The organism is Paenibacillus sp. Z3-2, from assembly GCF_054161325.1.
The window spans coordinates 3,632,253-3,689,923 of sequence record NZ_CP096397.1 but is presented as its reverse complement, the minus strand read 5'-3'; the positions used below and the strand labels follow the sequence as shown (position 1 = coordinate 3,689,923).

The following is a 57,671-nucleotide window of genomic DNA, read 5'->3' as shown; positions in this document are numbered from 1 at the left end:
CCAAGGGCAAAATGGTGACAGTCCAACTTATTTTTGTTAATGAGACATGCAATTAATCAATGTACTGCACATACATATCACTTATCTAAAACGGATGAGGTGATGTGTTGTTTTTTAATATCAAGGAGTTGCAATATCATGCCAAGCCGGATCGACCCGACCCCGTGTTCGCAAGAAAATTACAAGAAGTACTGGGCGGACAATTTGGCGAAATTACCGTAGCCATGCAGTATTTATTTCAAGGCTGGAATGTCCGTGGGGATGGGAAATATAAGGACCTTCTTATGGATACGGGAACCGAAGAACTCGCTCATGTTGAGATGTTGGCTACGATGATCGCTCGATTGCTGGACAATGCTCCATTGACTACATTAGAAGAAGCTGCCAAAGATCCAGTTATTAATGCGATACTCGGTGGGAGTAATCCACAACACGCGATTGTAAGCGGACTTGGAGCAGCCCCAACCGATAGTAATGGGTATCCTTGGAATGCCAAGTACACAATAGCAAGTGGTAATTTATTGGCTGATTTCAGACATAATCTAGCAGCAGAATCTCAAGGCAGACTTCAAGTTGCCAGACTATACGAAATGACCAATGACCGTGGTGTGAAAGACATGTTGTCGTGGTTGCTGGCTCGGGATACCATGCATCAGAATCAGTGGATTGCAGCGATAAGAGAACTTGAAGAAAAAGAAGGAATTGTTGTACCGAGCACATTCCCGAAAGAACTTGAGAAGAGAGAGGTTGCGTACGTTCTCTTTAACTTCTCTCGTGGTGATGAGAGTGCAACCGGACGCTGGGCTCACGGTCCAAGTATGGATGGGCAAGGAACTTTCCAATATGTTCAGCATCCTCAACCTTTGGCACCTGCACCTAAGCTTCCCCCAGCGCCGCCGTATATTTTTGATACCCCACCTGAGGTTCTAAGAAAAGGAAGTTCAGCGGATGTACCGCCGTATATGCCATAAGAAATGGATTAAAAGTGGATAAGGGGAAACAGAATATATTCTGTTTCCCTATTCATTAACAAAATGCGTGATTCTAGATCATGTACTTCCATTTGTTTTTGAGGTAGGAGCCAATACCAGAGATTGTTAACTGATTGTTTACATAAAATTAGGAAGGTAACAGAAACTAGAATAGTAAGTTAATTGAGAATGGAGGACAAGCATGTTTTTTTATCGTGAAGACCTGATCAATATGATCGTACCAGACAAGCCTGATCCCGCGGCAGCAAAAGTATTGCAAGAGACGCTTGGCGGCCAATTTGGCGAAATGCGGACGATGATGCAATTCTTCTTTCAAAGCAGTAATTTTCGGGGGAATGCTACGCAGTATAGAGACCTGATCCGTGGTGTATTTATTGAGGAATTAAGCCATATTGAACTGGTGCAACAAACCATTAATCAGTTATTAACGGGGGCCGGTGCAGAAGGCGCAGGAGATGCAGGGGTTGACGGTGCTCCATTGGATGAAGCGATTAAACATGCCAACCCGCATCATTACATCATGGGAGCTCAGAGCTCACTGCCTGTTGATGCTGCAGGTAATCCATGGCTTGGGAATTATGTGTACGATCATGGGAATCTGGTAAGTAACTTACTTGATAATATTGTGTTGGAGTCGACGGGTGTGTTGCAAAAATCAAGAATATATGAAATGAGTACTAACAAAGCATTCCGTGAAACGCTGGGTTTCCTGATTGTTCGTGATAATGCGCATCAAAATGCATTTGCCAAAGCACTGGAGACCCTGGGCGTGAATTGGGGCAAAATATTTCCGATTCCCAACTATGATATTAATAAATATCCAGAATGCCGGAAATATGTAGATATGGGCTTCCACAATGCGCAGTTTAATTTCCGTTTAGACAATACGCGTATCGCTGAGATTTTCAGTGGTCAAACACCAAGTCGTAATGGTGGGGAACTGCAAGTGATCGATCCGCCACAAGGTTATCCTCTTCCTTATATGCCTGAACTTCCGAATGAGCATAGCCCGGGGATATATGATCTCAATGCATAGAGAATGAACAAGCGAACCAAAAAGAGACACTTGTGGTCTCTTTTTTTTGCAATAAACACAAAAAAGGAACCCGATTGCTGGGTTCCTTTTTTTGTTACATGAAGATGCTTTATTGCGGGCGGTTTTGATTCGAATACGTACCAAAAGATTGACCATTCGTTGAGATATTAGGAGTGTTATATGGCTGCTCCAAATAAGATACGTGCTGTGAAGATGAGTGTGCAAGTTGTTGTGCAAGACTGGAGATTTGTTGTAATTGCTGGATGGCGGTTTGATGACCTTGCAGGGCGGTCTGAATTATATGTGCAGCTTGTTGCTCACGTTGTGCCAATTGCTCCAGTTGTTGAGCGTTGCTTTGTTCTTGTCTAAGTAGTTGTTGGTATTGCATCGAAGCCTGTTGTGTTTGTTGCGTAAGTTGTTGAGCCAACTGTGTAATTTGCTGCGATTGAGAGAACTGATTCATATGTGAAACCTCCTATGTGTTTTGATGTACTTGTGTAGTATGTGATGAGGTCCCAAGAAATATTCAACACATCCAGTTTAATTCCAATAAGGAATAATTTATGAACATGATTCGCTGTGAATTGGGAAGGCTACCTTTAGTGGCCTAAAATGATACAGAAAAGGAATGACAACATGAGCAAAGCATCGACTAACGCTACAGAAGAAAAGAAATTAAAATGGTGGCAACTAAGTCTGCTAGGTGTAGCAGGAACAATTGGTACAGGATATTTTCTGGGTTCCAGCCTTGCGATCTCGATTGGTGGTCCAGCTGTGCTGCTGGCCTATATCTTGGCGGCCTTGGGTACATATGTAGTTTTTGATGCGCTCGCGAGAATGACAGCAGACCATCCGGAACAAGGGTCCTTCCGTTCGTATGCTAAGAAGGCCTTTGGAAGTTGGGCAGGCTTTGCCAGCGGATGGGTCTATTGGTTTTCGGAGTTGCTAATTATGGGAAGTCAGCTTACCGCGTTGTCCATTTTCTCAAGGTTCTGGTTTCCGGCTGTACCGCTCTGGATCTTTGCTGCAGGATTCGGAATTGTGGGTCTTTGTATTGTATTCTTCGGTAGTAAAGGATTTGACCGGGTTGAAAATGTACTGGCTATCATTAAAATTGCAGCCATCATCATGTTTTTGGTGCTTGCCATCGCTCTTCTCGCAGGATGGATTGGGGGAACCAAGTATGAACATAAAGTACCGTTGGATATGGTAGCAATTTTTCCAAAAGGTGGAATTGGATTGTGGTCTGCGTTTCTTTTTGCGTTCTATGCCTATGGAGGTATTGAAGTGCTTGGTATTATGTCATATCGGCTTCAAAAACCGGAGGACGCTCCAAAGGCAGGAAAAGTCATGCTCATTGCCCTATCCACAGTGTATGTTGTATCCATTGGACTGGCGTTGATCATGGTTCCTTTGAATGCATTCAATCCCAAGGAGAGTCCATTTGTACTGGCGCTCAGTAGTGACCACCTTGCTTTTATTCCACATTTGTTCAACGGGGTGCTCATTGTAGCCGGATTTTCAACGATGACAGCTTCCCTCTATGCGGTGACGTCTATGATTATTACCCTCGCTCAGGAGGGAGACGCCCCGCAGTTATTTTCTCGAAAGTGGAAAACGAAGTATCCGTTATTTGCATTGTCCCTTATTGGTTGTGGGTTAGTTGGTACGATCATCATGTCTCTCTTACTCCCAGGCAAAGTATATGAATACATCACGACTGCAGCTGGACTGATGCTTCTGTACAACTGGTCGTTTATTTTATTATCCTCCGGTAAACTGTTGAAATCAGGCAAGTTCGATGTGATTCAAACGCTGGATCGGCTTATTGTTAATCGCTACTGCAGTCACAGGAACGCTTTTTCATGCACTCAGCAGACCAGGGTTCTATATTAGCTTATTGCTTGTCTCTCTCATTGCCATTAGTGACGTCATTCTACAAAGGATTCGAAAGAAGAAGCCTGCGACCAAAACATCATCAAACGCCGAGAAGGGTGAAAATGAAGGAAATGAGCAGTATTCTACGGGTATAAGCAGTTATCACATCACGGGTATTCGGCTACGAAAAAAAAACAAACTCAAATAAAGAAGAGAAATTGTATGGCTTTATATCCAAAGTAACAGCCAAAACCGACTAAAGACAATCCGGAAATGAGAGCAATTCCCTTAAGCACATTAGTAGTGAGATATTTGCGAAAAAAACTCGCGGCAGTCGCCATGAATAGATCCCACAGAAGTACGCCAAAGATGATAGCTCCACTATAAATCAACAATTGATCCATAGGAGAATCATTTACAGCCTTCGCCAGAACAGAACCGTAAATTCCTAGCCAGAACATGATGGAAAGAGGGTTAAACAGAGACATCAGGAATCCTTGAAGAAATGACTTGGTAAGCTCCGAATCATCTCCTCTCATCTGAGAAGGGGCAAGGTTTCCTGCATTTTTAATACTCTCCACACCCGTATAGATCAGTACAAAACAACCAAACATCCAGAGGAATACCCTTACAAATGGAAGTTCAAGCAGATGTACGATGCCGAAATACACCAGCAGCATGTAAATGATATCAGCTGCGATGGCTCCTAGTCCAACAAACCAGGCAGGCATAAACCCACCTCGAATACCCTTGTCCAATTGCGCAGCATTGATCGGTCCAATAGGGGCTGAAAGTGATAGACCCAGGATAACATATCCAAACAGTATATAAATAAGATTGTCCTCCTTTCCATACTGTAACAGCATATTCTTCAAATTGGTTTTATAGGACATGATTATTTGTCGATGTATACTTTATGAACAATTGATTCATATTAGTCGAAAATAAAGGGGGTGATTGTGTGCTTATGCGTTGGATAAAGGAGATTTTCACATCACAAAAGAAAGGAGAAACATTCAATAAACGAACACAGCATTCTCAAAGTCTGGATATTGCGCTAGAAGATAAACTTAACAGTATTATCAAGGCATTTGAGTATAGTCCTGATTTTGTAGTTCGTGAGTTCCCTATGTTAGAGGGGAAGGGCACTGCCCTGGCTGTATGTTACATGGAAGGCTTGACAGATTCTACGCTGTTGGTTGAACTTATGGACAATATCATTCAATGGATGAATACGAATCACCTACCGGAAGATCAACCGGGAGATGTGTTAGTGAAAAGAATCTTACCCTCCGGAAATATCCGAAATATAGATTCGTCGCAACTTATCTATGAGGCTTTGTTAACAGGCCACGTCGTTATACTTATTGATGGTATAAAGAATGTTCTGGCAGTGCCGGTCGCCGGAGGAGCCAGAAGATCTGTGGAGGAACCCACGTCCCAAACGGTGGTCAGAGGGCCAAAGGAAGGATTCACAGAGGAGCTTACGACCAACATTACCCTTGTTCGACGAAAAATACGGACTCCTGATTTGAAATTCCAGATGCATACCATTGGAGAGTACACCCAGACAGTGGTTGCACTGGCTTACATCCAAGGTATTGCCAAGCCACAAGTCATTGAAGAAGTTACCAAACGTCTTAATGCCATCAACACAGATAGTATACTCGAGAGTGGTTACATAGAAGAATTTATTCAGGATGCACCGCTTACTCCTTTTCCGACCATGATCAACACGGAGCGCCCAGATACGGTTGCAGGCAGTCTATTGGATGGTCAAGTAGCCATTATGGTAGATGGTACTCCATTTGCGTTGATTGCACCTGTGACTTTTTTTAATTTCTTTCAAACGCCCGAGGATTATTATCAGCGTTATGATATCTCTACCTTTCTGCGGATTATACGGTTAATCTGTTTCCTTGTATCCTTGTTGCTACCTTCGACTTTCATCGCACTAACCACATTTCAGCAGGAGATGATACCTACAACGTTATTGGTCACCCTGGCCGCACAACGGGAAGGGGTCCCTTTCCCGGCATTACTTGAAGCCCTGCTTATGGAAATTACGTTCGAGGTCATTCGTGAAGCTGGAGTGCGAATGCCGCGAGCCATTGGACCTGCAATCTCCATTGTTGGTGCATTGGTAATCGGACAGGCTGCGGTAGAGGCGGGATTGGTCTCAGGCGCGATGGTCATTGTGGTTTCCTTTACAGCAATAGCGAATTTTGCTATACCCTATTTCAGTATGGCTACAGCAGTAAGGCTATTGCGTTTCCCGTTTATGTTACTGGCAGGTACGCTAGGGTTATACGGTATATTGGCCGGAGCAGTGCCATTGCTTGCGCACCTGGTATCGTTGAAGTCATTCGGCGTTGACTACCTAATGCCATACAGTCCGTTTTTCAAGTCAAATATGAAAGATCTGTGGTTGAGAGTACCATGGTGGGCTATGAAGACGAGACCTGATGAGAAGACGAATATGAATAAGACGAGACAAGCCCCTCATCAATACCCGTCGGGTTCGAATAACATTGTAGACCGTATTAATGAAGCTGAGAACGAATAAGGAGCGATTTATATGATTCGCTTGCAGTCCATATTAATATTACTCATGGTCGGACTGATCACTGCTGGTTGTGGAAATCACACAGAATTAAATGATCTGGGCATCACAACGGCAACAGGATTTGATCGAAAAAATGGAAAGTGGATCATTACCTATCAGATTATTGTACCGCCAGCGAGCAGTTCAATTGGATCGTCGTCTGGTGGGTCTCAAGCGCCCGTGAACACATTTTCATCAGAAGGCAAAACGATTCGGGAAGCTGTTGCCCAAAGCAGCGTAGAGAATCCCAAAAGATTATATTTTGCACATACCAATGTCGTTCTGATTGGTGAGGAAGCGGCAAGATACGGGATTGCGGAGATAATAGATCACTATTATCGAAATATTGGTTCCAGGGAATCTGCGAAGCTTATTATTGCAGATGGTCAGGCAAGAGAGTACCTCGAAAAATTGATTCCTCCAGAGAAACAGCCTGGGCGTGCTTTATCCGAGATTTTGGAACGGAATAAAGAAAAAGGGTCGTATTATCCCGTGATGAACATCCATGAGGTTGGTCTGAAGATCACTTCAGACAGTGGATCCGCCGGAATTCCTGGTGTTACAGCAGATACACAGGGCGATAACAAACAGAGTTCAATTGATATTTTTAAGGAGACATCAATACCCGGGAATTTAAGACTTCAAGGATTAAGTGTATTTCTCAAAGACAAAAAGATCGGAGTCCTGAACCAAAAAGAAAGTATGGGTATCGCCTGGCTAACAGACAGGGTGAACTGGACTAACTTGACCTATACGGACGCAAAGGGTGAGGTGAACTCTTTTCTTGTGCGTAAAGCAAAAGTTAAGATCATTCCTGTGAAAAAGGGGCTTCATTATGCTGTTCAGGTAGATGCAAAGGTCGACGCTGAGCTGGATGAGAGCACATACGGAGAGGAAATAGTTAGTACACATACCATTCAAGAATTGCAGCGACAGGCTGAACAAGTCATCCAAGCACAGATATTGAATGGGTGGAGAGGGAACCAGCGGCTTCATGTCGATCTGTTGGGGATCGCGAACAAAATACATCAAAGACATCCCAAAGAGTGGAAAATTCTAAAAGACAACTGGTCTAGTGAATTGGCACAGATGGATATTAACATAAACGTAAACGTAACTCTGCAACGAGTAGGTCTGCTTCAAGATTCTTTCAGCAAGTTGCTTGGCGAACAGAAAGACTAACACCAAGGAGAGGTTCAATCATGAAATTAGCTAGGGAGCTTCGCGTATCTGAATTGGCTGTTTGTCTTTCCTTATTTGAAGTTGGCAGTACAACCTTGTTTCTGATAGGTGGAGATGCCAAACAGGATGCATGGTTAGCCATGCTCGCCGGGGCTACTGGTGGCTTGGTGTTACTACTCCTTCATCTGGCTATTCATCATCAGGAACCTGAATTGGATTTGTTTCTTCTGTGTCGCCGCTATATGGGGAAAATATTAGGGACAATCGTAAGCCTTTCATTTGTAGGTTATTTTGCTTATGAAGCTTCACGAAATTTACGTGACATCAGTGAAGTCACTGAATTGACCTTACTGAACAGAACGTCCATGTGGATTATAAGCATGATCACCATTGTCGTCGTATCCAACACTGTACGATATGGATATCGTGTACTGTTTCTCATGTGTATGATTCTATTTCCGCTCATGGCGCTGGGCTATGCATTAATCAGTTTCTTAATTCCCACTACAGGTCTTTTTCACCCAGAACTAGTCTTGCCCGTGTTGGAGAATGGCTGGAAGCCGATTTTCCAAGCTGCTTTTCCGGAGATCGTATCCTTTCCATTTGGGCAGGTTGTCTTGTTCCTGGTCTTTTATCCCTATGCCCGCAAAGGCAGGAATCTTAATAGAGTGGTGATTATCGCCTATACTCTAACGGCTCTCGCTTTAACATTTATTAATCAACTTATCATTTTTGTCTTGGGTCCTCAGATTGCTACCTATAGTACACTCCCGCTTTTGGAGACAGTACAATTGATCGGTTTGACTGAAGTGTTTGAACGGATGGATGCCTTGTTCACTTTACTCCTGTTCCTCGGATTGGGTATTAAAATGGCTGCATTTTTCCATGGAGCCGTGATTGGACTCGAAAGAGTAACGGGAGCGAACTATAGGAAATGGGTGTTTCCAGTAGGGCTTGTTCTATATGGGTTGTCTTTTTTATCACCGACATTTACAGAACATATTGAGATAGGGCGAGGATTCACGTTAAATTATACTTCTCCTGTATTTCAGGTCTATTTACCCGTACTACTATTGGTTGTCATCCTATTGAGAAAGAAAGGGATGCAGAAAAACGAAATGAACGAGCCTAAAATATGAATGCCACATGCTCTGGAATCTAAAAAACGACCCAGTCGTAAACTGAGTCGTTTTTAGGGTTAACCATTAGTTATCATCCAACAATTTTAACGCCATGTCTGATTTCTCCAAATCGTGTTCAACTTGCTCTTCGATACTATAGGGATGATACATCTCATTCTTGATCATATAGTCTGCGATCTTTTGGTGGGTTTCGATTGCAGTATCCAATTGAGCCTTAAGAACTTTCCGAACTCGGGGGGTTGCAGTTTCGGTAAGAGCTATCGCATAGGTACGTACGGCTGACTTGGCAGAGAGAAGCATATCGGTAGCAATGGCCATATCATCCATGGGAGCAACGGCTTTAACGAGCATTTCTTTTGTTTTGGTTGTAGTCATAAGAGCAACCTCCTTATTTTAATAGGGATTTTAATTCTTCAATAACTTTGGAAGAGTTGTCCAAATCTTCTTCAATTAAGGATTTTAGTTTGTCGTCTTTTACCAGTTCCAGCATCGTTACAGCTTTGGTGGCACACGAAGTTTTGAGGGTTAGCAGTTCATGTACTTCGAGTTTCTCATGTAATGCAAGTTCCTTAGTTGCCATCATTAAGCACCTCCAAGAATTGATTATTCTTTATGTTAGTACCCTGATATAAAACATATAAACGGAATTTGTTTAAAATATTTTAAAAAAATAGAAATTAATGTTTTATTTATCTGTTGATTTCATATCCAGGTCATGGTGAAGTTCTGTGGCAGGGATGACGGGCTCATGTATCTGTCCCTTTGGAACAGGATTGGAGATATATACATAGTCTCCGGTTCCATCAGGTGCACTTCCTGTAGCCCATAAACCTTCGGCGGATTCAGTTCCCTCGGAGAGATTCCAGAATTCATAGGCCTGCGGCTGAGATTCTTGCTCGGCTTCAGGAGGGAAAGAAGCTGGAACAACGACTCCGTTCTTTTCCTCCAGTTCCTGAATAGCTGCCATCCATTGATACTGGTGATAACGATCACGTGCTAACATTTTACGGAAAGTAGCCCGTACGCCTTCATCTGTTGTCATATGGTACAGTCTTGCTACCTGAAGGCGACCCTGACTCTCGGCATGCAGATTAGAACGCATGTCTGCAAGCAAGTTACCACTTGCCACGATATAAGAACCATTCCATGGAACACCGTTTGAGTTGGTTGGCAAACCACCAAGACCGCTGACCAGCAGATGTTGCGGATTGATACCGCCCATAATTGCAGCTGTCACAGGATCCTCAGCGGCTTGTTGTTGTGCCTCAGGAGAAGCACCATCCAGCAACTGGCTGATCAATGAACAGAGCATCTCGACATGTCCAATTTCTTCGGTGCCAATATCCATGAGCATATCTTTATATTTCTCTTCACCTCGACAATTGAATCCCTGAAAAAGGTACTGCATCATGACTGTCATTTCGCCAAATTGTCCTCCCAACACTTCTTGAACCTGACGTGCAAGCATGGGATCGGGACGATCTACTTTGACTTCAAATTGCAACTCTTGCTGATGTCGAAACATGTGATTCCCTCCAATAAAAATGTTATAAATTTCTGAATGAATTCAAAATCTTATTAACCTGATCATTGGAAATTAAACAGTAAAATAACAAAAAAGACAAAACAGGAGATAGGGAACTTCTCCTGCTTTGTCTCATAAGTTCACTGCGACATATTCTCAGATATCGCCAGATTATATCTACTCTGAATCCGGTCTTTTGACTTGAAGCGGTGGGGGAATGAGCCATCCTTTTTCTTTGTTCATTTGAAGAATTCTTACGCCTAAAGCCATTTTGGTCACATGATATTTGGCGAACAGAGCACCAATATCTTCTCGGATGGATTGACCAATCGTTTGGCTCGCAGCAACCAGACCCATGGATGTATCGGCTGCCACTTTTGCAGCAATTTCGGGATCTGTGAATCTTGCGCCGGCCGGGATATCCTCCAACTCTACATGTGGTCTTTCCGGCAGTGTAGGTGCAGGGGCAATACCATTTTCAGTCAATAGTGTATCGCATTCTTTAATTTCGAGTTTGGCCTGGTCCAGCAGGTCTTCCAAGATTTTCTTCAAATCTTTATCTCCTGCATGACTCATATAAGCTTGATAGCAAGACACAGTGCCTTTGGCCATTGTAGAGCATTGCCATACACTGAAGATTTCACCATAGTGCATCGGTTCGTTCTTGGGGTTGCCACTTAGAATACCCATGATTTGATTTCCCTCCAGTAGGTTAATGTATCACCAACTTATGATCGCCTGAATTCTATAAAATTATGCACTGAACAGGGAGTGGAGGATGCCATAGTTATTAACATCATTTTTATTATGTAAACCAAAGACGAATTTAAACTATTTTATCTTGTAATTCATTCAAAAAGGAACAACCAGCAGAACAGGTCTGCTGGTGGGAGTGCAACATGTATTTTTAGACTGGAAAAAGTGGGTTACCATTCATCCCGATCCATAATTCTGATTTTTCAAGTTGTCCAGCCAGATGTAACAACCAATCTTCGCGGCCCTTGGTTGCCATCACCTGAACGCCCATAGGCAAGCCTTCTGGTGTCATATGCAGAGGTACACTAATTGCAGGCTGGCCTGTCAAATTCGCGAGCTGAGTGAACGGTGTATACGTAAGACTTGGTTCAAACATTTCATAGATGAGTTGCTGCTGCTTGGTCTTGTCCAACTCGCTAATCCGCATCAGGTTACGAATCTGTTCATCATGAGGTGTTAACTCTCCAATTTTGGGCGCAGAAAATGCATTAACGGGTGTGACATAGAAGTCATAGCGCTCAAACAAGGTGGACATCTGCGCTGCAGCTACATCCCATTCTGCCAGACTATGCACAAATTCCGCAGCGGACACTTTTTTGCCGGCTTCAGCCAGAACCCAGGATTCAATCTCCATATCATCTGAGGTCAGAATTCGTCCCATGGAACGTTCCATGGAAGAGATCATTGCAGCCATCTCGCCACTGTTCATCATATAATAGTTCTCCATCAACCGGACTCCGTTAACCGGACTCAGCTTTTCTTCAACATGATGTCCTTGGTCTTCCAACCAGCGAACGAGTTTATATACTGCTTCTTTGGCTTCTGTGCTGACGGGTGTACCTACAGGTGAATCTGTTGTGTACGCAATTTTCAGTTTGCGTTGATGAGGATAGCTCATATCTGCCAAGTAACTGCCTGGGAATAGTGGTGCATGAAACGCAGCTTCAGGCTGAATGACTTGCAAAGTATCGAGCAGGGCGGCACTGTCCCGAACCGAGCGGGATAGGGCAAAATCAATGGATGCGCCTTGCCATTGACGACCAACTCCAGGCCCCACAGGTGTCCTTCCGCGCGTTGGTTTCAAACCAAACAAGCCGCTGAAGGAAGCGGGAATACGAATCGAACCGCCTCCATCACTGGCTCCGGCAAGTGGGACAATCCCTGAAGCTACTGCTGCGGCAGCGCCGCCACTTGAACCACCTGGAGAGTGATTGATATTCCATGGATTGCGAGTTGGACCATGAAGACGGGGCTCGGTAATATTTTTCAAACCAAATTCTGGCGTATTGGTATGCCCTATAATGATAAAGCCTGCATCGCGCAGTCGAGAGACAAAATTGGAACTGCGCAATGCACGATGCTCGCTGAACAGGCGTGAGCCAGAGGTCAGAAATTCACCTTCCAAGGATTGGGAAATATCTTTCAGAAGCAGGGGAACACCGGCAAAAGGTTGTTCTCCAGGGCGAACCAAGCCTGCTTCTTGCCGCGCACGAGCTTCATATGTACGAATAACCGCATTAAGCTGCGGATTTACTTCTTCAAGGCGTGCAAATGCCGCTTCCAGCAATTCAACCGGAGATACTTCCCGGGATCGGATCAGTTCAGCCAAACCTACGGCATCGTAGGAGGTATATGAGAATGAAGACATTATGATCGTTCCTCTCTGAATATAGTTCATCTGTTGTTCCATATGTCATCGTACCACCGGAATAGATAAAAGACAAAAATGATCGAGTATCGAGTAATGAAGAGAAAAAAAGCACTACTCATCCAATTCGATGTGCAGTGCTTTCATGTTTAAAATTTCCTTTGATAAACCTTAGATAAAACATCCACTTACTCTGTACGAAGCTTCGGTGCCGCATCGGACGCAGTTGATGATCGTTCCTGCTGTTTGGAGATGGCGAAGAGGGCAACCCAGATCAAAATAAAGCCAAGCAACTGCTCCCATGTAATCAGCGTACGGAAAGCAATCCAGTTCACCAACACACCTGCCATCGGGAAGCTCAGTTCCGCGAGAGTTGCGACAGAAGCTTTGGTCGACGACAGACCTTTGTAATATAACAAAAGACTGAGCAATCCTGGTAACAATGCCTGACCAAGAATGTTGAGGATGACAGCAGTCTGTTCACCCGTTCCGGACGGAAACGTCCATACCGCACCTTCGTTCCACGTCATAAAGATCAGGAGCGGGAGAGCAACGACGAAGCGAAGGGAAGTAACGGTCTCGTAACGCGCCTGTCCCAGCATCAATCGGCCCATTACGGTGGAACCTCCCCATAATGCGGCAGCCCCAAGGGATAACAGGCTGCCAGCATGAATCCAGTTGTCCCAGTTACCTAGAGGCATTGTGAAGCCGAATGTAAGCAAATATGTTCCGACAAGTGCAATGAAGAACAGTCCGCCGAAGCGACGAGGCAATGTCTCTTTCAATAACAGCTTAGCCAGAACGATAGCGAAGAGTGGCTGCATTTTTTGCAATAACAGTACCGTGTTGGGATCGTTATGTGTAAGTGCCATGGTGAACAATACCGTTGCGAGTGCTGAACCACCCCATGAGATAAAGATCACGGCAATCCAGTGGCGAGCGCGCAAGTTCTTCAGATCAGCCCGGAATTTCCATAGCACGGGAATGGCTATAAGACTGACGATGATATGCTCCACCAGTACAATCTGCGTGGATGTCATTGTGTTAAGCAAAATAATGCGGAAGAGTGGATCCACACCCCAGAGGGCGGCGCCGAGAACAACAAGCCAGAATCCGGTATTACTTCGTTCCTTGCGGTAAACCGTTGATGCTGATGATGTCTTTTCCATATTCAGGACTCCTTCGTCAGAACACGGAATCTTCAGTTGGCAAAATCGACAAAAGCCCCCGTTTCGGTATATACCAAATAAACGGGGGCTCATCCAAGGACATGCGTCAGGAAAGAGGCCTTCCCGTGAACGGCATGTCAATGTGTTGATCTTCTCTCATCCGGACTGTACCGTCGGCCTTGGATTCACACCAAGTCAGTCGCTACATGTCCTTCGTTAAGAACAAATAGCGAGTCGCGGGCTGGTTCCGAAGAACATCACCGCCGGTTGGGAATTGCACCCTACCCCGAAGATCCTATTCAATTATATAGTGTGTTGAACAAGCTGTAACATTAATAAGTTCATCTTATTCCTGTAAGCGCTAGCAGTTCAAGCATTTTTTCAGAAAATGATATTCCAGTTTCCTTGCTGTCTGCGAAGAAGCACGATCTGACCTGCGTGATACGCATCATGGAGTACCCAGCGAGCTAGTTCGTGTGCCCATTTCTCTTCAGAATCCATATAAGCTGCTTCCAGATCTGACTCCTGTAGCGCCGCCAATTGATCTCGCAACTGTTGAGCTAACCGAGTTGTACCCTGTTGCAGTGTATTCCATCCATCTGCGTCCGTTGCATCTCCAGAATTCCCAAACGTGTATTCATTGGAGTCTACAGCGGGAAGGGTGGGTTCTTTACCTTGCATGCGACATAATAAGCGATGGTTGTAATAATACATATGGTTAACCAACTGCCAGATGCTTAATCCTCCTGAAGGCGGAACCCAGGCTGCTTGTTCTGCTGTAAGACCTTCCAGGGATTTTGACAAAGGCACAATCCAATTGCATTGATCCCAAGTGTCATCCTTTTGAATAAGTAACACATCTAATGCTGTAGTTTTCGTCATTTTTTTATTCCTCCTTGAGTGCTATTGTGGTGTAACTAGCTAAAATTACTTATTGAGGTTACACTTAATATAACACATCAAGAAATGAATGTAACCATCTTTATTGATTTAAGAAGGTTACATGAAACGGAGGCACATATGGACAGACTATGGACCGATTTTGTAAACAGTGATTATCACGATTGGCGTGGGGGAGATCGATCGGAGGACAGGCTCGGGAAGGCAGACTGGCAACGAGACTTTCTGGATCGATGGAAGCTGCAAGCTCCTGTACCCGCATCCTCTGAAGATGAATTGGAGATCAGAAATTTGAGGGATGAATTGCTGACCCTGGGAGCCCGTGTCTCTACTGGAGTATCATTAACAGATGGGGAGAAACAATGGTTGAACTCTGTTATGGAAGCAGGAACTATAAGAAGAAGATTGACCTCAATGAATCAGGAATTGATAATTCAACTTGTTCCGGCAGAAGTTCATTGGCATCAGGTTATGGCTGAGGTAGCTGCTGACTTTGCAATGACTTTGGTGGAGGGAGGAGCGGGCAGAATTCGTATCTGTGATAATTCGGATTGCCGCTGGATGTTTTATGATGATACCCGAAGCAGAACACAGAAGTATTGTGATGATAAGATGTGCGGGAACTTGATGAAGGTCAGAAGATTTCGAGCGAAACGAAAAACCCAAAATTGAAAAATATTAACAATAACTATATAATGTATATATACTAGCGAAACAATAGTCATAAGCCGGACGGATTCGTAAGCAGGATATGATCGTCTTTCAAACCAAATATGATGGGAGATGTGTCTTGTGCGGACAAGTTATCTGTTGAAAAATGGCTGTGTGTTGTCGATGGATGCTCGAATTGGACAGTATAAAAGGGCGGACGTCCTGATCCAGGATTCACTGATCACGGCGGTCCAACCCGACCTTGATATTCCGGATGCGGAGGTCATGGATGCTTCATCCATGATTATTATGCCTGGGCTGGTGGACACGCATCGGCATGTGTGGGAATCACTTGTCAAAACAGCGGGAACCAACTGGTCCTTGCCAGTCTATTTGCAAAATCTCTATTATGGTGCGATGGGAAGCAAGCTCCGTCCAGAAGATAGTTATATTGCCAACCTGCTCGGTTCCTTGGAAGCGCTTAATGCAGGAGTGACGACAGTGTTGGATTGGAGCATGCCGTATTCTCCCGAGCACACGGATGAACTGATTCGTGGACTTCGGGATGCTGGGATTCGGGCGGTATTTGCTCATGGAGTACCTGGTGAGACGAACTACTGGAATAGGGATAGCCAACTCACGTATTCGAATGATGTGCGAAGAGTCAAAGAACGGTATTTTTCATCACGGGATCAATTGCTTACCTATGGACTTGCCATTCGTGGTCCGGAGTTCAGTCATTGGGATACAACGGTGAAGGAGATCGAGCTGGCTCAAGAACTGGATGCAATCTGTTCCATGCATGCCGGATTTGGCAGTTGGGGATCGGTGGATCGTTCCATTAGTCACTTGTATGAAGCGGGGCTGTTAAGTCCACGAGTGAATATCGTTCATGGTAACACCATGGGCGTTGACGAATATAAAATGTTGGCCGATAGCGGCGCTTCTTTGTCGGTCACACCTGAGGTTGAAATGATGATGGGTCATGGATATCCGGCAACCGGCTATTTTCTCGAACATGGAGGAACCCCTACACTTGGTGTAGATGTAGTGACGTCCACAGGCGGAGATATGTTTTCCCAGATGAAGTTTGCACTTCAGGCTGAACGATCCAGAGCCAATGAACAACTTCTGCAGCAGGGTGAGATGCCTGGTGAGTTGAACTTGCAGTCCAGTCAAGTACTGAGATTTGCAACTTCAGCTGGTGCTCAAGCATTGGGACTAGAGCAGAAGGTTGGAACGCTGACCCCAGGAAAGGAAGCGGATCTGATCATGATTCGTACCACCGATCTGAATCTGTTCCCCGTCCATGATCCGATCGGAGCTGTCGTTCAATTTGCCAATCCATCCAATGTCGATACCGTGTTCGTGGCAGGCAGACTCGTGAAGCAAGAGGGCAAGCTCTTGCATGTTGATCTGGATACAATCCGCCATGCGGCGATGCAGAGCAAAGAATATTTGTTATCCCAATACCGGATGTCAGACGCGGAGAGAATTACTTTTTCGTGAATCGTTCTCATAAAAACCTGAAATAAGGTCAGTTCATATTTTCATATACACGACTATCTATATTACGAAATAAAGGGCCGCATAACGTTATGTGGCTCTTTAACGTGTCTGTGTATCGTCCAATTAGACAGAATAAGGTAGAAAGAGACAGCGGAAAAAGACGAAAAGAGCTCTCTTTTGCTGAACTTCATATAACAGAGAATTAAAAAGCGAATTCATAGAAATTAAGACTCATAAAAACTACGCATAATATAAATTATACGCAGTTTTGTTCTAAATCCATTTTCATATTCATCCACGTGCAACAGATCATGATAATATTCGCGGAAAAAGAACAAAATCGAACATTTCTTCACTACTACATCCATAACATATCAAGACGATATAGAAGGAAAAGGTTGGAATGTAGTTCATATATGGGTAAGTAATAGGGGTGTGTCTAACTTGATTACAGTTCGGGGTTGCGGACAAGCCAAATATGAAATATATTTGGGGGTGTGACATGCCATCAGACATAAGAGGGAGATGTATCATGAACACACCATTACATACGAATTCAGATCATCAAAATGCAGCTTTTGGATTTGCACTAGCTGACTCATCCGTACTTGCAGAGGCGCAAATCGTTGTTTCACAACCAGGAGGTGCAGATGACCTACAGTTGGATATTGATCCGCAGCGTCTCATGAAGGATGGACGTAAAGTATCTGTCATTGCGCAACCGTTGGAATCACCCGTCGATCGTCAAGATGCCAATATCATCTATGGTCAGGAGCTGGCATACGTACAATATGCTGTTAACCTGAAAACGGACAGCACGATTTCCATCACTTCTATTGAAGGCGTTGAACAGGCTGTGAATCTTGGTTGGTCAGCATTGGCCGAAGGGGAATACGAACTTCGAATCTCCCTGCATATGAAAACACCTCGTATTGCTGAGGGTGCGCTCGAACCTGAACAACTTGCAATGGTTAAGTATGCGCAGGTTATCACCGTATATATATCACTTTTCCCGGCAGAAGCAGCGTCGTTAGCTTTGACATCTCAACCTGTATGGACTAGGAACCATCATGTATTTGACTCCTATGGCAGAGGAGGGTTTATTCTCGCTGACCTGCCTCGGCTCGCAAAGCGTGTGGAGGAACTGATTGGACCAGGTAACCATAATCTGATCGAACAATTTGCTGAAGGGGAACTGTCGGATACGTTGCTGGAAGAAGGTCTAATGGCGATTGCCTGGGGCGTGACTCCCTGGTGTTATTCACTCTATTCTGCACCAGACCAGCCATCCGCTCGAATGCTTGCCGTGGACAAGCTGGGCGATGAGCCTGAACGAAAAGGGGTCTACCGTATTGATCCATCCATTCAGCAATTAAGTATCGTACCGGCGAACGAACTGGCTTATTGGCCTGCCTGTGTTCAGAACGACTGGCCTGTTATTGATGTGATGGGTGAAGGCGAGACGTTGCATATGGATTTGTATATTCAGATCTGTGAATCCGTAAATGGACTGCACGAGAATCCATTGCCATCGTTTGTACTTACCCGCAGTCAGGGCAAGCCCGAGGCGATTATTCCACTGATTGACGTAGTCATTGTGGATGAGGAATAAGGTCTCCGTTCAGCTTAGGAAGGTTGTTCTGCCATCGTAGTGTCAGTGTAAATAATTTTAGTCAACTTATAAAGAACTGAATCGAGGTGACGTAGACAGATGATAACCGAGGAGATCCAGGAGCAATATGCGGACGAGCTCGAAGCTTTTCACATATGGATGAAGGACGCCGGCTATACAGGACATACGGTAAAATCATACACAGGTGACGTGGTGGAATTCCTGGTCTCCATTCAAGGCAAGTCACTGGAGCAGGTCAAAAAGCTGCATGTGTTGTCTTTTCTGTCCCGTGCCCGGGAGCGTGGGGTTAGCGATGCCACGAGAAATCGCAAACATGCGGCGGTGAACTGTTTTTACAAGTCCCTCATTGAACTTGAAGTATTAACGAATAATCCGGCTTTTGGGATTAAGAAATCCAAAACCGAGAAAAACCGTGCACCGGTTTTCCTTGATGAAAGTGGTCTGACGCGTTTTCTGGAGTCGGTAGATGGCAAGTATCGGACACGCAATCTGGCTGTTTTCCTCCTGATGGGGTATATGGGATTACGGGTGGGAGAAGTGCATGCCTTGAATTGCAAAGACTATAATGCGGAGCGGCGTACACTAGATGTCTTCGGTAAAGGCCGTAAGTGGCGTTCGCTTCCTGTACCGGAAACCGTGGCAGACGTGTTATCTCAAGCTATGGCTGAGCGATTGGACCCTTGGCGGCCAAAAGAGGAAGCGTTATTTGTCTCGCAAAAAGGGAAGAGACTGTCGATTCGCAGCATACAGCTCATATCGACCGAGACCTTTGATCGCTTCCAGCAGGAATCACCTGCTAATCAACGCCAGAACTATTCAAGTCATAAGTTGCGTCACTCCTTCGCGACCATGATGTTACGACGTGGAGCTGACTTGCGTACGGTGCAGGAGCTGCTTGGTCACGCGTCGATTCAAACGACAACCGTGTACACTCACGTCACCAGTAGGGAGAAAGAAGAAGCTATGGCTTTGCTCGACGTTAAACTTCCGAGCGTAAGGTGATGACACAACTACTTCATGATTAGGAGAGATGCATCAGTATGGAAGAAGAGAAGCAGAGTTTGGTGCCAGATACCCCACGTTCCAGAATACACTCCCTATGGGAGGTGTTCTTGGTATCAACGAAGCTCGGCTTAACGTCCTTTGGGGGACCTACTGCACACTTGGGATACTTTCACAATGAGTATATACGTAAAAGAAAATGGATGGATGAGCGAAGCTATGCGGATCTTGTGGGGCTGTGTCAGTTCCTCCCTGGACCGGCGAGTAGCCAGGTTGGCATGGGCATTGGTATCATTCGTGCTGGTATTACTGGAGGGCTTATCGCCTGGATCGGATTTACGCTTCCATCCGTGATTGCTTTGGTGATATTTGCTTTCCTATTACAAGGATATGATATCGGCAACGCCGGATGGCTTAGCGGATTGAAAATTGTAGCTGTAGCTATTGTTGCTCATGCGATCCTTGGAATGGGACAGAAACTTACACCAGATAAAGTGAGAGTTACACTTGCTGTAATAACAGCTGCTGTTGCTTTACTATGGACAGCCATATACAGTCAGGTGGTACTCATTCTGTTAGCAGGATTAGTTGGGTGGTGGCTCTATCGAAAATCACCCCCTCCACATGTTCCTGATCTTGTAGTTCCGATAAGTCGAACCGTAGCCGTGCTGTGTTTGATCGCTTTTTTCGGTCTCTTTATGGCACTCCCGGTATTGCGTCAAGTTACGGGGATCGAGTGGTTATCCTTATTCGATTATATGTATCGATCGGGTTCACTGGTATTTGGTGGAGGACATGTCGTTCTACCTCTATTGGAACAGGAATTGGTACCCAGAGGGTTGCTAAGCAAAGATGATTTTCTGGCTGGTTATGGAGCAACTCAAGCTGTGCCAGGTCCACTTTTTACGTTTGCTTCCTATCTGGGTGCCATAACAATGGGGATTACAGGTGCAATCGTTGCGACTATAGCGATTTTTTTGCCCGCCTTTTTGCTCATCATCGGAACGCTGCCTTTCTGGAGTGCTCTGCGTAAAAATCCGCATATTCAAGGGGCTCTGACTGGGGTCAATGCAGCAGTAGTAGGCATTTTGCTGGCTGCGCTGTATCAACCACTGTGGACGACAGCCATCATCACACCAGCTGATTTCTCGTTGCTAAGCATATTGTTTATCATGCTTACCTTCTGGAAGTGTCCACCCTGGGTCATAGTTGTTGCAGGGATTGTCGGAGGTATGCTAATAGAGTCCATTTAGGTGGCCGAGTGGTCTCGAAAAAGGAAAGAGAGGGTAGAATCCAAGGATTCTACCCTCTCTTTTTCGTGTGAACTATTTTGTGATATTCATACAATTCCAGTTATTTATTAAATGATAAGGTGAAAAACAGAAATAACGGAAATTTAGAATAATAATCCAGGAACAATTATACATAATATTAATTATGTAAACTGATATAGTGAACATTCTTTAAATGAAATCTTAAATCAATCTTCCCAAGAAAATGGTAATCTGATTATCATAACCAAAAAGGCCTTTCGCCTCTTCTCTATAGAAGAAACAAATGGCCTTTTTGGCTGTGCAATATGTTAATTAACAACGTTTAACGTGCTGAATTGTTCACGACATGAATGATTGCTTGATTGGATTACTCCAGTCCAGCGATCTGTTCTTTTAATTTGTTAGCAGATGCCTGGAAAGCCACCTTCTCGGTTTCATTCAACGGAAGAGGCAGAATTTCACGCACACCGTTGCGATCTACAACACATGGAACGCCCAGGTAGACATCCGAGACGCCATTGTAATCTTCAAGGAACGTCGACACGTTCAGAACGGAGCCTTCGTTGCCGAGAATTGCCGCTACAATGCGGTCCAGAGCAAGAGCGATTGCATAGGAAGTCGCGCCTTTGGCATTAATAATCTCATACGCTGCATTTTTGGTACGGTCGAAGATATCCTGTTGTGTTTCTTCATCCAGTTCCAGATCTGTTCCTGCAACGTTAGCCAGGCTCCATACGGGAACTTCGGAATCGCCATGCTCACCAATAATGTGGGCGTGAATACTACGCGGATCGATCCCTTTATTTTTACCAATCAGGTAACGGAAACGTGCGCTATCAAGCAATGTACCCGAACCGATCACACGGGAAGCAGGCCATCCGCTTTGTTTCCATGAAGTATAGGAGAGAATATCTACAGGATTGGTTGCAATCAGCAAAATACCATGAGAATTCACTTCAGTAATACGCTCAATAATATCTTTGAAAATGCTTGCATTTTTCTTCAGCAGATCAATCCGGGTCTCGCCTGGTTTCTGGGAGGCACCCGCTGTAATAATAATGATATCCGCATCTTTGCAGTCGGAGTAATCGCCAGCCCATACTTTCACGCCACCCGTAAATGGAAGACCGTGGTTCATATCCAGCATTTCGCCGGTTGCCTTATCATGATTCACATCCACAAATACCAACTCGGACGAACGCTGTCTCAACATTAGCGTGTATCCCGTTGTTGTTCCCACCGCACCCATGCCTATAATCACGACACGACTTGGTTTCAGCGCTGCACTGTTTGTCATGTTCATATCCTCTCCTTTTGGGTTATACTTCCATCCATATTAAGGGATTAGTGAACATAAAGCGAGTGTTGTCTATAAAATAGTTCACATTTCATGTCTTTTTACCAATTATTCCGTCGAAAAACATAATAGGATGAAAAGGGCTGCAGCGCAGGCATTGAGCAGGCAATGAGCCTTTTACACAAGGTTTGTGGTAGAATAGGAGCAGTGGATTCTGATGAATCGTAAATAAAACGCCATAGGACAGGCATGCGCGCCTGTATATTGGATGAGAGAGGTGGAACCCACTTGCGTTCGCAATGGATTAAAATCGCGCAGACAGCATTGCTGTCTATAGGTATAGTAGCCTTACTGGCTGCCTGCACCAACTCGGATCAACCGCCAGAAGCAGAGCCTCCACAACAGCAGGAGGATGCTGGGAATACAGGACAGACGTTAACCGTTGTTCCCCCGGTGAACAGTACGGAATCTGCGGATATGGCCAAGTACCAAATTCAGACCCGTTTGACCGATTTTCAGTTGCTCAATGACAACGGAGGATTGGCATGGGGGGTAACACGAAATGCGCTGCGTCTGTACTACACGCAGGATCAGGGAAAGACCTGGATCAATATTTCACCTTCGGAAAATGTACAGTTTCCGGCTAACCCTAAATATGGACAAAGCATTTATTTTGTAGATCGTGCGCACGGTTGGATTGTTCGTGAAGGCATGGGTGGAACAGATACCATGGTGCTTCGTACCAACAATGGAGGCGTAAGTTGGAGTCTGTCTTCTCTGTCCAAAACGGATAAAGTGACTGCGATCTCATTTGTATCTCCTGAAAAAGGCTGGATTCTCACCACGGTGGATACCGCTATTGGTAAACAGGACAAGAAACTCTACTTTACCGAGGATGGTGGTATCACTTGGAATCGGATGTCATCCAGTGATGAAGACGGCAAACAGGAAGCAGAAGAGATTTCCAAACGTGGATACACAACAGGGATGACTTTCTCGGATCCAAAGCATGGTTTCTTAACAGCGCTTGAGTTCGGCACACCGAAGTTGTATGTAACGTCAGACGGGGGAGAGAACTGGGACACTGGGCCATCTTTCTTTGATCGAAACAAATTCAACGGGTGTGGTAATTTCAGTGTCAGTTCACCACAATTTTTTGGACGTGAAGTACAGTCGGCCTGGATGTCAATGTCCTGTTCCCAAGGGGAGAGCACGACTTTCAATGGCTTCTTCACAACAGATGGCGGAAAGAGCTGGAAGCTGTCCAACTTCAGTTTGAACAAACAAACGGGTACGAATCGCAATCTTGCACCAGTATTCCTGAACGCATCAGAAGGTTGGGCGATGCAAAAAGGTATAACCTACCACACCAAGGATGCAGGAAAAACATGGAACGCCCTTCCTGCAAACAGTGTACTGGAAAAAATTCTCGAGGATTATCCGGAGATTGTGAAGATTCAGATGGTTACGTCCAAGCTTGGCTGGATATTGGTTGAAAATACGGATGCCAAAAGGTCGCTGTTACTGCAAACGGTAGACGGCGGCGTACATTGGAAAGTACTTTAAGAGTAATGTGTTATAGATGTGAATAGATAGGAAAGTAGAGGAGCCGGAGGGTTCCTTTTCTTTTTTTAGTATGTGAAATAAATCACAAACTAATCCTCCAGAAGGTGATATATTTAACTCAACAAGAGATGGGAGTGATGAAGATGAGAACCAACGGTCAGACTCAATTCACGCAGGCGGACGAATTAACCAGATATATGCTTCAATTATGCTACACATGTGACGATGCCAATCGTTGTACGACAGAGGAAGCAGTGAAGGCTTGCATGGCAGAACACGCACAGGCAGACCAGCCCGAACCAGCCGAAGGCGGAGATGTAACGCGCGGGTTTATGGACTTGATGTACGCATAGTAATCAAAACTGATCAAAAAAAGCTGATATATCAACGTTTTGCCCCCAACTGGGGGCTTTCTTATTATAAAAAATCACTAAAAAAATCACATTTCCTGCAGCACACTCATATTTAACACTTCAGCAAAATGTTTTTTTAACTTTTGGTCCGCATTATTTTGCATTTTCTGAGTGACATGAGTATATATTCCGAGAGTTATTTTTTCATCCCGATGACCCACTCGTTGCATAATCGTTTTTAAATCAACACCTGCTTCAACAAGCATGCTTATATAAGTATGTCTGAAAATATGAGGTGTAGCATGTTTCTTTATAGTTGTTTTTTTCATAAGTTGTTGCATTCTTGTAAGAATGTATTTCTGGTGAACAGGATAACCATCGGGTTTTCTAAATACAAAGTTCTCATCGTGGTAATACTTATACATTTTTTTATGTTGAAGATAACTATTATCGGATTGTTGCTGAAACTTCTTCAACATATTCATTATAGATTCGTCTATAGGTACGACTCTTATTGACGAAGTTGTTTTCGGTGGTGTTAATTCTAATTAATAAAGCTTTTCGCATGAAGAGTTTTGGTTATTCTAATATGATTTGCTTCAAAATCAATGTCTGGCCATTTAAGTGCACAAAGTTCACCAGATCGAAATCCAGAGAAGGCTAAGAGGTTAAATATCTCTTTGTCTAAGTATATTCCATAAATATTTATGACGTTGAAAAAATTTATTAGCTCAACTCGATCTAAATATTTTTCTTCAACAAGTTTATCCTTATTTTCTATTTCAGCTACAGTAAGCATCTTAACAGGAATAAATGGAGTCCGTAGTTGGATTATCAAGAATGTATTTGTTTTTAATAGTATATGGAAAGATCATGTTCGCAGTAGTTTTAAAACCGCTTATAGTGTTGAAAGAATATCCTTGTTCAAACAACTGATAAAGACACTCTTGAAAATCTCTATGAGTAATACTAGAGATCTTTCTTTTTGCGAAGTGTTTGTTTAAATTCTTGATTTCAACTCCTCTGGTTATAATGCTTCGTTTTTTCACCTTACCTTTAGAATAAACTCTAAACCATTCTTCAGCCACATCTTCAAAAATTAAACTCTTATTCTTCTTAGCATTAATACCTCTTGATAATTGATCATACACAGCTTGAGCACGAGCGAATGCTTCCTTCTGAGTATCACCTCTTCGAGGTATCTGTTTCCGCTTTCCAGTTAAAGGATCAGGAGGACCCTCTAAAGTACATATCCATTTGTATCCTTGTTTATTGTTAGCCTTAATCTTTGTATAAGATGCCATTGCCTTTACAGACATGACTCTATACTCTAAACCATTAAGAATAGTGCTTGCATCTATGTATTTATAATCTATTCCCTCTTCAAACAAGCCTAATTTTTTGAGTATGCCACCGCCTGTCTGCACAGTTGCATCGGGTTGAGTTGCAGCGAATACTGCTGCAGCTCCTATAAGTAGTTTTTCACCAGACTCAGTAGTGCCATCACCTCTACCATTAAAACTAATCCCTCTAACTTCGCCACTTTCCTTATTTATAGTACCAACTAGAAATAAGTCATCACTAAAAGAGTATTCAAAGTTCTTAATAATGGAATCTGGATCAATCGGCAGACTCTTGATATTCATGGCCAAATCTAGCTCTTTTGTGAATCCATTAAATCTATCCTTAAATTCTTCTGGAGTGACTCCTAGTGACTCTTTAAGGTGAGCCGAATTCTCTGTTTCCTCAGCATCTGACGTTGTCTGAGAATTTTGTGTTTCTATACTTGAAGGTTTAATATCAAATGTCACTATATTATCCTGTGATTTAATCTTATAAAATACTCCATTATCGTCTAAGCTCCCAGTAAAACTCATAGGGTCACTATTTTCCGCTAGCCAACCTAATCTAGTAAGGAGTTCATTCACATCTTCAATTCCGTAATCTGGGTTTACTGTCATTGTAGTTGAAGCTATTACAGCTAAAGTGTCCTTTCCTGAATCAGCAGTAATGTCTTCGTTACTTACAATAAAGACTTCGTTTAATTTTAATTTCTTATCTGTCTTCATGATCATATTGATGTTTTCATCAAAGGCGTAAGTGAATGTCATAGTACTATCGTCGTTGAATTCCCGGCTCAGTTCTTTAATCACAATCTGATTTAGACTGTGATTCTCGGCTGTAGCATTAAACTGATTTTTAAACTCACCAGCAGTCATTTCAGCTAAGGTACTTTTATTTTCGTTGGTACATTATTTTCTGATTGAATAACAGTTGTATTTGGTCCAGATGGAGAACCGATTCAGCCGCAGGAGCCGACCGGAGACGGCCAAGAATCTGAGAATGAGAACGAACAACCAACTGTTTCACCGACAGATGGTGAAGATCCTGGTACCGATCCAAATGATCGTTACGGTGATAACGATAACAATGACATTCCAGACTGGATGAAGGATGGCGGCGATGATCAGTCCGGATCGAAGGAAATGGACTTTACTTCTGAAGGCGGGGAGGGTGATCCGAAGTCGGCAGCAGATCACCAACACGTAGCACAAGAAGATCCACCTGCAAGTGACAAATATAGTGCACCTGCTGAGATCGATAAGGAACAACTCGAACAGTTCATTCTCAATCAACGGCCGATCTTTGATGAGATCAAGTTCACTGATGGTCCTGCTGATTTCCCTGCACTGCTTCAGCAACGGAAGGTAGAGGGCAAGACATGGTTGGAGATCTCAAAAGAAATGAACATTCCGAGTTCACAAATCAGCTCCAAGTTTAACGCCTACAAAAAGCGAGTAGCCAAGATGATGCAGGATGGCTTGGCAGTCTAAGCATCTTTCATATAGCAGCATCCCCGGTCAAAGTTGGCCGGGGTGATCAGCTACATTCATTGAATAGAACATATGTACTAAATTCTTTAATCTTCAGTAATCTTCAAATCAATAATATGTCTACAGTTGGGACATTTTTTTGTAGCAGTGTAAGTTTTCTTTTGATTTATATCAAGAAGGGATAGCAGCTGAACTAATAAATTTGGTAGTGAAACCAGAGCAAGCAACAAAGTGATTGTACTCATTGCAGCGGTATCAATTAATGCTTTTTGATCTTGAAGCATTCCAGCCATAAAAAAACCTAGGATTATGACAAACACTACAACAAAGGCTATGTATAGTAATCCCCAACTAATATTTGTCCATTTCCACACTGTTTTTATTTTCATTTTTTCACCTCATTATCTATTACGTCTAATGAGATTAGAAGATTCAATATTTGATGCTGAGACGGGGCCTATCGCACGTGGACTGTCGTATCGCTGGCAGCTGAAAATTAAAGGAGCTGAGGAAATGGCAATCTCACCAAAGGTAATTCAGTTGATCGATCATAAGCTGGCACAGTTGATCCGAAATGGATGCCGCGTAGTTCGGATCAAAATGCAGGTACTGAACTGGTGGAACAAGGATCGGTCCAGACGGGTTACGGCATTCTGCGAGTAGAGCCGAGTAATTTTGTTCCGCGTGGCAAGTCATATCTGATCGAAGATCGGTACCGAGGATTCACATGGGTAAGGTAATTCAAAAATGGAGCGTCGTTCTCCAAATATATAGAAAATAAAAGAAGAGGCATGGGCCTCTTCTAAGGGGATTAGTAATAAAGAATACGCACTAGTATGTATTGTCTTCTAGAATAGTGGTAAAAGTTTTGCTACAACTCCTATTAAGATAAATATGACACCAGAACTTACACCCATTGCACTGCTGGTTTGTGTGCTCTCTACATTCTTGTCGCCAAGAGAGATACGCTTAAAAAATCGTGACACCGTAGAGTTAGGATATTTGTGATCATACAGCGTGAGCGCGATTATTATGACACCTAATATAATCATTATCAATTTAGTCATCTCCTTTTAATGATAAATACGACAAATATATTAAAAAGTTCCATTTTAAATTTAGATTTAAGGAGGATCTGCTGATGATCGATTATCGTAGTGTGGACACCGGAGCAGATAGCAAGTCATTTGAAGGCAATTGGTGCTGAGCATCCACCTAAACGGCCTGACAAGCTGGTTACTGCTCCACAACAGCACAACGGCAACAGCAGGTACTACAAACGTGGGGGTGAGTGGTAAGTTGGAAAGGAATTTTAGAGCATTGTTACTGAAATACGGTTATCCGGAGGACTTGGTAAGTGGATGGAGTGCTGAAGACTGTGAAGCGGAATGGGACCATTTTTGCAGTAAGGTCATTCAGGAATAACAAATATCCCCCGCAAGCTTGGCGGCCAGGCGGGGGACACATCGAATTAACCTCATCAAATTATACCACGGGTGAGGGGATCAAAATGGGGAAAAGACGAAAAAACAACTTACAACTGACGTTTAACATACTGCCGACAGATGAAAAAGCTACTCGCCGTGCTGTGGAGGAATATTTGGAGACCGTTCGGCAGTACCGGCAGAACGGTTTCATCCGCCGTGAGGCAGCAGTTACGCAGGCATATGTTTATGGAGAACATCAGTCTACTAATGCAATTAGTAAGCAAACAGAGAGAGTTGCAATATATAATGTGGACAAGGAAGCTGAGTTGAAAGAGAAAGACAGGTTGTTGACTCTTGCTATGGAGAAGCTATCTTCTGTACAACGAGAAGTAATACAACGTAGTTACTTGGACGATGAAGGTGAATTCGATTATATCAGCTGTGGAGAGATGGGACTAAGTGATAGTACATTCAGAAGATTAAAGAATGAGGCAATTAGTATTGTAGCGGCTGCATTAAGATTGGAAGTCGCGGAAGGTACTCAGATAGGCCAGGAATTCGTATGTTAACGTATAGAAAAAGGAGAGCTGAATTAACGAGGCCACTGAAGAACTCGCATTTTTCCTTGTAGGTACGTACCTATTACAAAAAGAAGACATCTGGATCCCTATTTTGGGATGGATGTCTTCTTTTTGTGAACCCTAAGCAAGTTAGATTCCCGAATTTATTCATCTGCTAACTTTAGTATTCGCTTTAGATTTACAGCAAATATGGCCATTGCACCTTGTAATTGCATGCCAAATAAACCCGAGGATGTGGCTATGTCATACCCGTGTCCATGTTTGAGTTCACTGTTTTTTGCTTCAATTTTGTAACGTTCTTTGGATTTATTTTTGAAATATTCTGTTTCTTGAAATGCCATTTGTTCGGAGTGTTCCTCGGATTTAATCGAAACGGAATACGTCTTGCTTTTGGCATCCTCTTTGTAGCAACCTTCCTTTAGTGGACAACGCTTGCATCGCTCCACATCAAAATAATATGTGTCTGTTTGGTTTGCACCGACACCTTTCTTGCCTTGCCGTGCCTTACGGAGGGCCATATGCCCAGCTGGACACACATACAACCCTACGTCCTTATTAAACAGGAACTTCTCTTCCTTCTTACGGTTGCCTTGCGTAATGAGTGGATTGAGTTTCGCTACAAGTTCAATCTCATTTTTATTAGTATAAACAATATTATCCTTTTCGGAATAAGCTGCGTCTCCGATGACAGTCTTCACCTGCATGCCAGCTGCTTTGCTTTTTTTGATTAACTCCTGCAGTTGTTTACCATCATTTTTCTCTCCTGTTGTAATGACGGCCGCTGTAATAATCCGTTCCTCGGTCATCGCCAGATGTGTTTTGTATCCAAAGAAAGCCGAGTCTGCGCTCTTGTGTCCCACTCGTGCATCGGGGTCCGCCGCCAAGCGAAGTTGCTCGACGTCATCTGCAATCGTTTCTTTCAGCAGGTTGAGAGGCTCTAGAATTTTTGGCACTTGTGCGATCCCAGATTCAGTTTCGATGAAAGCGACAAGCTTCTGGCAATACTCGATTTCACCTTCGAGTTCGTTGGTTGTATTCTTTGTCGGCATGTTGGCTTTGGCCGATTCATCCAAGGTATACACAGCTTTGCGCAATTTCCGCGCACGGTCTTGCAGAATTTCTTGTGGTGACTTCTGATTGTAGCGTGCTTTTGTATGCGTAGCATCAACAATAATGGAATGGCTCTTCACGATATTCTGCTCGATCGCAAGCGTCACCGTTTGACCAATGAGCATGTCCAGCAAATCCATATCTTTCAATCGCAGTTTGCGAAATTTTGTCAGGGAGCTTGGGTCGATAACAGAATCTTCTGGCGCCATACCGAGAAAGTATTTGAACGACATGTCGTACTTCGAGCGTTCGACGATATCTACGTCAGACAGTTCAAAGATAGCTTTAAGCAGTAAGTATTTAAACATGCGAATAGGATCGATGGCGTTACGTCCATTGTCCAAACAATATTTAGCTTCGAGTTCTTCATAAATGAAAGTGAAATCCACGAGCTCGTTAATTTTACGGAGCATATTGTCCTTCGGAACGACGATGTCATACAATGCTGCATAAGGACTCAAGACTAAGCTTTGTTGTTGTCGAATCATCCGCTCTCACCTACTTTTCGTGATAACTCAATTATACGCAAAAAAGGGTAAGTTTCTCCAATTTTCTTGAAGAACCTTACCTTTTTCTAAATGAGAACTTTTCAGTGGCCTCGAATTAACAGCTCTCCTTTTTTGATGCTTACTTCTTTCGGGTAGACATCTTTATTACAAAGAATAGTAACGATAAGAAGAATAGGGCTTGTGAAACGTTGACAAATATTCTGATACCTTCGCCCGATTCTTTTATGCCAAATAAGATATCAATTACGGATACCAAACCTGTAATTATAAGTATGATCAGTGAAAGTATGTACACGTTTAGTCCCCCTTAAATATTGGTGCTTTACAGCAAGAAGAAGACGATTGCTCTTGCTGCTGCATCACTTAACCATGCTGGAACACCAACAGATTGTAGAGCATTGGATAGACCATCCTCTGCGGTACCTGTAAAGTCTACCATAATATCCAGCGCTTGCATAAGTACCTGATAACTCAGATAAGTTTTAAGAGTAGTTTTTGCGCCATCTGTCAGCAATGGCAATTTATCTACATATACTTTCGTTAGACTTTAGACGTGATACATTAGAAGCATAGAAAAAGGCGCGAATGAAACGCACAGCTGCACATGCGGCATTGGACTGGGGCGTTCCTCTTCTCGCCTTTTCTATTTGATGCTTTTTCAAATTAAGACTACTAAATCGTCGAGAAGTGATATATAGGAAAACAGGAAGCTCTTAGCTCCGAGCTTCCTATTTTTTATATCTAGTTTTAAGATGTGCCTGCTTGGGCTAAACCATTAAAGGTTACTGGACCTGTAATTGTTACAGCAGTAGGACCTGTATTCGATGCATACATCGTATACCGAATTTGACCAGTTGCAACATCAGTTGCAGGAGGGAAGTCGCCTGCAGCAAAAGTTTCCAGTCTGGATGCGGGGCCAGCAGTCAAAGGGAGTGTGGCAGCAAAAATTAGAAGTCCTGTTCCGAACACACCAGTACCTCCTCTTTCAACAAAAATGTTAACGGTATTTGCTGCTGTTCCACTAACACCAATCGTCCCCCAAAGTTCTATGCGAACATCGCTTTCATTTGGGGTGCCTATTGCACCAACAGTTTGAAGTCCAATATCACCTAGTAACGTTGGGGTTGCTGGTAAAATGGCTGTGCCAGTACCATAAATGTTGTTTAATGAAAGACGGGAATCTAAAAATTGAGTTGCCATTGATAACACCATCCTTTTCTTTTGATAGTTTAATATATTAATAGCAAGTGAGAATGTTTGGACACCGGTTAAGTTTCCCCTAAATTTATGCTAAAACCTATAATGACTGAAATGTTATTATCAATAAAGTGAGGAAAGCAGAGAAAACTGCTGGTTTGTCCCGAATCATCAGGACTCACCCGTTTTCTGTCCCTTGACCCGCATTTGGTAGCTTCAGTAAAATGGTCTTGTTCTTCCTCTATAGTTACATAGTATTAAAGCAAAGAGCGCAGCGTTTTTGCGGCGACCGTTTCGGGCGCATGCTTTTAGGACGTAACAACAACATCATACATATCACATTAAAGTCGTTCCTTCATTGGATCGGCTTTTTTTATTGGAGGAATTGAAGTGATCAGCAGAAGACGGAAGAAGATACGCATTCGCCCCAACAAGCAGCCTGAGAAATGCAAAGGTTGTGTATGGGGTAGATGGGATGGAGTTAAGCAGTTTTGTCCTAAACCTCCTGATTGTTGTGTTAGAAAGGAAAACCCTTCTTGAATGTCGAAATTGGACGTAAGAAAGGGGGAGTTACATGGAACATAGCTTTGTTGATGGGTTTTACTCATTCGTTAGAAAGCAAGCTAAGGAGTACCCATGTTTGAGCTGTATGAGTTATAACAACAAGCCGAAAACAAGAAAATTCATCAGTTCTACAAAGGCGGAAGTAACTTTGGAATGTCGAGACTGTAATAGTGAACGGGTGGTAACTATAGCAATAAGGGATTAACAATATGCAAGTCGCCTTTGTGCGGCTTTTTATTTTGTCCTCATATACAGAATGTGAGCCGTTCTGAGCTTCTTAACATGAGAACGTCCGGTTTGTAGGAATCAGTCCGTTGAAGAGCGGAGAACAGCGTCTGAGTGAGCCTACGCATGCATATGATGGTCATCAATTTGTTGAAACCAACTCAACACAATATAATGTATGAAGGTAATGCTAAACCACCGCCTGTATGATAAATATAGAGAGGACGGGATATACATAATGAAAGAGTACGTCAATGACTTACTTGGGAGTGCTTTGTATAAAAAAAGAAAGTTTCAGGCAGACGAATTTTGGAAAATAGATAAATTATTTGCCGAGGGTTTTGTCTTTGATTCATACTGTCCGTCGTGTAAAAGTGAGCTGCGGCTTTGACTCGGGTCATGCCAAGGGTATGAACTTCAAATCCACACGTCTCAAAAATCTCTCTAGGCACCTTTCCTTGCTGATTCGATGTAATAAAGAGTTGTTTAAACTCGTCTGTATACGTGATTCCCTTTGGTCGTCACGGACTTGACATAGGGATTTCTAGCTAGTTGCTCTACTTCATATGCTGTAAACGTTTTTTTACTCATTCATTATTCTCCGTCCTTGTCTAGTTTATGGTATAACAAAAATACCCCATAGAGAGACTTTTTCAAAGTGTCTACTCTATAGGGTACAGTTTATAACGCTGGTGGAGTCCTTTTTTTGTTTTATTGTTCATTATTACTAAATTAACAAAATATACACATTTTTTTACAAAATATGGTTTATAGAGTATGTGGATTGATATATTATACAAAATGCAACTAAATCCCAATTAAGGAGTGATATTGTTGTTGAACAAAGCGTGGAAAGTTGGAGTTGCTTTCGCATACCTAGTGTTATGATGGTAGGAACATCGGTCGGTGCATTTGCTTCTAGTTTGCCACAAGAAAAAGTCATTACTGAAATTGAAACTACTATTTCAACGCCTTCAGTAACTCCTATTGTAAATGAAACTATCAATGCAGCCCCTGGTAATCTCGGATATAATTCGTGATCTCTTGCCTGGCGATAAATTGAAAGATGCCTGGGATGAAGCTAGTTGGAATATTACTAATGAATTGGATTTCTTAGCTTCATTAGGTGATGCGGTTGAAGACCAAGTTCAAAGTGCCATTGTACAAGCTATTATGGGCGTAGCTCAAGGATCTATTAGTAGTTCAGTGGCTAATAGAATTGCAAATGTAGTAATGTTGTTCTTATAAAAAGGAGTAATATAATACTATGCCAAACGAATCACTAGAAGAGAAAGTGGAAAGATTGGAACTATACGTTAATCTCCTGCGGCAAATTGCTGTAGATCCCGAGGAATATCGATTGTGGGATTGGGTGATTGCAAATGAACTAAACGTTGATCAGTATAATTCAATAAAGCATGTTTTAAAATTATGTGTTCGAGCACATCTTGCGGCGGAGGCAGATCCATCTGTGAAAATTCCTACATTGGAAGAACTGGTAGATGACTTAGTCCCAATTCTATCTCCAAATCCGAGAATAGCACATACTAAGGGTGTTATCGAACTGCTAAGAAATGCTGTGAAAATGACACCTTACCTATCTTTACAAAAATACTTATAAGCGTATCAAAGCGACGAATTTTGACTTAAATGGGTTTTGGAAAGCTTCATCTTGCAGTAAATCTGCGGATGGAGCTTTTTTTATGTTGAATATCGAACGTATATTCACATATAATAGCTAAAAGCAAACAAACGTTCTTGTTATTGGAGAAATGAACATGCCAGTGAAATACTTGGGTTGGTTAGTTGAAATCATTTACGAGGATCAAAGCGGAAAGATCACGAAACGTCGTATCCAGGTCAAAAGCATACGATCCGGAATGATCAAAGCTGAGTGATCTATTGTCAGGGCAGCCGCGGACATTTAAGGAATTCGGTTTACTGGCATGTCATCCGATCATGACGACAGCGTAGGGGGAGATCCAATGTTAACGGATTACGAACGTAAGATCTTGAGGATCTTGTTTAATTACAGTAGCGGCCGCAGACGATTACCGACGATTCATGAACTAACGGTCAAAACAGGTAAGGGTAAACCAGATGTTATGAGTGCTCTGGAAGGTCTTGTGGCTGCGGAATACATACATTGGGAAGACAGGTCTGACACTGCCAACATAGTGATACTGGAAGGCTGGGAACGAGAATCGGAAAAGCCTAAGCTTCCCAAGGTACCGCCACCGGCGCAGTCAAACGATATAAGTTACTGGACCCAATATTAAGGAGGCATGCAACGTGGCAAGTAAATTGACGGCAAACGGATCTATGAAGGTTCTCGTATAATTTTTCCGGAACATCGTGAAGCGTATCTCGACGAAATGAATAAGCAGGTGAGACGGGGAAAACCTATTTTGGACGATCAGGAAGTGCAGCTGATCGAGGAAGCGATTTTTGAGTCTTACTAAGAATGCAGATCAATTACGTTCACTGTATTCAATCCGTTCGACGATGAGATTCTGCGCGGTGTTGTCACAGCTATTGATAAACCGAATAGGAGAATCAAACTTGTACGGGGAGAAGAGGACTACAGTTGGCTTAAAATAGAAGAGATCATTTCTGCAGGCTTTTAAAATGCATCCTCTTTTTTATGACTGAGGTACGTATTTGTTACAATATGTATTAGATAATGCTATTTCATAGCAAATGAGACATCACAAAAAATCACAATAAAAATAACAATCTCTGCGAATAAAGGCGGAGATCAATGGACACCTGTTAAGTAAAAGATACTAATATATGAATTTTTAAACCTTCACCAACATAAGCGCATGAAAGGTGAAAGTCATGACAAGATGGATCTGATGTACGCATAGGCTAATCATTCACGGAGAACGCTCCTGCGGGAGGGTTCTTTTTGATTTATAGTGAAATGTATGCGCTTTTAAATGTACTTCGCAAATATTGCAGCATGGGTTATTATAGAAATAATTAAGGTAATTTACTCAAAATGTGGAATTAATTTAATAGAATCTTAGTTAGGAGGACCATGATATGGAGAAAAGTTCTACAGTTAGATCAAACATGATAGGTGGTAGGCAGGTTGGTGCCATCTCGGAAAAAAGGTATTAGAAATAGGCTGTGGAAGCGGGCAATCCTTACGGTATTTGGGAGAACACCAAGCTACTGAACTATGGGGGACGGATCTTTCGGAAAATCAAATCGAAAAGACAAAACAGCTTTTGACTTCCAGCAATATTGCAGCGACGTTAATCTGTTCACCTATGGAATAAGAAAGTGGGATACCAAAGGATTATTTTGACATCGTTTATTCGATTTATGCGATCGGCTGGACAACCGACCTGGAAGGGACTCTTCTCCAGATTGCTTCCTATCTCAGGAAGGATGGCGTATTTATCTTCAGTTGGTCTCACCCTATACACAAATGTGTTGCTGCAGAAGATGATAGATTTGTTTTTAAGAAATGTTACTATGATGAATCTTGGTACTCGGTAACTCTTGGCGAAAGTAAGCTAGCATTATCGGACCGTAAACTATCAACCTATGTGAATGCATTGGCAAAAGCGGGATTTGTCATTGAGCAATTGATTGAGGAATCTGATGATGAATTGATGCAACTGCAAAATGATGATTTTGCCAATAAAGCAAAGAAGCCCCTGTAACCTTTGTGATAAAGGCACGAAAACTATAGGAGAAAGATAAGGAGAGTGGCTAATGCATATCAATCGAAGATATCACGGTCTTAATAAAGTATTAATTGGTGTTCTGGTACTCGCATTAATCATTGTGACATGTGCGGTACCTGTGCACGCTGAGGTAGAGAAGGTGCAGACTACGCCCTCCAGGATTGCGTTGTCTTCGCTAGAGGAAACGATAGATTCATATGTGGCTACTAATCAGAAAAACACTGCTGCCGTTTCGGTTGTAGCTATCAAGAATGGTGAGACTATTGTGAATAAGGCCTATGGATACGCAGATCTTGAGCAACAGAGAAAGGCAGACACCTCTACTGTATTTGAATGGGGTTCAACCTCTAAACTATTGATCTGGACGAGTGTGATGCAACTTGTCGAGCAGGGAAAGCTTGATTTGGATACCGATATTAGGAATATTTGCCGGAAGGATTTCTAAAGAAACTTGAATATGATGCTCCCATTACCCTAATGAACATTATGCATCATAACGCAGGATGGGAGGATAGATTGATCGATTTATGGTATTCATCTGAGAAAGACATTGTGGATTTAGAAGAAGCTTTACAAAAATTTGAACCGAGGCAGATTGATGAACCGGGGAGTGTCGTTGCTTATTCAAACTATGGTACGGCTATGGCTGCTTATATCGTTGAGGTGCAAAGCGGACAACCCTTTTACAAATATGTCAATAAACATATATTTAAACCGCTGAATATGAAAAACACTTCGATTCACCCATCACAGTATGATAATCTAGACGTCTTAAAAAGAAGAAATGAGATTCAAGGGTACACTACGAATATGAAACTCATCCCTAGGAACAGAGCATACATAAGCTTGTACCCTGCGGCGGGGGCCATTGGCACAGCAGAGGATGCAGCCAAATTTCTTACAGCCTTGATGCCTGTGGATCGTAGCAATTTATTATTCGCGAACAAGGACACGTTAGATGAGATGCTGTCAACAAGTCTATATTACGATGGAACTTCTACTCCTCGAATTGCGCATGGCTTCTTTGAAGTGGAGTACTGGGTGCCTGCACTGGAACACGCTGGAAGTACAGCGGGATTTTCAAGTAAATTTGTTTTTGACCCGGAGTCTAATTTTGGGTTAGTGGTGATGACCAACCAGTCAAATGAAATGGCTTATTGCGTTGGTCTTGTCCAGAAAGTGTTTGGAAGTAGTTTCAGTACGAATTCAGTTACATCTGAGAGTGGAGGATATTATCTGCCTGCGCGACGGGTCGTTTCCGGTTTTACGAAGGCATATTCGATGTTAAGTCTGCAGAAGTATACAACATTTGATCTTAGTAACTTTGCAAATGTTGTTGAGAACAACGGTACTATTGAGAAGGTCTCCATTTCTTATAATGACTTTTTGCCCGTATCCAACTTAACGATAAACTGGATCAAAGCATCTTTTATTGCTCTTGCAGTAGCCATCCTACTCAGTTTAAGAGCTATAATTGGCTATTTTATTCGGTTATCCAAATACAAATTAAAAAACTGGGAAAGACCAGGTACAGGGTTTGATAAGTATCATGTTGGAATTAATATTGCCAGTCTGGCATTGATTTTGAATACGATCCTATTGTTCATGCGCGCCTTAGGCTTCTCCCCCTATTCTTCATTACGCATATATCTCATCTTCAACCTGGTTTATGTCATTATAGCTGTGGCGTACCTTGTCTTGATGTTCTACAAACTGCTGAAGAGAAGTTACAGTAAAAAGCAAAAGGCGGTATACATCATGTCTGGCATGTCAGCTTTCCTGTTTGCTGCTTTTATTGTGGGATGGGATTTGTACTTTTAGCTGAATTCATTCCTACATGTCGTTGCTGAAAATGATGATGGGGAATATGTTGCATACTGCGGCTTATGGTATAGCCAGAAAACAGATTATGTTTATATTGAACCTGTATGTACAGTTCTAGAGTATCGGCAGAAGGGCCTTGGTAAAGCGGTGGTTTTAGACTCATTAGGTTTTCAACAGCACTCACATTATACATTCTATTGGCATAAGAGCTGATATTTTCATAGAGGGCATTATCTAAAAGGGCACGAAATAGTGGAAAGGATGAATCCATGAATATTCAGGATCTCCCAATTGAAATAATAGAACAAATAGGGAAAGTTCAGAAAATCACTTTTCCTAAGCAAGGTCATACTTCTACTGTAGCTATCTTGGATACGCTCGACAAAAAGTACATCATCAAGAAGACAGAAAACGCTCTTTATAATGAATGGTTATTAGATGAATATAAGGTGCTTCAATACCTTTACCATACGGGACTCCCTGTTCCGAAGACATATTTATTTCATGTTGAGGATAGATCGAGATGGCTTTTGATGGATTACATTGATGGAATAAGTTTAAGAGATTTTCTCTCTAAGATGCCTGATCTCCAAAGTAAAGAAAAAGCGATTTTTAACTTTGGTCTTTGTTTGAAGAAAATACATGAATGCTCTTGTCCTGTTGAACTATTGAACAATGACAGTCCTTGGTTAGATACAATGCTTAGTAAAGCAGAATATAATCTAACTCACTTTGCTGTAGACGGATCAGCAGAACTACTTCAACAGTTGAAAGAAGGAAGACCGGAACCAATCAATAACACATTAATTCATGGCGATTTTACCATAGATAATGTACTAGTTAATGATTGCAATATCGTTGGAGTTATTGATTGGGCAGGAGCAGCATACGGGGATCCAAGATATGATGTAGCGTTAGCTATTAGACCGAAACATAATGCTTTCGAAAATGAAAGAGATCGAGAAATATTTTATAACGGATATGGAAAGTTAAGAATAACAGATGAAGAATATATTTTGAAGACGGGATATATAATTTCTTTTAGTCTGGTTTTGAATCATGCTATTCAAACTAATACCCAATTTCTATAGAAGGAGTCAAATAATGAGCCCTCCAAAACATATCGTATCTGCCGCTGCAATCGTGATCAATGAAAAAAATGAATTATTACTTATTAGAGGACCACGAAGAGGATGGGAAATGCCAGGTGGTCAAGTAGAAGAAGGAGAATCCCTAAGTCAAGCTGCAATCAGAGAAACCAAAGAGGAGTCTGGAATCGACATTGAAATCATCAAATTCTGTGGAATATTTCAAAATATCGAAAATTCAATATGTAACACGTTATTTTTAGCAAAACCAATAGGAGGAGAATTAACGACAACATCGGAGAGCTTAGAGTCTGGTTTCTTTCCAATCGAAGAAGCAATTCTAAAAGTCGAATGGAAAAACTTCAGAGAAAGGATAGAGTATTGTTTACAGCCGGAGCTACAACCTTTTTGTATTGAGTTTAGTGATAAGAACAATATTTAAAAGATTACCTAGAAGCGTGGTGTCATCTAAATATTGTAGGAAACTTTATGAGCATTGTTAATTGGATTTAAAACTAAGAGAGAAGAATCTGCTTCTTGGAAAAAACAAAAGGGAAATAGCTGCGTAACGAAGAAGATATGAATATCCATTCCAGAAAGGAAGTCCAATCAATGAAACGAGTCGATGTAGTTTACTCATTGCTAACGAATCCATCCAAATCTAAAGTGCTTGCCGTAAGAAATGTAGGGCGTTCAAGCTGGTCGCTGCCTGGGGGAGCTGTTGAACCCGATGAATCATGGGAACAAGCAGCTATTCGAGAAGCCTATGAAGAAACAGGGCTGGATGTTAACGTCCACGGCATTGTAGCAATCAATGAGTGTAAGTTTGAAGAAATCAAAGAGCATGTCATTTTCACCACATTCAGAGCGGAAATCGTCGGAGGAAGAGAAGAGATATCAAGACCAGACGAAATCTCTGAGATTGCATGGTTGGATATAGAACAGGCAGATGAACTAATGCCTTATTATAAGAATGGCTTTAAAAGCTTACTTGGTGGCAATGAGATTACATATTTCAACGAGGGTAACAAGTGATGTTCTGGAGGTAGTGGTCTACATTTTTAATTAGGGGGCATTACGGTGAATAAGCACAGTGTATACGAAACAAACAGCTTCTATTGGGATATAAAAGGAAATGAATCTTTAAGAGCAATCGTGCTTCCTCATTATGGAGCATTTGTTACAGAAGAGAAACACCAACTTTTTGGTGATGTCTCAGGATTAAAGATGTTAGAGGTAGGCTGTGGAAATGGTCAATCCCTGCAATATCATGGGGATCGCAAAGCAGGTGAACTGTGGGGAATGGATATCTCCGAGAAACAAATTGAAAAGGCAGCGCAACATCTCACCACGTGTGGTCTTTCGGCAACATTGATTTGTTCACCCATGGAAGAGGAATGTGGTATTCCTAAGAATTATTTTGACGCTGTGTATTCGATTTATGCCATAGGTTGGACAACCGATCTTGAGGGTACTTTCCGCCAGATTGCTTCTTATTTAAAGAAAGATGGTATTTTCATTTTCAGTTGGTCTCATCCAATTCATCGAAATGTTGTTGAAGAAAACAATAGATTTGTATTTAAAAAACCTTATTCTGATGAATCTTGGTATGCGGTGTCTCCTGATTTTTGTCAGGGAGAATTAGTTTTAGCTGATCGTCAAATATCAACCTATGTCAATGCGTTAGCGAAAGCAGGGTTTGTTATTGAACAAATGATAGAAGAATCCGATGAGGATATCATGCAATTACATGATCATAGCGATAATCTCCTTAAAAGAGCGAAGATGTTTCCTGTAACCTTTGTTATCAAAGCGAGAAAACTTTAAAAGCTGACTTTTTAACAAGGAGGGCATCAATGAGCAAATTACCTTTATTTATAGTGACAGGCGCAAGTGGAACAGGGAAAACAACGGTCTCATCACATGTTCGCAAGCTACTCCCGGATTTTGACGTCTTTGATATGGATATCATCAATAATGTGGATTGGCAGATTGCCAAAGAGAATTGGTTGAGGATTGCGTATAGTATATCGCTAAGTGGACGAGGGACTGTTTTATGTGGAACGATGGTGCCAGAAAACATTGCATCGTCCGATTACAAAGATCGATTTGATCGGATTCTATATATGAACTTACATTGTAATGATGTCACACGTGAGACGAGGTTGAAATCACGGGGGTGGGATGAGAATTCAATCGAAGATCACAAGAATTTTGCTAATTGGTTACTCCAAAATTCGAAAACTGCATTTGATCCGGAAATGCCAACAATTGATACTTCAGAATTATCAGCAAAAGAAGTAGCTGATCAAATTAAAGAATGGATCTTGAAGAACTGGTAAGTACATCACACTTTCAATTTAAGTTGGAATGTAGAACCAATAAATATAAACAACTAAGCTCTGTAGGCCAGCGCCGATAGAGTTTTTTTAGTTTGTAGCATTCAAATAAAGGCTATTCTACGATGTTATTCGCCCTTTTTCATGAAAATGGGTTTCACTTTAGGGGGGAATTGGTTGTTCGTCCATGCATTTAACCCATCACATACGTACGTTAAACTATGTCTATAGTGAGGTGTCCACACCGTGAGCCATTCGGAAGTGAAGAAGCGTATGAAGAGAAAAAAGGCGACAGTATATCCATGCAAAGTTAAAAGAAAAGAACGCCGATTGAAAGTGGTTAAAAAGTTCGTTCAAGTAAAATGTCCGCCTCCAGAAGTGAATATATCTACTCCTACTGTTGTTGGCCCAACAGGACCACAAGGTTTACAAGGTATACAAGGGGTACAGGGTATTCCAGGTAAACAAGGGGTGGACGGGCCACCTGGAGCTCAAGGACCAGCGGGGGGACCACCTGGACCACAAGGGCCTCAGGGACAGCCCGGTCCCGCTGGAGCAGTAGGCTCTCAAGGACCGGTGGGACCCGTTGGGCCCATGGGAGCTCAGGGGATTCCGGGAGAAGCAGGTGCCGTAGGGCCACAAGGTCCGCAAGGTAATCCAGGTCCTGCAGGTGCCATCGGACCGCAAGGTTTCCCCGGCCCAGCAGGTGCAACAGGAGCGGTAGGCCCAGCTGGAGCAATAGGCCCGGCAGGCCCAGCAGGTGCAACAGGTGCAGTAGGCCCCGCTGGAGCAGTAGGCCCGGCAGGCCCAGCAGGTGCAACAGGAGCGGTAGGCCCCGCTGGAGCAGTAGGCCCGGCAGGCCCGGCAGGCCCGGCAGGCCCGGCAGGCCCGGCAGGTGCAACAGGAGCGGTAGGCCCCGCTGGAGCAGTAGGCCCGACAGGTGCCACAGGAACAGCGGGAGGCGTACTGGGATTTGCTGACTTTTTCGCGCTGATGCCACCTGATAATGCTGCAACGGTTGCTCCAGGCACAGATGTCAGCTTCCCTCAGAATGGACCAACAAGTGGAACAACTATTGCCCGTACGGGACCTAGTGCATTCAATCTGGCAGCGATCGGTACGTATCAGATTTTGTTCCAAGTGAGCATTAATGAAGCGGGTCAACTAATTTTAACTCTTAATGGAGCTGATTTGGCTCCAACAGTAGTTGGGCGAGCAACTGGAACATCTCAGATTGTAGGCATCGCCTTGGTACAAACAACCGTCATCAATTCGATCTTAACTGTACGAAACCCGGCTGGTAATGCGACTGCATTGACAATCACACCTCTTGCAGGAGGAACAAGACCTGTATCGGCTCATCTTGTTATTACTCAACTAGCATAAGATCTGTTAAATACGATTCGGGTTGCCATCTGACTTAATAAATCCGTTGCTTCCAGAAGCAAACATTGGCGATTAGACTGAGATAACCGTCTTTCAATAAGGCGGTCATCTCAGTCGGAGCCGATAATGGCATGAAGAGTGTGATAGAAGATGTGATTACATATAGCGCTTCGTTCATGCTATTCGGGTATGAATCCGGATAACAAGTTTCGTGTTCGTCCGCATATACATTACAGGAGACGGGTCAAGACTCCGGCTGTCCTAAGTTGTATGAACGGAGGGAGAGACATGGGCATTGAATCATCCTGGATGTTTGATTTGTTTGGAACCGTCTTTCCGGTTGTATTTGTTCTAATCATAGGGATTGTCCTTCTGTCGGTAGGAAAAGAGATATGGAGGTGGGGGCGCAATAACTCCGAGCCGCTGCTGACCGTACCCTCCCGAATCACCAGCAGACGGATGAAGATGAGTCAGTCGCCATCTGAATCAGGCAGTACAGCACGAACACTATATTACGTCACCTTTGAAGTCGAGAGCGGAGATCGGCTCGAATTCAAAGTCAATGGCGAAGAGTATGGTTTGTGCGCTGAGGGGGATGAGGGACGGCTCTCATTCAAAGGGACGCGTTACATAGGCTTCGAGCGATATAATCGCTTGTATTCCGAACGCCTACGCGGTTAAACTGAGCAGCTTGCGCCAGGATGGCGTGAGCTTTTTTTGATTCTTTATCGGACAAGCGTTTCTAAATGGTCCTAACGTGTTTTTATATAAGAAGAGGCTTAAAGAGATTATGATCGAAGATCATTACCATAGAGGAGGCAAACAATATGTCATTTACAGATCAGGTCGTTGTTGTAACCGGTGCCGCTCAGGGAATAGGACGAAGTGTGGCTGAGGCTTATGCGGTCGCTGGAGCTAAAGTTGTACTTGCCGACCACAAGGAAGCCGAGGGTGCTGCAGCCGCAGCTTCCATTCGCAATGAAGGTGGAGAAGCTATATTTGTTCAATGTGACGTTCGGAGCGAGCAGGATATTACGAATCTTTTTCGTACGACCGTGGAGGAATTCAAACAAATCGATGTTCTGGTGAATAACGCAGGACTAGCAAAATGGAAGTCCCCCTATGAATTAACACTGGAAGAATGGGACGATGTGCTCAATACCAATGTGAGAAGTTGCTTTTTGGCGAGTCGGGAAGCGGCCAAACATATGAAAAGCAATGAACACGGGGGTGCCATTATCAACATGGCCTCTACCCGTGCGCTGATGTCCGAGCCGGATACCGAAGCCTATGCTGCATCCAAAGGGGCGATTGTAGCCCTGACGCATGCGCTGGCAGTCTCACTGGGCAAAGACCAAATTCGGGTCAATTGTATCAGTCCGGGATGGATTGAGACAGGAGACGTGGAGAAACTGAAAAAGGAGGATCATGAACAGCATCCATCCGGTCGTGTGGGTGTTCCTTCGGATATCTCCCGTGCTTGTCTATATTTATCTGACCCAAGCAATACCTTTGTCACAGGGACCAACCTCGTTATTGATGGAGGCATGACCCGAAAAATGATATATGAGGACTAGAACCGGGATAGAGCCGGGCGAGTCACATGTTGTCCCAACATAAGAGTAATAAGCCCAAGTTAAGCACTTGGGCTTATTTGTTTTTAATAACCCGGTTGCTATAATAAATGTGATTTTATAACAGTAGAGGAATGGAGGGAGTATATGTTCGGGAAACAATCCCGGAAAGTATTTTGGCTGTTACTGCTGATCGGAGGGATGATAATGATAGGGAACGAGTCACCTGCTGAAGCGGACGGCGCGGATATACGGGCGGCCTGGGTATGGCAGGCGCAGTCTGTTAGCAACGGAGACGAGCTGTTGGAGAACGCAGCTAAACGTAAGATCAACCGGCTGTACGTGAATGTGGACATGACGCTGTCCAAGGAGGTATACCAGACGTTTATATCCAAAGCAAGCCGTGCAGGTATTGTGGTTGAAGCGCTGGGCGGCGATCCATCCTGGGCAGTCAATGGCCGTGAAGGTCCCATGCTCAGGTTAGCCTCGTGGGTAAGTGACTACAATCAGGCTGTTGAGTCCAATGAGCGATTTGAGGCCATACATCTGGATATCAAGCCCTATGTGTTACCAGACTGGAAAGAAGATGCCAAGCCGCTGGTTCAATCCTGGGTGGCCAATATGAATCTGTTATTTGAACAAGTGAGACAGGATGACGCAGTTGCAGTGAATGTTGACCTGCCATTTTGGCTTGATTCGTACACCGTCACAGGCAATAGAACTTCTGAGGATGCAGATAACGAACCATTGTCACGTTGGTTTATTGATCGAGTGGATCATGTCACTTTACTGGCTTACCGTGATAACGCGCAAGGTAACAATGGTATCATTCGTTTAATTGAACAGGAAATGAACTGGGCGGATGCGAGCAACACGAGTGTCACAGTGGGTTTGAACACCAAACCGATGCCTGGTGAAGAGTTCACGACATTTGCCGGTAAAGGTGCAACGCAACTGGAAGCTGTCATTGGAGAAGTTGCCTCCGCATTTGGCGAGCATACTTCCTACGCCGGTTCAGCTGTACATGACATTGTATACTGGGGACAATTGGAGCCGACAGAACTGCCATCACCGGAGATTCCATCCAATCAGCCAGAGATTCGGGGAACATATATCTGGGAGGCCTCTCAGGTGACGAATGACGGAGGGGAGCACATACTAGAGTTTGCTAGAGAGCAGAATATTAACTGGTTGTATGTCCGGTTGGATCTGGATCAACCTTATTCCAGTTACCGCAGTTTTATGAAACGGGCAAAAGCTCAAGGTATTGAAATCCATGCGATGGGCGGCCACCCGATCTGGGGCAAAAAGGAAAATCGCCCACGGATACAGCGTTTGATTGATTATGTGAAAAATTATAATGCTGAATCCGAGCCAGATGAACAATTTGAAGGCATCCATCTGGATATTGAGCCTTACACTTTGCCGGAGTGGGAGAGAAATCGGGATACCCTGTTAGCTGAATGGGCTGCCAATATTACATTTTTCCAGGAAGAGACGAAGAAGGACAGTGATCTCGAAACGAGTGCAGATTTAGCCGTATGGCTGGATACCTTCCCTTTGCCAGGCAAAGACATGTCTGTGACGGAGTTTATGATTGATACACTCGATCATGTGTCGATGATGGCATTCCGTAACCAAGCGGAAGGTTCCAATGGCATTGCTGCTGTGGTGAGTCAGGAGATGGAGATCGCAGGTCGTCTGGGAAAAAGGTTGATGATCTCGGTGGAAATGAAGGAGAACCACGAAGGTCCTCATATTTCATTTTATGAGAAGGGGGCGGCGAAGATGGAACTTCAGCTTGCCAAGCTTCCGGATCTGCTGGCCGAACATCAGGCTTATCAGGGCAATATTGTACATGCCTATGATTACTGGATTGAAGCCAAGCCTTGAACAGGCGAGTAATATAAGAAATAACTTGCTTCGGGACTTCACTTTGAGTGAGGTTCCGGGCTTTTTTTTATGGAAAAAAGATGGAATCGTGTCACCGAATGGGCTCCTGCACAATACGATGTACGGTGATGAACAGCTGAAACAAGGGAGGAATCAGACTATGGCTGTTATTAAAGCCAACTCAGAGGACGTCAAGTTATTGGCTAGGCTCATGAGGGCAGAGGCTGAAGGTGACGGCGAACAGGGTATGTTGCTTGTGGGCAATGTAAGTGTGAACCGGGTGCTGGTGGATTGTCTGGACTTTAAGGATATCCGCGACATCAATCGTATGGTATTCCAGAATCCAGGAGGCTACGAGTCCACACAGAAGGGTTACTTTTACCAACGGGCAAGACAGTCCGAGATTCGTCTGGCACAACGGGTGATCAATGGAGAGCGTTTCTGGCCAGCGAGCAACTCATTGTGGTTCTTCCGACCTGTGGCCGAGTGTCCGGCAACATGGTATGACCAGCAAAATACAGGACGATTCAAAGCGCATTGTTTCTTCAGTCCGACAGGAGAAGACTGTCCGGAAGTATATTAAATTTTGGGAGGAATCACTATGATTAATCAACCTTATCAACCTATGACTCAAACGTTGGGTCAGCAAGCGAATTCCGTGTTGGGTCAACAAGCCAATTCTCAGGTTCAAGGTACGTCTTACAAAATCGGTAACGGAATGCCTGCCATGTCACCAACGCCAGGGATGGTATCGCCAAGCTCCACAAGTGTACCCCCGCTCGTATCCAGTGGAAGCCCAATGACACCAACGGGTGCAGTGATTACGACAACGGCTCCACAGTTTGAGCAGTCATACATTGAGAATATTTTGCGTCTGAATCTCGGGAAATTCGGTACATTCTACATGACATATGAAGGCAACAAAGAATGGAACGCTCGCATATTCCAAGGTATCATTGAAGCAGCGGGCCGTGACCATATTATCATCAGCGACCCGAAGACAGGAAGACGGATCATGCTGTTGATGGTCAACTTCGATTATGCTACATTTGATGAGCCATTGTTGTATCAATATCCAGGAGTGATAGGCAATTACCCGCAAGCTCCAAGCAGATGATCATTGGCGCCTCATCATTTTCATAAGTGTTTGGTATGGATAACACATACTGATTTACTTCGCTGTCCCGAATGTGGAGGTTATCCGCAGATGGGACAGCTTTTTACATAAGCGTTTATACAAAATGGTTACATAAATGGTTAAGTCATACGTAACCTTTGGATAACAACATGGCACTTATATATGAATAGAACAAGCAGCATGTCTATATGAAGGGAGTCCACAGCATTGAAGTCATGGATTGAAGCAGCAATGAAAGGCGAACCCGAAGCATACGAACAGCTGGTATCCCAATATCGCGGGATGGCTCTTGCTGTTGCCTACAATCGTTTAGGAAATACATTTTGGGCTGAAGATGTCGTACAGGAGGCTTTTGCTGAAGCCTTTGGCAATCTGTCCAAGCTGGAGGCCCCGGAGGCTTTTCCTGGATGGTTTAAGGTGATCGTGGAGAGGCAGTGTTATCGCTGGCTAAGGCGCAAGCAGCATACCACGATTCCCGTTCAGGAGCTGGAGCATGTATTCCAGGAAGAGGATCAGGCGCATAATCCAGAAGAACAAGCGATGCAAAATGAAATGCATCATACGCTGCGTGATTCTATTGCAATGCTGCCGTCATCGATGCGAATTGCGGTTGAACTGTTTTATTTAGAGGGATATTCTCTGAAGGAAATATCAGAATTTCTAGGTGTCAACGTATCTGCATTAAAGAAGAGACTGTTCGATGCACGTTCCAAACTTAAGCGCTCTATGCCAGTGAGGAATCTGGTCTCTATGTTTAATGATTTGTATGAAGGGGGAAAAGGTATGCTGCACATTATGAATGGGGATCACGCTGCCAATCGTTTAAGAGAGAGTGGAATTCAGGGAGACATCCTGGTGTGGAGAGAGTTGTATACGTTCGGCCCGGTTGCCAAAGATATGTCAGTTGCGAAGAAGAGGAAGAATCGGGCATCCGTGCTAGAGAAGCAGTTGGGGATCCCTCAGAAGGAGTATTTGCAGATCGAGGAACTGGAACGCAAGTTGCATTCGTATCAGCAATATAAGGAAATTGTCTTATGGTTCGAGTACGATCTCTACGATCAGGCGATGTTATCTTACCTATTACATTATTTCAGAGGACAAGGGCTCCAGAATACGAAACTGAATTTGCTCTGTATTGACTCGTATCCAGAGATCGAGCACTTTAGAGGACTGGGTCAACTTACCTCGACACAGATCGGAAGCCTGTCCGGAAGCTGGCATGTGATTGACATAGACGAGCTACAAGCAGGTGCACAATTCTGGGAGGCCTATACGTCTAACGATTTCCGGCAGCATCTGGATTACTTGCAAGCAGATCATACGGTACTTCCCTTTGCAGATGCGGCATTCAAGGCCCACTTGTCTCGTCTGCCATCTGTATCGAATGGCCTGGGAGTCATTGAGCAAACGACACTGGAGACCATTAGAGCGGGTGTAGATCGCCCATATCCTTTGTTTCGTGAGGTAGGGGACAAGCTGCATATTCTCGGAATGGGCGACCTTGAGTACTGGGCACATCTCAGGAGGATGACAGAAGAACCTTATGCGCTGCTTCGGATGACTGGAAAAACAAATTTCCCAAGCTTCATACAGCATGATGAAAAATTTGGTGAAGCCGTCTTTGAGCTGACGGAACTCGGCATTCAGGTGTTGGATGAAGAAGTCGATTGGGCTCTGCTGAAGCAGGATGAGTTATGGATCGGCGGGTTGCATATTGAAGGTGGCAGGCAAGCACTTTGGCGCTGGAATCCAGCTTCGGAGAGCGTAGTGGAGATGGAGCCAATTTAGAGGAATAGAGGATAAGAGGCATAAGAACAGTTTCATTAAAAAGAGAGTATCCCGCCATGATGAATCATGCGTGGGATACTCTCTTTCGGTTACTTTAATATATAAATTAGAAGGTAGCCAACAAGCTCTCTTTTTTGGATTTTAACTGGAGTTTAGCGAGTTAGAATGGACGCGATTAAAAAAAAGTGAATAATTGTCCATTCTAATGTGTCTATAATATATCTCAACAAGAAAGGAGTGCCGGGGGTGACCGAGCATGAACTATTCCATAAGTATAACAAAGATGTATATCGCACTTGTCTGTATATGCTGAAGAACATCCAAGATGCAGAGGATGTATGTCATGATGTGTTTATTACTGTATTCCGTCAGGATTGGAGAAATGTGACGTATCTAAAAACTTGGATTATGCGTATCGCCATGAATCATTGTCTAAACATCATTCGAAAGAACAAAGTAAATGAGAACCGAAACAAGCTACAATTGCTGCATGAACAAAAAGTCCTTACCACAGATCCGGTCGATGTGATCGTGATGGCTAAGCTTTCATTTGCTGAATTGGAGGGGCAGTTACAAAAATTACCAGACAAACTGCTAAGTGTAGTAATCTTGCGATATATTGGCGATCTCTCTATTGCCGAAATTGCAGAGACTTTAAAGATACGTCAAGGCACAGTTCGGACAAGACTACACAAGGCTCTTAAGCTGATGCGAAAAAAACTGGAGAACTACGAGAAGGTTAAAATGAGAGGAGATAGTACTTATGAATTCAATAGAATATAAAGTTAAAAACCTTATGAAGCATTCTAATCCATTGGAGTATCCCGATTTCGATAAAATGTTCAACAGTATTCAAATGGGAGAGCCGAGACTAATCGATGAGATTACTAGTAGGCCGCAACGACGGAACATGAAGGTAGCGATCGTCTTGGGTGTATCTGTAGCTGTTATGGCAACTCCCGTATATGCAGCCTTCCAATACGATTGGAGTGATGTCTTGTCCAACAAGTCAGGCATTAAGACGTCTTTTCAAGCTGGGTATGGCCAGCTCATTGAACAAAGCGTAACAGCTCACGGAGTTACATTGACGGTACATAACGCGTTTGTAGATGATAACCGGACCGTACTCCTGTATACAGTGAAACCAGAATTAAAAACAGAAGGACAAGAGATCAGATATGATCAAATGGTCCTGAAGGACAGCCAGGGTACGCCTATCGAAGGGCACTACTATCAGCAATGGAACGAAGAACAGGGCGTGTTTCAAGGGTATTTCGAGACAGACTGGGTTATGGAAGAGAAACAATCTGACCTTCAGTTCTCCATTACAGATGTTCGGTACTTGCAAGATCTTCAGGAGGAGATTACCCTAAACCCTCAAGATTCGAGCACGCAGAAGTTTAATATACAAAAAAATGGGATAGAAGCAGTAGAAGTTCAATCTTTTGAATATGCTGAAGGTCAAATTATGATTAATTCCGCAGTAACCTTCACCGATCCAGAGATGAAAGGAGAGACTTGGGCAAGAATCATGGCTTATGATCAAAAAGAAGACGTTATAAAGGAAATAGGAAGTCCTGTCTATGGTACAGAGGGGGCATCGAGTGAGTACTCTAGCAGACAGATATTTAACGAACAGCAGTTTAAAGAAGGGGACCGTTTCACCTTCGCATATACTCATGAAAAAGAACGGACGGAAGGCACATGGAACTTGAATCTATCCTTATCACGTCAACAGATGGATACTGGCACATATAAGGAGAAGATGGATATTCCATTGCATTCTTTACCGGAGGAGGCAAGCATAAGTGGGTTGGTAGTAACACCAACACAAATTCGAGTAACGATTGATCATCAGGAAGACTATTATAGATTGCCTTACCGGACTTATCAATTGGAAGTCAACGGCGAGATTATGGATGGCTATGTTTCTCTTGATGGTAAGATGGATCCGAATCAAACAGAACTGCGGTTTGAGCAGTCAGATTCCATTCTCATGGATGTAAGCTCTCTATCTGGAAAACCAATGACTCTAATCGCCAAGGATCGAGTGGATGAGCATGCAGGAAGTAAGGCTTCTATTCGTCTAACGGATATTTCTACGCATTCACAGACCGTTACAAGCAATTATGAAGGGTATCCTTTAATCTGGACCTATTATATCAAGGACGGCAACCTGTACGTAGAATCTAAAAGCCCGGATACCAGTTTCGGTGGGATTAACCAAACTTATTTTCTTGATAGGGAAGAAAAACACTACTTAATACCGCAATATTTCACTGACTCGGATAATAAGCATATCGAGATGTACAAAGATTTTAAGGGCAAAGATCTAGATCTGTACGTATGGAACTACACTACAAAAAATCCGGATGAAGAATGGAGAATAAACCTCAAAGAGTAATCACTTACGGCAATGAGTACAGAAATCATTTATTCACTGAGGTAAACAGGAGTACGAAAATCGTGGAGCAGTCTAAAGGTTGATAGGCTGCTCCTTTTCCGTTGAGCACTAGCCGCATTCTTAGAGCAAGTGAGCCCTTGATACTGATGAATGGATTGGTACCTCAAGACATGTGAATAAAACCTAAGGGGAGTAATCCGTTACTTTGTTTCTAAAATGTTAAAAAAACAGCGTAATCGAGACTTTTGTAAAAGAAATAAGCCGTTTGTGCCATTTCGTTGTCATAGGACACGGATTGACTGTGTAGTGTAGAATTATATAATAAAAGAAGCATATCTTTGTTATTCGACAGAACACGGTGGAGGTGGAAGCATTGGGAAGTTGAAACTGCATATGAACGGCAGAATGGCAAATATCCTACATTTTCGAAGGAGGTGGACCTATTTGCCGAAGAATGACGGCGAATAGGATGACAATTTGAGTGACCCCTTACCGAGTATTATGAATTTAGTATTAATTGGTTTACTTGTATTAATGAATGGTTTCTTTGTGTCGGCGGAATTCGCGATGGTGAAGGTTCGTGGAAGCCGGATTGAGGCCTTGGTGGAAACAGGCAACAAAAATGCCATCTATGCTTCCAATATCGTACGCAATCTGGATGCGTACTTGTCTGCTTGCCAATTAGGTATAACTCTGGCATCACTGGGACTTGGGTGGCTGGGTGAACCAGCGATTGCACACCTGTTAGAACCTATGTTTACCGCATTGGGATTGAGTCCGGTCTATGTACATGGGATATCCATTGCCATTGCATTTGTGATTATTACAATCTTGCATATTGTACTGGGTGAACTTGCTCCCAAGACGATGGCGATTCGCAAGTCTGAGACAATCACGCTGTGGTCTGCAGCCCTGCTAACGTTCTTCTATAAGTTAATGTATCCATTCATATGGGCACTGAACGGTATGGCTAATGGCTTGCTGAGAATGTTCCGAATGGCACCTGCTTCGGAGGTTGACGATGCGCATAGCGAAGATGAAATACGTATTCTGATGAAAGAAAGCAATAAGAGCGGTTTAATTGACAACACTGAATTAGCACTTGTTGATAATATATTTGATTTTACGGATACAACCGCCCGTGAAATTATGATTCCGCGGACGGAAATGATCTGTCTGAATGCCAATCAGTCCATGCTGGAGAATCTGGAGATTGCCAATGAAAGCATGAGAACCCGGTATCCGGTATACAACGGAGACAAGGATCATATTATCGGCTTTATCCACATTAAGGATCTGATGCGATCCCAACTTACGGATACCATCTCCGTAATCCGGCCCATTCTGGCTGTGCCAGATACCACGCTGATCAGTGATCTGCTCAAGCGTATGCAGCGTAGCAAGACACAGATTGCTATACTGATTGATGAGTACGGAGGAACTTCCGGGCTTGTCACACTGGAAGATATCATGGAAGAGATTGTAGGCGAGATTCAGGATGAGTTCGATCAGGAGCGACCTGTCATCGAGCAAGTGGATGAGATGGAATACTCCATTGATGGATTGATGTTGATTGAAGAAGTCAGTGAACGATTCGGACTCGAGATGGATCGTGCCGATTACGATACCATTGGAGGCTGGCTATACTCTAGAGTAGATGCGATCCCACCCCAGATTGGTCAATCAGTTGAGTATGGTGGGTATGTATTTGTCATTCAAGAGACAGAGCATAAGCGAATTTCTCGTGTCAATGTGATTAAGCTGGAACTGTTGGTTGAAGAGGAAGGCGCTTAGCCAGATCGAAATTGTAATGAATGAAGCTGTATGGTGACGTAATGTCATTGTACAGCTTCTTTGCATGCTCATGATTCTTTGGGTGCATGAATGATAACATCGGCGTAACGGTTCTCTGTGACAAAACTATTCTTAATATAAATTCGTTTATAAGTGACGTAAACATTCTCTCCAGGAGCGAGATCATGCTGGATATTCAATTTTTTCCGAGTAGATTACGGGTAATACATAAAACAGAAGTGCTAGAGGCAGTAGGAAGAAAGCAATCCCGAACACACGTAAAGGTTTTGACATGGGAAAGGGTTCGGCCAGTCTGTTTGAGGAAAAGAAAAGCAACGATGGGGGACAGTACAAGTCCCCAGATCATAAAGGGCAATACATAGCGGTCAATCCCCATACTTATCCCGCTTTCTCGGGCTGTAGCCAATAAATATATTAAGGTCCGGACGACCTCATTTGCAGGTCTTGTTGGTTAATATGCTTCCGTGCATACATTACCCAATACATACGGGATGGAATAATTTAGGTTTCACAATGCTGTAAATGGATAAAAAAAGACAAAAGACGCTTCCGACAGAAATATCGGAGCGTCTAAATTTTTTTGAAACCTGTCACCCGATCCGTCCGTTTATACCCTTACACAAAATGAAATATGGAAGCGGAGGATGGATCAATATGAGGAAAATAAAAACGAAGAGCGCATCATCTTCTACACTAAAAATAACCTTTGCTGCCTTGTTACTGGTGCCAACGATCCTAGTCTTACCTACGTCCGAATCAGCCGTTGCAAGTCCGGTTATTAACGTGTCCTCTGGTGCACTTACACCCCCACCGCCGCCAGAACCATCCATCCAATCGTTTGCTACCACTCGGGAACGAGGACATATCTATCAGGCGGTCGGTGCAATTATCCCTGGAGGAGGCCTGTCCGCCATCGTTAATACAAAGACCACGACATATGTGGAAGTGAAGACACTTTCCGTAGATTATCGACTTGAGCGCTGGACAGGAACAGCATGGGTAACTTTTAAAACCAATTCCAACAATGCAACGAATACAAACTTACTGAATGCCACATCAGATTGGACTGTTATGCCAGGATATTATTATCGCGTTACCAGTATTCATACAGCGTATGATGGAAGTACCACGGATACAAGCAAACATGTCTCTGGCACCGTGTTATTTTGATCTTATCGACGGGTGCTGCCGGGAAACTTCTGCTCTTGAAAATCATTGGCAATAGCAGTCATTTCTTCTTCCGAAAGGGTGCCAAACAGACTCATATTGTTGGAACCCATCATCCACTGAAAGGAGTTATAGGGTGGGCCGATATACATCAGTGCTTCCGTGCCGTCCGCCAGCTTTACGGTGCTCATATCACGTAGCATGGCCCCTTCAATTTTCTCCCCAGGCATGACATAGACATAATCAAACTGGATGATCTCATCCTCTATGCTCTTGCCTTCACTGGTATATTGAACTCTCATTTGTGTGGATTCATAATAATCGTCTGGATTCACAGGGTTTTCCGTATCGAGCACGAGTTCGAATTTGACCTTGTTGAATCTCTCGGGAATGGCCTTGGATAACAGAAAGTCACCCATGAACCCTTCGCGTGCGATCTCTTCCGTAACAAGTACTGGACGAAGCAGGTGGCTCGATAACTCATACGAAGGTGTATTCAGAGCCTCTTCTTCTTGTGCTTTAAGAATGTCGTCTAAGCTGGTTTCCGGTGGTGGAGGGGTTTTGGCTGTTGACGGATCAGCCCCCAGATGGGTCGTGCGATCCTCGATGATAATGGATTTCATACCATTGCCCCAATCTTTGATGGATTGCACAAAAGGGGAAACAGCTTGTGTTCCAGAAGGCAAACTGAATATGACCGCTCCGATCGTTACAGATGCAGCGACTACGACAGACAGTCGTAAAGTACGTATTCTTTTTTTACGTAAACCGATTCTGTTAATTTCCTTGTGTACCTTCTGCCAGGATTGCTGCATAGATTCGGTATGGGAAGCGGAAGGGGCAGAGACGGCCTGATGGAAAGCTTCGTCAAAAGCCAGGTCAAACGCAGCGTCGAAATATTCGTCTTCCAGCTCTGAATCAAATAGCTCCACATGCTTATCGGACTTGCCTTTGCTCAATGCTTCCACCCCATTCCTTATGTAATTTCTTCTTGATACTGCCGCGGGCTCTGAACAAGCGTTGCTTCACAATGTCTTCGGAGGTGTCCAGCAGCTCGGCCATCTCCCGGTAGGAGAGACCTTGTTTCCACCGTAACTCCACCAATACACGATATTCCGGTTTGAGCTGTCCGAGATAATATTCAATGGACTCTTCCATCATCTGCGTCTCCACCATGCTTTCTACGGAAGCTGCTGTCTGATTCATCGTCTCCATATCTATAAAAACACTATCCGTGTCCAATTGGTTACGGTTATTTTTATTTTTTCTCAGATAATTAATAGCCGTGTTCCGCGTGACGACCTTGAGCCAAGCTTTCAGTTTGACCTCGTCTTCGAAGAGGGGTTTGTTTTTGATGATTTTGATAAAAGCTTCCTGAATAATATCTTCTGCTGCTGCACGTTCCTTGATGATATAAACGATAAGACCATGTACCATATTATAATATTCATAATACACTTCTTCCTGAAGTGCAGAGCCTAAATTATGGAAATCTGAGGCGAGTAGTAACTGAAGCCGATTGGCCATTTTGTTCTCCTTTCTGGTGAACAGTCCACAAACATTGGTATCATTACATTTTACAACATAATATGGAAACGATACAATGGGAGGTTGGTCCGAGAAAAACCAGATGAGGAGAGCGTGTGTAGTCTCCGAGACAATCTGATGAAAATTAATAAAAGGCTGTCTCGCAAACCATAAACGAATGGTTGCAAGACAGCATTTACGACTGTTCAGTGAAAATACATTACGGGATAGAACTCAACCGTATCCGTTAGAACGCCCAGTCTCCCTTAAGGAAGACAGCTTCACGTTCGCCGTTTGCCGTGATACCGTAGATGTCCGTCTCGGGAGAGCCCATCATGAAGTCCACATGAGTGATGCTGGTGTTCATGCCACGGTCTGCAAGTTCTACAGGAGACATCGTTTTGCCACCTTCGATATTGAATGCATAGGAACTGCCGATCGCAAGATGGCACGACGCATTCTCATCATACAATGTAGTGTAATACAAGATGCCGCTCTCGGAGATCGGGGAATGGAAGGGAACCAAAGCGACTTCGCCAAGGTAGTGCGACCCTTCATCCATGGAGATAAGTCTTTCCAGCGTATCCTGACCTTCTTCAGCATGAAAATCAACGATGCGTCCGTTCTCGAATGTGAGTGAAAAACGATCAATGATACTGCCGCCATAACTGAGCGGTTTGGTGCTGGATACCTTACCGTTAACGCCGTGCTTGGCTGGAGCGGTGAATACTTCCTCTGTCGGGATATTGGCAACAAAAGGTGTACCTTGCTCATTCACACTACCCGCCTGCGCCCAGATATGACCTTCTGGAAGTTCGACAGTAAGATCTGTCCCAGGAGAGAGGAAGTGCAGTGCTTGGTACTTCTTGTTATTCAGTGCAACGGCCTTGGTCTCCAGTCGTTCAATATGCTGTTCCCAAGCCGCTACAGGGTCGTCCAGATCGGCTCTCACCGCAGCAAAAATGGCTTCCCAGAGCTGGCTAACCTGCTCAGCTGCCGGGAGATCCGGGAATACTTTGGCTGCCCAATCGGGCGAAGGGCAAGCTACGCCCGTCCAGCTCATTTTATCCGCCTGTTGATACTGACGGTACTTGGTCATCGCCTGTCCAAATGTACGCTGATGTGTCGAGATTCGCTCTGGGTCAATGCCTTTCATCAGGTCCGGGCTGGATGATAATACCGTCAGGAAGGCTGCATTATTGGCCGCCAGTTCTTCAAGCTCCGCCGCATGCCATTTGGGAGGCTCTTGGAATGATTCCTCAGGAGCCATTTCAAACCGTAAGCGATTTACGGTTTCATCTCCGTATTTTACAATAACCTGCTTGGCGCCAGCTTCGTATCCCTTGCGCACAAGCAAGCGTACGAATTCAGCGGTATCAATCATTGCACTGATGACAAATACTTGCCCGGGCTGAACGTTAGCTCCTACTCTTACAGCAAGTTCAGCGTAACGATCCAGTTT

At 43.5% G+C, this 57,671-nt stretch carries 58 protein-coding genes, 3 pseudogenes and 1 riboswitch (1 of these 62 only partly in view); of the genes and pseudogenes, 40 read left to right on the top strand and 21 right to left on the bottom strand.

Going from position 1 to position 57,671, the window contains the following annotated elements:
- Nucleotides 1-107: 107 nt before the first annotated feature.
- Nucleotides 108-971: a manganese catalase family protein gene (locus tag M1D71_RS16510; RefSeq protein ID WP_458127274.1), complete on the top strand. Its 864-nt coding sequence runs from the start codon at nt 108-110 to the stop codon at nt 969-971.
- A gap of 202 nt (nt 972-1,173) precedes the next feature.
- The gene (locus M1D71_RS16505) at nt 1,174-2,028 is read left to right on the top strand and encodes a manganese catalase family protein (protein WP_458122851.1); all 855 of its coding nucleotides are present in this window, start codon (nt 1,174-1,176) and stop codon (nt 2,026-2,028) included.
- Nucleotides 2,029-2,137: 109 nt separating this feature from the next.
- On the opposite strand, the gene M1D71_RS16500 is transcribed toward M1D71_RS16505, so the two are convergent.
- The gene (locus tag M1D71_RS16500; RefSeq protein ID WP_458122850.1) at nt 2,138-2,491 is read right to left on the bottom strand and encodes a hypothetical protein; all 354 of its coding nucleotides are present in this window, start codon (nt 2,489-2,491) and stop codon (nt 2,138-2,140) included.
- A gap of 173 nt (nt 2,492-2,664) precedes the next feature.
- Between M1D71_RS16500 and M1D71_RS16495 the strand changes: the two are divergent.
- Nucleotides 2,665-4,114 (top strand): annotated as a pseudogene (locus M1D71_RS16495) (amino acid permease).
- Here M1D71_RS16495 and M1D71_RS16490 read toward each other — a convergent pair.
- On the bottom strand, nt 4,107-4,739 hold the full coding sequence (locus M1D71_RS16490; RefSeq protein ID WP_458127273.1) for a LysE family transporter: 633 nt from the start codon (nt 4,737-4,739) through the stop codon (nt 4,107-4,109). The pseudogene M1D71_RS16495 and the gene M1D71_RS16490 sit on opposite strands and share 8 nt — an antisense overlap.
- A gap of 134 nt (nt 4,740-4,873) precedes the next feature.
- Here M1D71_RS16490 and M1D71_RS16485 point away from each other — a divergent pair, with 134 nt between their 5' ends.
- The 3 genes from M1D71_RS16485 to M1D71_RS16475 are packed head-to-tail and all read left to right on the top strand — an operon-like array spanning nt 4,874 to nt 8,832.
- Complete coding sequence (locus M1D71_RS16485) at nt 4,874-6,472, top strand: spore germination protein (RefSeq protein WP_458122849.1); 1,599 nt, start codon at nt 4,874-4,876, stop codon at nt 6,470-6,472.
- 12 nt (nt 6,473-6,484) lie between these two features.
- Nucleotides 6,485-7,693 carry a Ger(x)C family spore germination protein gene (locus M1D71_RS16480; RefSeq protein ID WP_458122848.1) on the top strand — a complete coding sequence of 403 codons (1,209 nt, stop codon included), beginning with the start codon at nt 6,485-6,487 and terminating at the stop codon, nt 7,691-7,693.
- 20 nt (nt 7,694-7,713) lie between these two features.
- Entirely contained in the window at nt 7,714-8,832 is a 1,119-nt protein-coding gene (locus tag M1D71_RS16475) for a GerAB/ArcD/ProY family transporter (protein WP_458122847.1), read from the top strand.
- A gap of 66 nt (nt 8,833-8,898) precedes the next feature.
- Here the strand turns inward: M1D71_RS16475 and M1D71_RS16470 are convergent, their stop codons facing one another.
- The 7 genes from M1D71_RS16470 to M1D71_RS16440 all read right to left on the bottom strand — a co-directional run bounded on the left by M1D71_RS16470 (nt 8,899) and on the right by M1D71_RS16440 (nt 14,815).
- Complete coding sequence (locus M1D71_RS16470) at nt 8,899-9,210, bottom strand: spore coat protein (protein ID WP_458122846.1); 312 nt, start codon at nt 9,208-9,210, stop codon at nt 8,899-8,901.
- Nucleotides 9,211-9,223: 13 nt separating this feature from the next.
- A complete protein-coding gene (locus M1D71_RS16465; protein WP_458122845.1) occupies nt 9,224-9,418 on the bottom strand; it encodes a spore coat protein in 195 nt (64 codons plus the stop codon).
- A 102-nt stretch (nt 9,419-9,520) separates the two neighbouring features.
- Nucleotides 9,521-10,360, bottom strand: coding sequence for a manganese catalase family protein (locus M1D71_RS16460; protein ID WP_458122844.1), 840 nt, complete (start codon nt 10,358-10,360; stop codon nt 9,521-9,523).
- Between the two features lie 177 nt (nt 10,361-10,537).
- Nucleotides 10,538-11,050, bottom strand: a complete 513-nt coding sequence (locus tag M1D71_RS16455; RefSeq protein WP_458122843.1) for a DUF3231 family protein — start codon at nt 11,048-11,050, stop codon at nt 10,538-10,540.
- Between the two features lie 217 nt (nt 11,051-11,267).
- A complete protein-coding gene (locus M1D71_RS16450; RefSeq protein ID WP_458122842.1) occupies nt 11,268-12,764 on the bottom strand; it encodes an amidase in 1,497 nt (498 codons plus the stop codon).
- 188 nt (nt 12,765-12,952) lie between these two features.
- Nucleotides 12,953-13,933 (bottom strand): DMT family transporter, encoded by a 981-nt coding sequence (locus M1D71_RS16445; protein ID WP_458122841.1) that lies wholly within the window; start codon nt 13,931-13,933, stop codon nt 12,953-12,955.
- Nucleotides 13,934-14,077: 144 nt separating this feature from the next.
- Nucleotides 14,078-14,231, bottom strand: a riboswitch (FMN riboswitch).
- 83 nt (nt 14,232-14,314) lie between these two features.
- Nucleotides 14,315-14,815 (bottom strand): DinB family protein, encoded by a 501-nt coding sequence (locus tag M1D71_RS16440; RefSeq protein ID WP_458122840.1) that lies wholly within the window; start codon nt 14,813-14,815, stop codon nt 14,315-14,317.
- Nucleotides 14,816-14,953: 138 nt separating this feature from the next.
- Here M1D71_RS16440 and M1D71_RS16435 point away from each other — a divergent pair, with 138 nt between their 5' ends.
- The 5 genes from M1D71_RS16435 (at nt 14,954) to M1D71_RS16415 (ending at nt 20,881) form a co-directional block, all read left to right on the top strand.
- Nucleotides 14,954-15,505 (top strand): CGNR zinc finger domain-containing protein, encoded by a 552-nt coding sequence (locus M1D71_RS16435; RefSeq protein ID WP_458122839.1) that lies wholly within the window; start codon nt 14,954-14,956, stop codon nt 15,503-15,505.
- A gap of 120 nt (nt 15,506-15,625) precedes the next feature.
- Nucleotides 15,626-16,993 carry an amidohydrolase family protein gene (locus M1D71_RS16430; RefSeq protein WP_458122838.1) on the top strand — a complete coding sequence of 456 codons (1,368 nt, stop codon included), beginning with the start codon at nt 15,626-15,628 and terminating at the stop codon, nt 16,991-16,993.
- A gap of 532 nt (nt 16,994-17,525) precedes the next feature.
- Entirely contained in the window at nt 17,526-18,605 is a 1,080-nt protein-coding gene (locus tag M1D71_RS16425; RefSeq protein ID WP_458122837.1) for a hypothetical protein, read from the top strand.
- A 99-nt stretch (nt 18,606-18,704) separates the two neighbouring features.
- A complete protein-coding gene (locus M1D71_RS16420; RefSeq protein ID WP_458122836.1) occupies nt 18,705-19,628 on the top strand; it encodes a tyrosine-type recombinase/integrase in 924 nt (307 codons plus the stop codon).
- 38 nt (nt 19,629-19,666) lie between these two features.
- Entirely contained in the window at nt 19,667-20,881 is a 1,215-nt protein-coding gene (locus tag M1D71_RS16415; protein WP_458122835.1) for a chromate transporter, read from the top strand.
- Between the two features lie 388 nt (nt 20,882-21,269).
- Here M1D71_RS16415 and M1D71_RS16410 read toward each other — a convergent pair whose 3' ends face one another.
- Entirely contained in the window at nt 21,270-22,199 is a 930-nt protein-coding gene (locus tag M1D71_RS16410) for an L-lactate dehydrogenase (protein WP_458122834.1), read from the bottom strand.
- 288 nt (nt 22,200-22,487) lie between these two features.
- On the opposite strand from M1D71_RS16410, the gene M1D71_RS16405 reads away from it, so the two are divergent.
- Together M1D71_RS16405 and M1D71_RS16400 are read left to right on the top strand one after the other, a co-directional pair.
- Entirely contained in the window at nt 22,488-23,765 is a 1,278-nt protein-coding gene (locus M1D71_RS16405) for a YCF48-related protein (protein ID WP_458122833.1), read from the top strand.
- A 143-nt stretch (nt 23,766-23,908) separates the two neighbouring features.
- On the top strand, nt 23,909-24,118 hold the full coding sequence (locus M1D71_RS16400) for a hypothetical protein (RefSeq protein WP_074095432.1): 210 nt from the start codon (nt 23,909-23,911) through the stop codon (nt 24,116-24,118).
- A gap of 86 nt (nt 24,119-24,204) precedes the next feature.
- Here the strand turns inward: M1D71_RS16400 and M1D71_RS16395 are convergent, their stop codons facing one another.
- The 3 genes from M1D71_RS16395 to M1D71_RS16385 are packed head-to-tail and all read right to left on the bottom strand — an operon-like array spanning nt 24,205 to nt 26,337.
- A complete protein-coding gene (locus M1D71_RS16395) occupies nt 24,205-24,603 on the bottom strand; it encodes a tyrosine-type recombinase/integrase (protein ID WP_458122832.1) in 399 nt (132 codons plus the stop codon).
- A 59-nt stretch (nt 24,604-24,662) separates the two neighbouring features.
- A complete protein-coding gene (locus M1D71_RS16390) occupies nt 24,663-24,917 on the bottom strand; it encodes a tyrosine-type recombinase/integrase (RefSeq protein ID WP_458122831.1) in 255 nt (84 codons plus the stop codon).
- Between the two features lies 1 nt (nt 24,918).
- Nucleotides 24,919-26,337 (bottom strand): tyrosine-type recombinase/integrase, encoded by a 1,419-nt coding sequence (locus tag M1D71_RS16385; RefSeq protein WP_458122830.1) that lies wholly within the window; start codon nt 26,335-26,337, stop codon nt 24,919-24,921.
- Between the two features lie 228 nt (nt 26,338-26,565).
- Here M1D71_RS16385 and M1D71_RS16380 point away from each other — a divergent pair, with 228 nt between their 5' ends.
- On the top strand, nt 26,566-26,952 hold the full coding sequence (locus M1D71_RS16380) for a hypothetical protein (RefSeq protein WP_458122829.1): 387 nt from the start codon (nt 26,566-26,568) through the stop codon (nt 26,950-26,952).
- 86 nt (nt 26,953-27,038) lie between these two features.
- Here M1D71_RS16380 and M1D71_RS16375 read toward each other — a convergent pair whose 3' ends face one another.
- Nucleotides 27,039-27,341, bottom strand: a complete 303-nt coding sequence (locus tag M1D71_RS16375; RefSeq protein ID WP_458122828.1) for a hypothetical protein — start codon at nt 27,339-27,341, stop codon at nt 27,039-27,041.
- Nucleotides 27,342-27,465: 124 nt separating this feature from the next.
- Between M1D71_RS16375 and M1D71_RS16370 the strand changes: the two genes are divergently transcribed.
- The 3 genes from M1D71_RS16370 (at nt 27,466) to M1D71_RS16360 (ending at nt 28,948) form a co-directional block, all read left to right on the top strand.
- Nucleotides 27,466-27,615, top strand: coding sequence for a hypothetical protein (locus tag M1D71_RS16370; protein WP_458122827.1), 150 nt, complete (start codon nt 27,466-27,468; stop codon nt 27,613-27,615).
- Nucleotides 27,616-28,152: 537 nt separating this feature from the next.
- Nucleotides 28,153-28,377, top strand: a complete 225-nt coding sequence (locus M1D71_RS16365) for a hypothetical protein (protein WP_458122826.1) — start codon at nt 28,153-28,155, stop codon at nt 28,375-28,377.
- 85 nt (nt 28,378-28,462) lie between these two features.
- The gene (locus tag M1D71_RS16360; protein WP_458122825.1) at nt 28,463-28,948 is read left to right on the top strand and encodes an ArpU family phage packaging/lysis transcriptional regulator; all 486 of its coding nucleotides are present in this window, start codon (nt 28,463-28,465) and stop codon (nt 28,946-28,948) included.
- A 155-nt stretch (nt 28,949-29,103) separates the two neighbouring features.
- Here the strand turns inward: M1D71_RS16360 and M1D71_RS16355 are convergent, their stop codons facing one another.
- The 3 genes from M1D71_RS16355 to M1D71_RS16345 all read right to left on the bottom strand — a co-directional run bounded on the left by M1D71_RS16355 (nt 29,104) and on the right by M1D71_RS16345 (nt 31,779).
- Complete coding sequence (locus M1D71_RS16355) at nt 29,104-30,558, bottom strand: IS1182 family transposase (protein WP_458122824.1); 1,455 nt, start codon at nt 30,556-30,558, stop codon at nt 29,104-29,106.
- Between the two features lie 343 nt (nt 30,559-30,901).
- Entirely contained in the window at nt 30,902-31,036 is a 135-nt protein-coding gene (locus M1D71_RS16350; protein WP_458122823.1) for a hypothetical protein, read from the bottom strand.
- Nucleotides 31,037-31,326: 290 nt separating this feature from the next.
- Nucleotides 31,327-31,779 carry a hypothetical protein gene (locus M1D71_RS16345; RefSeq protein WP_458122822.1) on the bottom strand — a complete coding sequence of 151 codons (453 nt, stop codon included), beginning with the start codon at nt 31,777-31,779 and terminating at the stop codon, nt 31,327-31,329.
- Nucleotides 31,780-33,570: 1,791 nt separating this feature from the next.
- Between M1D71_RS16345 and M1D71_RS16340 the strand changes: the two genes are divergently transcribed.
- The 7 genes and pseudogenes from M1D71_RS16340 (at nt 33,571) to M1D71_RS16310 (ending at nt 38,087) form a co-directional block, all read left to right on the top strand.
- Nucleotides 33,571-33,813, top strand: coding sequence for a hypothetical protein (locus tag M1D71_RS16340; protein WP_458122821.1), 243 nt, complete (start codon nt 33,571-33,573; stop codon nt 33,811-33,813).
- A gap of 19 nt (nt 33,814-33,832) precedes the next feature.
- Nucleotides 33,833-34,186: a DUF1878 family protein gene (locus M1D71_RS16335; RefSeq protein WP_458122820.1), complete on the top strand. Its 354-nt coding sequence runs from the start codon at nt 33,833-33,835 to the stop codon at nt 34,184-34,186.
- Between the two features lie 364 nt (nt 34,187-34,550).
- Nucleotides 34,551-34,844 (top strand): hypothetical protein, encoded by a 294-nt coding sequence (locus M1D71_RS16330; protein ID WP_458122819.1) that lies wholly within the window; start codon nt 34,551-34,553, stop codon nt 34,842-34,844.
- Between the two features lie 24 nt (nt 34,845-34,868).
- Nucleotides 34,869-35,192, top strand: a pseudogene (locus M1D71_RS16325) (YolD-like family protein).
- 483 nt (nt 35,193-35,675) lie between these two features.
- Nucleotides 35,676-36,271 (top strand): annotated as a pseudogene (locus tag M1D71_RS16320) (class I SAM-dependent methyltransferase); the annotation flags it as partial.
- A gap of 23 nt (nt 36,272-36,294) precedes the next feature.
- Entirely contained in the window at nt 36,295-36,711 is a 417-nt protein-coding gene (locus M1D71_RS16315; RefSeq protein ID WP_458122818.1) for a serine hydrolase domain-containing protein, read from the top strand.
- Nucleotides 36,712-36,743: 32 nt separating this feature from the next.
- A complete protein-coding gene (locus tag M1D71_RS16310; RefSeq protein ID WP_458122817.1) occupies nt 36,744-38,087 on the top strand; it encodes a serine hydrolase domain-containing protein in 1,344 nt (447 codons plus the stop codon).
- Here M1D71_RS16310 and M1D71_RS16305 read toward each other — a convergent pair.
- Nucleotides 38,059-38,361 (bottom strand): hypothetical protein, encoded by a 303-nt coding sequence (locus tag M1D71_RS16305; RefSeq protein ID WP_458122816.1) that lies wholly within the window; start codon nt 38,359-38,361, stop codon nt 38,059-38,061. The genes M1D71_RS16310 and M1D71_RS16305 overlap by 29 nt on opposite strands.
- On the opposite strand from M1D71_RS16305, the gene M1D71_RS16300 reads away from it, so the two are divergent.
- From M1D71_RS16300 to M1D71_RS16225, 16 genes are all read left to right on the top strand, one after another.
- Nucleotides 38,360-39,181: a phosphotransferase gene (locus tag M1D71_RS16300; RefSeq protein ID WP_458122815.1), complete on the top strand. Its 822-nt coding sequence runs from the start codon at nt 38,360-38,362 to the stop codon at nt 39,179-39,181. The two genes, M1D71_RS16305 and M1D71_RS16300, sit on opposite strands and share 2 nt — an antisense overlap.
- 13 nt (nt 39,182-39,194) lie before the next feature.
- Nucleotides 39,195-39,620 (top strand): NUDIX hydrolase, encoded by a 426-nt coding sequence (locus tag M1D71_RS16295; protein ID WP_458122814.1) that lies wholly within the window; start codon nt 39,195-39,197, stop codon nt 39,618-39,620.
- Between the two features lie 170 nt (nt 39,621-39,790).
- The gene (locus M1D71_RS16290; RefSeq protein WP_458122813.1) at nt 39,791-40,213 is read left to right on the top strand and encodes an NUDIX hydrolase; all 423 of its coding nucleotides are present in this window, start codon (nt 39,791-39,793) and stop codon (nt 40,211-40,213) included.
- Between the two features lie 45 nt (nt 40,214-40,258).
- Nucleotides 40,259-41,005 (top strand): class I SAM-dependent methyltransferase, encoded by a 747-nt coding sequence (locus M1D71_RS16285; protein WP_458122812.1) that lies wholly within the window; start codon nt 40,259-40,261, stop codon nt 41,003-41,005.
- A gap of 29 nt (nt 41,006-41,034) precedes the next feature.
- Nucleotides 41,035-41,520 carry an AAA family ATPase gene (locus M1D71_RS16280; protein ID WP_458122811.1) on the top strand — a complete coding sequence of 162 codons (486 nt, stop codon included), beginning with the start codon at nt 41,035-41,037 and terminating at the stop codon, nt 41,518-41,520.
- 243 nt (nt 41,521-41,763) lie between these two features.
- Nucleotides 41,764-42,903, top strand: a complete 1,140-nt coding sequence (locus tag M1D71_RS16275; protein WP_458122810.1) for a collagen-like protein — start codon at nt 41,764-41,766, stop codon at nt 42,901-42,903.
- 288 nt (nt 42,904-43,191) lie between these two features.
- A complete protein-coding gene (locus M1D71_RS16270; RefSeq protein WP_336758535.1) occupies nt 43,192-43,584 on the top strand; it encodes a DUF2500 domain-containing protein in 393 nt (130 codons plus the stop codon).
- Between the two features lie 146 nt (nt 43,585-43,730).
- Nucleotides 43,731-44,480 (top strand): glucose 1-dehydrogenase, encoded by a 750-nt coding sequence (locus M1D71_RS16265; RefSeq protein ID WP_076250310.1) that lies wholly within the window; start codon nt 43,731-43,733, stop codon nt 44,478-44,480.
- 204 nt (nt 44,481-44,684) lie between these two features.
- Complete coding sequence (locus M1D71_RS16260) at nt 44,685-46,370, top strand: hypothetical protein (RefSeq protein ID WP_458122809.1); 1,686 nt, start codon at nt 44,685-44,687, stop codon at nt 46,368-46,370.
- Between the two features lie 160 nt (nt 46,371-46,530).
- Nucleotides 46,531-46,953: a cell wall hydrolase gene (locus M1D71_RS16255; protein ID WP_458122808.1), complete on the top strand. Its 423-nt coding sequence runs from the start codon at nt 46,531-46,533 to the stop codon at nt 46,951-46,953.
- Nucleotides 46,954-47,028: 75 nt separating this feature from the next.
- The gene (gene gerQ, locus M1D71_RS16250) at nt 47,029-47,487 is read left to right on the top strand and encodes a spore coat protein GerQ (RefSeq protein ID WP_442956190.1); all 459 of its coding nucleotides are present in this window, start codon (nt 47,029-47,031) and stop codon (nt 47,485-47,487) included.
- 228 nt (nt 47,488-47,715) lie between these two features.
- Nucleotides 47,716-49,296, top strand: a complete 1,581-nt coding sequence (locus tag M1D71_RS16245) for a sigma-70 family RNA polymerase sigma factor (RefSeq protein ID WP_458122807.1) — start codon at nt 47,716-47,718, stop codon at nt 49,294-49,296.
- A 246-nt stretch (nt 49,297-49,542) separates the two neighbouring features.
- Nucleotides 49,543-50,079, top strand: coding sequence for an RNA polymerase sigma factor (locus M1D71_RS16240; RefSeq protein WP_458122806.1), 537 nt, complete (start codon nt 49,543-49,545; stop codon nt 50,077-50,079).
- Nucleotides 50,060-51,700, top strand: a complete 1,641-nt coding sequence (locus M1D71_RS16235; protein ID WP_458122805.1) for a DUF4179 domain-containing protein — start codon at nt 50,060-50,062, stop codon at nt 51,698-51,700. The genes M1D71_RS16240 and M1D71_RS16235 overlap by 20 nt, the downstream gene beginning before the upstream one ends.
- A gap of 534 nt (nt 51,701-52,234) precedes the next feature.
- Nucleotides 52,235-53,494, top strand: coding sequence for a hemolysin family protein (locus M1D71_RS16230; RefSeq protein ID WP_458127272.1), 1,260 nt, complete (start codon nt 52,235-52,237; stop codon nt 53,492-53,494).
- 675 nt (nt 53,495-54,169) lie between these two features.
- Complete coding sequence (locus tag M1D71_RS16225) at nt 54,170-54,685, top strand: hypothetical protein (RefSeq protein ID WP_458122804.1); 516 nt, start codon at nt 54,170-54,172, stop codon at nt 54,683-54,685.
- A 2-nt stretch (nt 54,686-54,687) separates the two neighbouring features.
- On the opposite strand, the gene M1D71_RS16220 is transcribed toward M1D71_RS16225, so the two are convergent.
- From M1D71_RS16220 to M1D71_RS16210, 3 genes are all read right to left on the bottom strand, one after another.
- Nucleotides 54,688-55,641: a hypothetical protein gene (locus M1D71_RS16220; protein ID WP_458122803.1), complete on the bottom strand. Its 954-nt coding sequence runs from the start codon at nt 55,639-55,641 to the stop codon at nt 54,688-54,690.
- Nucleotides 55,619-56,209, bottom strand: a complete 591-nt coding sequence (locus tag M1D71_RS16215; RefSeq protein WP_145321929.1) for an RNA polymerase sigma factor — start codon at nt 56,207-56,209, stop codon at nt 55,619-55,621. Before M1D71_RS16215 ends, M1D71_RS16220 begins: the two co-directional genes overlap by 23 nt.
- 247 nt (nt 56,210-56,456) lie before the next feature.
- Nucleotides 56,457-57,671: the 3' portion of an aminopeptidase gene (locus tag M1D71_RS16210; protein WP_458122802.1), read on the bottom strand. Its footprint extends 18 nt past the window's final position; the window shows 1,215 of its 1,233 coding nt (coding positions 19-1,233); the start codon falls outside the window, past its right edge; the stop codon is at nt 56,457-56,459.

Excerpts from the sequence above, each read along its gene's own strand:
- M1D71_RS16505 (WP_458122851.1), top strand. The coding sequence starts at position 1,174 with ATGTTTTTTTATCGTGAAGACCTGATCAATATGATCGTACCAGACAAG.
- M1D71_RS16500 (WP_458122850.1), bottom strand. The coding sequence starts at position 2,491 with ATGAATCAGTTCTCTCAATCGCAGCAAATTACACAGTTGGCTCAACAA.
- M1D71_RS16485 (WP_458122849.1), top strand. The coding sequence starts at position 4,874 with ATGCGTTGGATAAAGGAGATTTTCACATCACAAAAGAAAGGAGAAACA.
- M1D71_RS16480 (WP_458122848.1), top strand. The coding sequence starts at position 6,485 with ATGATTCGCTTGCAGTCCATATTAATATTACTCATGGTCGGACTGATC.
- M1D71_RS16475 (WP_458122847.1), top strand. The coding sequence starts at position 7,714 with ATGAAATTAGCTAGGGAGCTTCGCGTATCTGAATTGGCTGTTTGTCTT.
- M1D71_RS16470 (WP_458122846.1), bottom strand. The coding sequence starts at position 9,210 with ATGACTACAACCAAAACAAAAGAAATGCTCGTTAAAGCCGTTGCTCCC.
- M1D71_RS16465 (WP_458122845.1), bottom strand. The coding sequence starts at position 9,418 with ATGATGGCAACTAAGGAACTTGCATTACATGAGAAACTCGAAGTACAT.
- M1D71_RS16460 (WP_458122844.1), bottom strand. The coding sequence starts at position 10,360 with ATGTTTCGACATCAGCAAGAGTTGCAATTTGAAGTCAAAGTAGATCGT.
- M1D71_RS16455 (WP_458122843.1), bottom strand. The coding sequence starts at position 11,050 with ATGGGTATTCTAAGTGGCAACCCCAAGAACGAACCGATGCACTATGGT.
- M1D71_RS16450 (WP_458122842.1), bottom strand. The coding sequence starts at position 12,764 with ATGTCTTCATTCTCATATACCTCCTACGATGCCGTAGGTTTGGCTGAA.
- M1D71_RS16445 (WP_458122841.1), bottom strand. The coding sequence starts at position 13,933 with ATGGAAAAGACATCATCAGCATCAACGGTTTACCGCAAGGAACGAAGT.
- M1D71_RS16440 (WP_458122840.1), bottom strand. The coding sequence starts at position 14,815 with ATGACGAAAACTACAGCATTAGATGTGTTACTTATTCAAAAGGATGAC.
- M1D71_RS16435 (WP_458122839.1), top strand. The coding sequence starts at position 14,954 with ATGGACAGACTATGGACCGATTTTGTAAACAGTGATTATCACGATTGG.
- M1D71_RS16425 (WP_458122837.1), top strand. The coding sequence starts at position 17,526 with ATGAACACACCATTACATACGAATTCAGATCATCAAAATGCAGCTTTT.
- M1D71_RS16420 (WP_458122836.1), top strand. The coding sequence starts at position 18,705 with ATGATAACCGAGGAGATCCAGGAGCAATATGCGGACGAGCTCGAAGCT.
- M1D71_RS16415 (WP_458122835.1), top strand. The coding sequence starts at position 19,667 with ATGGAAGAAGAGAAGCAGAGTTTGGTGCCAGATACCCCACGTTCCAGA.
- M1D71_RS16410 (WP_458122834.1), bottom strand. The coding sequence starts at position 22,199 with ATGACAAACAGTGCAGCGCTGAAACCAAGTCGTGTCGTGATTATAGGC.
- M1D71_RS16400 (WP_074095432.1), top strand. The coding sequence starts at position 23,909 with ATGAGAACCAACGGTCAGACTCAATTCACGCAGGCGGACGAATTAACC.
- M1D71_RS16395 (WP_458122832.1), bottom strand. The coding sequence starts at position 24,603 with ATGAATATGTTGAAGAAGTTTCAGCAACAATCCGATAATAGTTATCTT.
- M1D71_RS16390 (WP_458122831.1), bottom strand. The coding sequence starts at position 24,917 with ATGCTTACTGTAGCTGAAATAGAAAATAAGGATAAACTTGTTGAAGAA.
- M1D71_RS16385 (WP_458122830.1), bottom strand. The coding sequence starts at position 26,337 with ATGACTGCTGGTGAGTTTAAAAATCAGTTTAATGCTACAGCCGAGAAT.
- M1D71_RS16380 (WP_458122829.1), top strand. The coding sequence starts at position 26,566 with ATGAAGGATGGCGGCGATGATCAGTCCGGATCGAAGGAAATGGACTTT.
- M1D71_RS16375 (WP_458122828.1), bottom strand. The coding sequence starts at position 27,341 with ATGAAAATAAAAACAGTGTGGAAATGGACAAATATTAGTTGGGGATTA.
- M1D71_RS16370 (WP_458122827.1), top strand. The coding sequence starts at position 27,466 with ATGGCAATCTCACCAAAGGTAATTCAGTTGATCGATCATAAGCTGGCA.
- M1D71_RS16360 (WP_458122825.1), top strand. The coding sequence starts at position 28,463 with ATGGGGAAAAGACGAAAAAACAACTTACAACTGACGTTTAACATACTG.
- M1D71_RS16355 (WP_458122824.1), bottom strand. The coding sequence starts at position 30,558 with ATGATTCGACAACAACAAAGCTTAGTCTTGAGTCCTTATGCAGCATTG.
- M1D71_RS16350 (WP_458122823.1), bottom strand. The coding sequence starts at position 31,036 with ATGCAAGCGCTGGATATTATGGTAGACTTTACAGGTACCGCAGAGGAT.
- M1D71_RS16345 (WP_458122822.1), bottom strand. The coding sequence starts at position 31,779 with ATGGCAACTCAATTTTTAGATTCCCGTCTTTCATTAAACAACATTTAT.
- M1D71_RS16340 (WP_458122821.1), top strand. The coding sequence starts at position 33,571 with ATGCAGCCCCTGGTAATCTCGGATATAATTCGTGATCTCTTGCCTGGC.
- M1D71_RS16335 (WP_458122820.1), top strand. The coding sequence starts at position 33,833 with ATGCCAAACGAATCACTAGAAGAGAAAGTGGAAAGATTGGAACTATAC.
- M1D71_RS16330 (WP_458122819.1), top strand. The coding sequence starts at position 34,551 with ATGTTAACGGATTACGAACGTAAGATCTTGAGGATCTTGTTTAATTAC.
- M1D71_RS16315 (WP_458122818.1), top strand. The coding sequence starts at position 36,295 with ATGCATATCAATCGAAGATATCACGGTCTTAATAAAGTATTAATTGGT.
- M1D71_RS16310 (WP_458122817.1), top strand. The coding sequence starts at position 36,744 with ATGAACATTATGCATCATAACGCAGGATGGGAGGATAGATTGATCGAT.
- M1D71_RS16300 (WP_458122815.1), top strand. The coding sequence starts at position 38,360 with ATGAATATTCAGGATCTCCCAATTGAAATAATAGAACAAATAGGGAAA.
- M1D71_RS16305 (WP_458122816.1), bottom strand. The coding sequence starts at position 38,361 with ATGGATTCATCCTTTCCACTATTTCGTGCCCTTTTAGATAATGCCCTC.
- M1D71_RS16295 (WP_458122814.1), top strand. The coding sequence starts at position 39,195 with ATGAGCCCTCCAAAACATATCGTATCTGCCGCTGCAATCGTGATCAAT.
- M1D71_RS16290 (WP_458122813.1), top strand. The coding sequence starts at position 39,791 with ATGAAACGAGTCGATGTAGTTTACTCATTGCTAACGAATCCATCCAAA.
- M1D71_RS16280 (WP_458122811.1), top strand. The coding sequence starts at position 41,035 with ATGAGCAAATTACCTTTATTTATAGTGACAGGCGCAAGTGGAACAGGG.
- M1D71_RS16270 (WP_336758535.1), top strand. The coding sequence starts at position 43,192 with ATGGGCATTGAATCATCCTGGATGTTTGATTTGTTTGGAACCGTCTTT.
- M1D71_RS16265 (WP_076250310.1), top strand. The coding sequence starts at position 43,731 with ATGTCATTTACAGATCAGGTCGTTGTTGTAACCGGTGCCGCTCAGGGA.
- M1D71_RS16260 (WP_458122809.1), top strand. The coding sequence starts at position 44,685 with ATGATAGGGAACGAGTCACCTGCTGAAGCGGACGGCGCGGATATACGG.
- M1D71_RS16255 (WP_458122808.1), top strand. The coding sequence starts at position 46,531 with ATGGCTGTTATTAAAGCCAACTCAGAGGACGTCAAGTTATTGGCTAGG.
- M1D71_RS16235 (WP_458122805.1), top strand. The coding sequence starts at position 50,060 with ATGAATTCAATAGAATATAAAGTTAAAAACCTTATGAAGCATTCTAAT.
- M1D71_RS16230 (WP_458127272.1), top strand. The coding sequence starts at position 52,235 with ATGAATGGTTTCTTTGTGTCGGCGGAATTCGCGATGGTGAAGGTTCGT.
- M1D71_RS16225 (WP_458122804.1), top strand. The coding sequence starts at position 54,170 with ATGAGGAAAATAAAAACGAAGAGCGCATCATCTTCTACACTAAAAATA.
- M1D71_RS16215 (WP_145321929.1), bottom strand. The coding sequence starts at position 56,209 with ATGGCCAATCGGCTTCAGTTACTACTCGCCTCAGATTTCCATAATTTA.